Source organism: Caballeronia sp. A2-2 (genome assembly GCF_057612605.2).
The window spans coordinates 172,679-230,349 of sequence record NZ_CM173618.1 but is presented as its reverse complement, the minus strand read 5'-3'; the positions used below and the strand labels follow the sequence as shown (position 1 = coordinate 230,349).

Here is a 57,671-nt window from a genome sequence, read left to right as displayed (position 1 = left end):
CATCCTCCTGCGCAACGTGCACGTAAGTACGCTGCAATCTTCGACGTGCCAAACGGTGTAACGGTGTGGGGAAGCGGGCAACGTACGAACGTCGAGGCAGCAACGCTCGTGAACGGCGTACCGCTGCGAGGTTACGACTACAACGATTTCTATTTTGGTAAGGCAGCAGGCCATCCGAGCGACATCATTCCGGGGTTGTTGGCACTTGCTGAGGCACGTGGCTTTTCGGGGAAACAAGTCCTTACCGCGCTTGCCGTTGGGTATGACGTTTGTATCAGCCTCTTCGACACTTTCGATATCGACGCGAACGGCTGGGACTATCCGATGCTCGTTACGATCGCAGCCGTTTGCGCGTTCTCGCGCCTCATCGGTCTGTCGGAGGCGGCAACGCGTGAAGCTATCGCTATTGCAGTCGTGTCGAATTACGTCAGCGACGAGTCGGAGTCGCATGAACTGAACGCGCGCGGCGACCTGACGATGTGGAAGCGCTTTAACGGCAGCGACGCGATCCGTCACGCCGTGTATTCGGTTCTGTTGGCTGAGGTCGGTGTTGAAGGTGTCGTTCGTCCGTTCGAAGGTCGCAGCGGGTTGCTCGCAAAGATCAAGACGCCCGAAGAGGTCATTCAGCGTCTATTTGAACGTCTCGACCCGTCGAAACCGCTTAAGCGCGTGACGGAAGTGCGCTACAAACGCTGGCCGGTGGGTTCGCGCGGCCAAAGCGCAATCCAATCCGCTGTCAGCTTGGCAGGCAAGATCGAAGATATTCATGCAGCTCAGAGTGTCACGGTTTACACCGATGAAATGGTTTACGACCATCTGGTTCGCCGTCGCGCGGACCCGTGGCATCCGATCTCGCGTGAAACCGCCGACCACTCGCTGCCGTATATCGTGACGGCAGCATTGCTCGAAGGACAAATCAAGCTCGAAAGCTTCGACGTCGAGCGCGTAGTGGACCCGGCTCGCCAAGCGTTCCTCAACGACAAGGTGAAGGTCGAGATCGATAAGGAGCTGTGCCTGGGCGCTGCTGGCGGCTTTATCACGCGCGTGGAAGTGACGGACGCTGCGGGTAATGTGCATAAGGGTGTCGCGAAGCCTCACCCGGGTCATCCGTTGCAACCGCTGACGAAGAAAGACATGGAAGACAAGTTCTTCGAAAACGTTGACCCGATCTTTGGTCACGCCCATTCCGAGAACGTTCTTCGTGCAATCTGGGGCTTTGACACGCATCCGAACGTCAAGGATCTGGTTGGCCTTCTGGTTCATCCGAATCCGGAGAGCCTGAAGACTGCAGACGTCGAGTAAGAGGAAGAAGATATGCGGCGCGACGTACGTGTGACTGTGATTGGGGCTGGACAGGCAGCTGCTCGGAGTATTTCGACGATGCGTAATGCTGGGTTTGAGGGCGGCATTACCTTAATTGGCGACGAAGCCCATCTGCCATACGAACGTCCGCCGCTTTCGAAGGAAGCGTTATTCAGTGAGGGTGATTTCCAAGCGCAGCAGGTAGTTGATGAAGATTTCTACGCCGAGAACAACGTCGATCTGGAGCTTGGAAAGAGGGTTGAGGCAATCGATGCGGCACGAGGTGATGTCGTCCTAAAGAACGGATTTCGCATCAGGTCAGATCGGATTCTGATTGCTACCGGATCTCGCGCGCGAATCGCGACAATTCCGGGCGTTGCGGCCGACCGAATTCTGACGCTTCGAAACATAGAGGATGCGAAACGCTTGAAACCGCTGCTTCGAGAAGGCAAGCGTGTCGTACTTATTGGCGGTGGATTTATTGGCCTCGAAATCGCGTCGGGCGCGATGGGTCAAGGCTGCAGTGTAACGGTCGTTGAAGCACGGCCGAGATTGATTGAGCGAGCAGTCAGCCCGCTGGTTTCAGAGTACCTGCAGCGCTTACACGAAGCGAAAGGCGTACGGTTTAAGTTCGATTCCACGATCGTTGCAGCGCGACAGGCCGTATCGGAGGTTGAGCTTGTGCTGAACGACGGCACATCGCTTGTGGCCGATGTGATCATTGCTGGCATTGGTGCCGTGCCCAATTCAGAACTCGCAGCAGAGGCTGGAATCGCGTGCAGCAACGGGATCAACGTTGACACGCATTGCCGGACATCGTCGGAAATTGTCTGGGCGGCCGGCGATGTTGCGGGGCGCGTCCACCCGTGGTTCGGCAAACAAATGCGACTCGAGTCGTGGGAAAGCGCGGAGCATCAAGCGCAGATTGCGGGTAATTCAATTTTTGCAAGCCTCGGCGGCAATGCGGTCGCTGACGATGGCGATGAGCCGCCGCCTTGGTTCTGGAGCGACCAATATGGCGTAAACCTCCAGATTCTTGGTTGCGTATGTGACTCGGACACGTCTGTGAGGCGGCTGGCCGAGGATGGGAAGGGGACGATCTTTCATTTCCGTGCCAACCAGTTGATAGGCGCTGAGCTTATTTCCTCGGGGAAGGATCGCCCGCTCGTGAAGAAGATTCTTCAAGCGGGGTGGCGTCTGCCGGTTGAGAAATTGTGTGATACGGCCGTGTCATTGAAAGAGCTCTTGGCCGCCAACAAAGCGTCAGTCGCTGTCTGAAAGAGGGAGAAGCCGATGACTTGGCTAGAAGTCGCGAAAACGTCGGACGTGGAGGAAGGCGAAGCAGTGCAGGTCTGCGTCGCTGGAGAGCCAGTCGCCATCTATAACTTATCCGGAAAGTTCTACGCAACGCACGATATTTGTACACATGCGCATGCGCACCTATCGGAAGGCTATATCGATGGAGATTGCGTTGAGTGTCCTTTGCATGGCGGTGTGTTCCGAATCACCACCGGGGAGGCTGTGTCCGGACCGGTTCAAAAGCCAGTTCGAATCTATCCCATCAAGGTCGAGGGTGGTTCAATTCTGATAGATGGGTAGTTTTGCACAGTGAAGCAGGATGAGTGAGCCGTTGTATACGGAAGCCTTGGAAATGTAAGTCGGCGTTGCCAACCCAGCTTCGTGTAACGGTCGATGGCCCACGCATCGCCACAATTACAAAGGAAATATTATGGAATTTGATGGAACCTCTGTTGCGATCATTGGAGCTCACGCTGGAACGGGCCCGGCAGTCGTGAAAGCTTTTGTCGAGAAGGGCGCACGAGTCTTTGTCGGCAAAGTCGTGAGCCATAAGCGTTCAGACAAACCGCTGCCGGGTACCACGGAATTCGAGATTGATACGAGCGACGTCGTGTCGATCTCGAAGTTCTTCGATCAATGCCAGACTGAGAACGGGCCGGTTGAGGTCTTGATCAATGTCGCGCCGCCGATTGCATCCGGCGATGCGCTGGAGTTCACAGCGGCTGATTACCGCCAAGCAGTCGAACAAGAGCTCATCGGTCCGATTCTTTGCTCGCAAGAGGCTGCTCGACGCATGGTACCTCGCGGCTTTGGTCGCATCATGTCATTCATTTCCATGTCAGGGAAGACTGGCGTGCATAAGCATGTAGCTCCGTTTGCTGCCGCAAAGGGTGGATTGGTCACCTTCTCGCGCACATTGGCCGCAGAACTCGCTCCGACTGGCGTCACGGTGAATGTCCTCGCCACTGCCTTATTTGATGTGCAGGTCGCGTCGATGCCGGATGGAGCCGAGGTGGTCAAGGGTATCCCTGTCGGTCGCCCGGGTCGCTCTGAAGAAGCTGCACACGCGGTGCTCTTTTTGGCTTCGAAGGATGCGGGTTATGTCACCGGAGAGACGCTCAATCTCTCTGGCGGCCGTTTCATGGACTAGTTATTTGCCTTTAACGCAAAGGAAGGAGTTACCATAGTGTCTGAAACTCAATGTGCCAGCGAGAAGGTCTGGTTTGCCAAGAGCGAATCGGCTATTGATACCGAGGGTTTGGTGCTGAGGGCACCGAAAACCTTCCGTGTTCATACGCGTGCCTATACGGACCCCGCAGTGTTCGCTGCCGAAATGGAGCGGATCTATAAGAAGACATGGGTCTTCGTTGGTCACGAATGCCAGGTGCCGAACGCCGGCGACTATCATACGAGTTATATCGGCCAGCAACCGGTAATCGTGAGCCGCGACGCTGGAAATAATATCCACGTACTGGTGAACCGGTGTGTTCACCGAGGTGCAGTGATCTGCCGTGATAAGCATGGGCATGGCACCGAATTCAACTGTCCGTATCACGGCTGGGTCTATGGTCTAGATGGCAAGTTGTTGGCGATGTCGGAGCGTCGCGAAGCTGGTGGCTACGCGGACGACTTCAATGCGCCAGAAGGCTTGCTGAGTCTGAAGGTGGAGAGCTATCGCGGGTTCATCTTCGCGAGTTTCAACCCGGATGTTCCGCCGTTGGAGCAACATTTGGGTCGAGCAAAGAGCGTCATTGACCGCAAGTTGAACATGTCGCCGGTCGGTGAGATTGAGTTCGTCTCGCGCCCGTACGTCGGCCGATATCAAGGTAACTGGAAGTTCCAAGCCGAAAATATCGTTGACGAATACCACTTCATGCACACGCACAAGGCGTTCGTTCAGTTGCAAGCGAAGTATGGTCAAACGACGGGCGATTTCGATGTACATAAGGGCGGTTCGGCGAAGAAAATGCGTGCGGTGCGATTCGCTGGCGTGACATGGGACTGCGAAAACGGCCATGGCTTGGTTGAGACCCCGTCCGCCGAAATCGACTCTTACCTTAACGGTGAATATGGCAACTATTTCGCTGGCATCGTCGAGCGCCACGGCGCTGATACGCTTGCATCGATGACTGGCAAATTGTCAGCATCGATCTTCCCGAATCTCGGCTTGATTCACAATCAAGTTCGTGTTTGGCGACCTATCGCACCGGATCTCACGGAGGTTACGATTTACCCGTACGAGTTGAAGGGTGCGCCCGCCGGCTACAACGAGGGGATGCTGCGAAGCCAAGAGCGTTTCTATGGCCCGTCGGGTCATGGCCAGGCGGACGATGTTGAGATTTTTGCGCGGAATCAACAAGGACTCGCTGGTAGCGCGGTTGAATATCTCATCCTCGAACGTGGAGTTGAAACTGATGAGCCGATCGGGAACGGCGACTTCAAGGGCTTGACGACGAGTGAGGCTCCCCAACGTGCCCTTTGGCGCGAATGGGACAAGTTGATGGCCAACAAGTAACTGTCAACATTCGGATCGAAACGTCATCTTGGAGACTCAGGTCGTGTCTTTTACAGAAACTATTAGCCCTCAAGAAGAGGCGCTTGTTCGCGGTAAAGTTGAGCAGTTCCTGTATCGCGAAGCTCGGTTGTTGGACGATTGGAAGCTGGAAGAGTGGCTAACGCTTTTCACGGCAGACGGCTTGTATTGGGTTCCGATCGACGACAGCGCTCCGATCGAAAGACAGGGCGCAATCATCAACGACCCGACGCTGCGCCGTGAGGAACGCGTCTACCATTTGCTCCACACGGATTTTCCGGCTCAGTCACCTCGATCCCGGCTTGTGCATTTTATTACTAATGTCGTGGTCGAGACGCAAGGTCAGGACATCAACGTTACGTCAAGTCAGATCGTCTATGAGATGCGCACAGGCGACTTCGGTCAGAAGGGAATCGGCGACATTACGCCAATCGTTTCGCGAGTAGATCACGTCTTGCGCGAGGTTGATGGCAACTATCTCATAGCGGAGAAGAAGATTCTTCTCATCAACCGAGATACATGGCAAGGCAATCTGACCTTCATGCTCTGAGGCAGACGGCGGGTCAGCTAGCGCGTTGAGGAGACCGTCTTCAGGTCAGGAGTCAAGCTCAGGCCAGCAAGACGGTTTTTCCATTTGTCTCAGCAATGGTGTTCGGTGGTCGAACGGTGTAGCCGAGGGCGGTATCCCGGTGGAAGGTCACGGTGCTGCCCGTGACGTGTGCGTCGGGAGCAGATTCGGTTGGCGAGGGGGCTGTGCATTCCCCGGCCCGGTGCCCCTCCTTGTCGAATCTGGATGTGGAATCCTTCGAGGACAAGAGCAAAGGCTGCTCGCAGTGCTGAGAGGCGAGGGCGTGTTCGGAGCATTGTGCGAAAATAGCAAAATTGCCCGTTCGGCGCGTGCGGCCGCTGTTCACAACAGTCGTACGTATTCGAAATATCACTGCCTGAGCCAAATGCCCAAAGACCCTAAAACACGTCTTTTCAAAATGTATGACCGTCCCGGTTTCCTGTTGAGACGTGCTTACCAGATTTCGACAGGTGTTTTTGAGCAGGAATGTAAGGCTTTGTCTCTTACCCCCGCTCAGTTTGCGGTCTTGTCCGTGCTGGCGGCGACCCCTGATATCGATCAGGCTCGACTGTCACGGTGCCTCGGCTTCGACAAAGTCACTGTAATGTATGTACTTCGTGGACTTGTTGAGCGAAAGTTGATCACTCGCGATACAGCCGCAGGTCGCGGACGCCGAATTGCGCTTGCCCTGACAAAACAAGGCGCTGCCCTGCTCGACGAAGCGCAAAAACCTACCGAGCAAGCCTCTGCGTCGCTTATGGCGTGCTTCACCGATGCACAGCAAAAGCAGTTTATACGGTTGCTCAAGATCCTTACGACTTCACTTGAAGACCGCGCACGCGCACCCTTAATCATGCCTGACTTCATGGCCGACGAAACGTTCGCCGAAGAGTGAGGATGGATCCCCTAGGAATCTGTGTCAGTCGATCAAGCTTCGCGGTCGACTGCGAGAGCGAGCGACCGAGCAGCTCGTATCAAGGTTGAGTGAAGGTCTTAGGAGCTTCGCTTCCGCGATCCGCTGCACATGCCCAACAAAGCGACCAGGATCGGCGCGCGTGGTCGAGGTGTTCAACGTCGCGTACCAGCACTTCGCCTATCAGTTTGGCAACGGCAGGGCCTATCGGATGAAGATGCCCTTGCATGACGGCAGCGGCACTTGGCAGGCAACGCGACGCCTCAGTTGGGGCAATTTGGCTGTCCGCACACTGATAACGAGCCAAAGCAGCACCCGCTGACGCACGAAGAATCGGCTCGCCCGGTGGGTAGGCATGCTACGGCGGCGCATTGAGCAAAACGACCTGGCCCACGTCGCATGAGGAGAGTTGAGAGCTTCAATGCGCAGGTACCTGAAATTCCGGCAGACTGGTCTGAATGAAGCTGCCGTCGATCTCGATTCTCTCATGCGGGAAAGGTTGCGTTCTGTGCATTGCAATTCATTGCCGTGGGGCAGGGCAGGGAGAAGGAGGGCAGCGAGCAGAATCGCGAGTTGCATAACCGGCAGACCGGAATCGATATCTGTAGTGTGAGATCGAATCCCCAAGCGCCGGCAGCTCGACCGGCGCAGCAGGCAACTAAAGGGCAAGCAGATGAACGCCTCCTTGAGGAAGCCATCGATGTCGAGGTGGCTGCCTCGAGAAGAAGCTTGAACATCGGGCGTCGACGGCAGCTGATTCGCAGACCCCGTCTCAGTCGAAGCGTCTACAACAGTCGCAAGAAGTATCCTGTTTAGCGCTCGCTTGCCGGACTGACCAAGGCCGGCGCTGCACCTGCAAACCCTTCGAACTTCTGTAGGAGGGATTCATCGAGGTCAATGCCTAAGCCCGGAGCTTGTGGAAGGGCGATAAAACCGTCTTCAGGTACCAACTGCGTCGGGCAAATCTTTGCAGCGAATTCAGCAAACGGCAGATAGTACTCCGTCAACGTGAAGTTGGGCATGACCGCGCCCGCATGAATTGTTGCATTGAGTGCCACCGTAGTGGAGTTGAAATTATGCGGCGAGATCGCAATGAAATGCGGCTCAGCCATCGCGCCGATTTCCTTCAATTCCAGTATGCCCCCCACATTGCAGATATCCGGATTCAGGATATCCGCGGCTCGGCGATCGAACACTGGCTGAAATGATGCTTTTCCGTAAAGAGTCTCCCCAGTGACAATCGGAATATTAACCTTGCTGCGAACTTCGGCCAGAGCATCGATGTTCTCGGCCAAGCAAGGCTCTTCGTACCAGTGCAGATCAAACTCCTCGAGCTGCTTGCCTAGGCGACTAGCGGATCCAGCGTTCAGTCGCCGCAACATATCAAGCAAGATGTCGACCTTCGGGCCGACTGCCTCTCGAACGGCACGAATCACGGCGACTACGTGGTGCTCGTGCTCGCGAGGCACGTATGTGCGCCACGTACCTTGCAGAGGAGACAATTTGATTGCCGTAAAGCCTTTTTTTACAACTGCCGCTGCGGCTTCAGCGAACTCGTCTGGCGTACGACAGTGGTCACTCCACCCGTTTGCATACACCCTGATCTTTTCACGGCACTTGCCGCCCAAGAGATTGTAGACGGGCTGACCAGAAGCCTTGCCAACGATGTCCCACATCGCCTGCTCGATTGCGCTTTGTGCGCAATACAGCTCAAAAGAACTGCGCCGCTGCGCGAAATCGTCTTGCACGACTTGCGTGAAATGCTTGATGTCAAAAGGGCTTCGGCCTAGGCTTGCGTTACCGAGCTCGCCAATCTGTCCAACGATCGCCCGGTCCCGCCCGCGTAGTGTGTATGCCTCGCCCCAACCATGGATGCCTGCATCCGTTGACACTTTCACGAAAATCCAGGTCCGGCTGCGGAAGCCCGGGTCTACTGTAAAACATTGAATTGACGAAATCTTCATATTCTTCGAACTCAGGGGTCGTAGGTTGAGGCGCTGGGACTCACTTAGATCGGCAGCCCTTTGGCCCGCAAAACCGCATCGAAACGTTCTGGGTCCGAGGTGCCAGTGCGATTCGATTCTCTGATTGCATCTTCACGTTTGAGATGCTCCAGCGTCTTGCGCAGAATTCGTTCGGCGTCGGCAGCAGGAACTGCGACGATTCCGTCTGCATCGCCGATGACTATGTCGCCGGGAAGAACCGCCAAGCCAGCGCAGACAATGGGCACGTTGATTTCCCCTGGACCGTCTTTCGACGGCCCCCGCGTAGTATGAGCGCGGGCGAAGCAAGGCATACCATCCTCGGCCCACTCGGCGAGGTCACGAACCGCTCCATCAACAACGATACCTGCGAGGCGCTTCGTGATACAAGTGGTGCGCATTAGGCCACCCATGATCGCTTGTGTGACATCAGCGCCTCCATCGACGACGAGGACATCACCTGGCTGCACCATCATGAGTGCCTTGTGAATCATCAAATTGTCGCCGGGCCGAACTCGAACGGTGACCGCCGGACCACACATCGTGATATTCAGACCGCTGTGATATTGCCTGAGCCCATAAGTGCCTACGCTTCGACTCATCGCGTCACCCACCGCAGCAGCCGGCAGTTTCTTGTATGCATCGATTATTTCCTGTGTCACGGATGTCACGCGGGGGTTGATGCGATAGCCGGCAGGCCAGTCTACATTTGGGTTCTCGGTCATGACGTGTCTCCGGTGGTACGTCTTGAAGGTAGGGCGAGGGGCCTAGATAGCTTTAGCCGCGCGCAGTTGCTCGATGCGTTCGTCAGAAAAGCCCAGATCGTGAAGAATGTCGTTGGTGTCAGCCCCCAGCGTTCGTGGTGGAAAATCCACGGTGGGGTCACCACCGTTCACCTTGACGCCGGTACGGACGAGTTTCAGATCACGGTTGACACCGGGCACGTCCTTGAACTCAGAAACAAAGCCGCGTTCCGAGATTTGCGGCTGGGCAAGTGCTTGCGAAACGGAATAGACAGGGCCTGACGGGACATCGGCATCATTCAGAAGGTCCGTCCACTCGTCCGCGCTGCGCGCCGCAAGACCCTTTTCCAGCTCTTCACGCAGCTCGAAACGATGCTTAAGACGTGCATGACGCTCGAAAAAGCGTTCGTCCGAATAGAGTTCCGGGCGTCCGACGATATTGCACAGTGCTTCGAATTGTTCTTGTTTGTTTGCCGAGATGTTGAGCAGGCCACTTCCGGTCTTGAACGTGCCGGACGGGCTTGCGGTAACGTTCTCGTTGCCCATTGGAGCCGGCTCTTTATTAGCAATAAGCATGTTGGACATTGCCCAACCCATCGAAATCATCGTCGACGCGAGCATAGACACGTCAAGATACGTGCCGGTGGTGCGATTCGGTTGAGCAAGCGCCGCGGCGACAGCAAATGCAGCAGTCAGACCACCAACTGTGTCTGCTACCGGATACCCGACGCGGTAGGGCGCCGTGTCAGGAGCTCCTGTGATTGACATCACGCCTGTCATGCCTTGAATGATCTGGTCGTAAGCGGGGCGGTGCGCAAGGGGGCCGTCCTGTCCGAATCCGGTAATGGCACAGTAGACCAGCTTCGGATTTACCTTCAGTAGGTCCTGATAGCCGATGCCCAAGCGATCCATCACGCCGGGCCGGAAATTCTCGACGACGACGTCGGCGCTTTTAACCAAATCGCGGAAGACTTCCTTTCCTTCAGGCTTCTTGAAGTCGATGGTAATCGATCGTTTCCCGGCATTCTGTGCCAGGAACGAAATGCCCATATTGAGCTTTACAAGGTCTGGATCGGCGCCAAGCTGGCGTGCTAGATCGCCGCCTTTAGGATTTTCAACCTTTACAACCTCAGCACCGAAGTGTGCCAGTTGATGACATGCAAACGGGCCAGAGAGCACGTTTGTCAGGTCGAGAACTCGATAGCCGTTGAGCGGGAATGACATGATTCAAATCTCTGCGTAGAAAGGATACTCAATGCCCGTCGACTGTCGCACCGACATCGGAGTTCGGCCGGACGGGGCGGCGGTTATCGGCTGGCCAGACGGACTTTGATATGCGCTGCGACCTCTTGTCCGTAGTTGAGCGCGGAACGCCAGTCGCTGGTGAAATCGGGTAGCTTCGCGATTGCGAACTTCGTCTCGGTCAACACGTCGCTGTCGTAGCTTCCGATCTTTTCGGCAAGTTCTTGAACGTGAGACTCGAGATCCTCAGCCATTGCGACTTCATTGAGCAAACCCCAAGAGAGCGCCGTGCCAGCATTGATTGGCTCTGTGTTGTAAAGCATCCAGCCCAGACGCTTGCGGTTGAGGCCCGACAGATGGCTGCTCGCCGCCGACATACTTGCAAAGCCTGCAGACCTAAGCTCCGGCAGCCCCAGCTTTGCCTGGTCACTTCCGACGGCTAGGTCGCAGGCATTGATGAGATTGACGCCGTACCCAAGTGCCAGTCCATTTACTGCAGCTATGACAACACCCGGGAATTCCCGGATGGCCATTGCCAATTGGATGCCTTGAGGTCCAGTATCGTCAGGTTTGCCGTCGGCGATATTCTGGGCGCGCTCCTTGATGTCCGCACCGCAGCAGAACCATTGATCCGACCCGGTGACGACCACCGCATTGACCCTCCCCGAAAGCGACTTGAACGCATCAAGTAAATCGAGGCGCGCAGACTGATTCAGAGCATTTCGCTTTTCGGGACGGTTGATGCGGATGTGTGCCCACGCCTTGTTTTCTGTCACAACGATATGAGACATGTTAGATCTCCCGGTCGCCTACGGTGAATCCATAAAGCGCGTTCGGGTTGTCCACCAGCACCTTCCTGAGTACGGTGTCATTCGGAGCCCACTCGCCAAGGAGGTCGAGCAATCGAGCGTCGTCCGGCATAGGCTTTTCGCCATTCATTGCCGCCGGATGCGGCCAGTCAGTTCCCCAAACCACGCGGTCCGGAGCATACGTGAGCCATTCAGTCACCATGCGACCCGTATCAGCGTACGTGGGGCCGCCAACTAAACTGTCGTGGTACGCCCCGGAGACCTTCATCCACGTTCGACCGTTGTCAACAAGGCGGCGGAGGGCGGCGAACACTTCATGTGTGACGCCTTCGGGCTGAGGCACTCGTCCGAGATGATCGATAACGACAGGCACCGGCAATTGCGCCAGGTGCTTTTCCAGATGGAGATAGCCCGTACCCATCGTGTGTACTTGAACATGCCAGCCAAATTCAGCGACTCTGCGAGCAAGTTCATCAAGTTGATCAATGTTGGCGCCAGCAGGTCGTGACAGATTGAAGCGAATGCCGCGAACGCCGGCCTCGTGCATTGCCACGATGTCCGAATCGGTGGTGCGATGGTCAATGACAGCAATACCGCGTGCCGAATCGCTGCCGAATTGCTGTAAGGCGTCCATCAAGCAACTGTTGTCGGTGCCATAGCTCGACGGCTGTACAACGACGCTTCGGAAAATTCCAAGACGTTCTTGTAGCATCCGGTACTGTGCGACCGTCGCATCTGCCGGGCGTAGAGTTACGCCTTCGGCGTACGGGAAGCGGTTATCGTAGATGTGGTGATGGCAATCTACGCTGTACGGAAACGCTACGAGCTTCGCAGGCTGCTCACCGGCGCTCCAAGTCGCGAGCGACGTCATCATTGGCCCCTTTTTGCGAATTCAGCAGCCGGGTTGATGCCTACTCGCTCAAGTCGGTACGCATGCTCCAAGTTCACGGAATGAGGCGGAATCCTGCCGTTGGCGAGCGCCGTGATTTGATTAACGGTGTCCATCGTTTGATGTTCGCGTGCTGCGGCAGTCATCCCACCAACGTGGGGCATTACGACAACGTCACCGCGACCGATGAATCGCGGATGCGGCTTCTGATCGGGAGCGCGACCGACGTCGAGACCTGCTCCGCGAAGATGTCCTCGATCCAACGCTTCTTCGAGTGCATCCTCATCTACGAGTTGGCCGCGGGAAAGGTTGAGGAAGCTCGCGCCACTTTTCATCCGGGAAAATGCCGTCGAATCGAACATATTCTCGGTGTTCGGCGTGGCCGCGGCGAGACAGACGACGAAATCGGAGGTCGCGAGGACTTCATCAAAACTCGCGGCCAACTTGCCAAGTTTTTGCTGATCAGCATAAGGATCTGCGACTTTGACATTCATGCCGAGCCCGCCAGCGAGTTCGGCAAGGCGTGCTCCGATAGTGCCGTAGCCAACGATGCCGATGGTGGACGAGCTGACCTGAAGGCCCTTCGGCAATACCGGCTCGTCGCCATGAGCGTATGCGCTTCTGGCCCGTGAGACACCCCGTGCCAGGTCGAACACCATGGCTAAGGCCAGCTCTGAGACTGCGGTGCCGAAACCGGCGCTTGCGCGGGTCACCAGAACACCATTCTTACTTGCCGATTGCACATCGACGGTGCTGATGTCGACAGCGGCGCGGCAGAACGCAATAAGGTCAGGCGAGCCGTCGAAGATCTGAGCCGAACCATTAGACGAGCGATGAGCCAGAATGATTTGGCATCCTTTTGCCGCCTCAACTAACTCGTCGCCTTGAAGTACGCGTCCTGTTTCGTTCATCACAACGTCGACTGCACTTTTGAGCTTCTCAAGCCCAGCGACGCTGTAGTAGCTCGCGAGCTCGTAATCAGTGTATGTAAGGAATGCCTTAAGTCTGCCCATGATGTTTGTCATCTCCTAGAAAGGCACGCTTCATTGGTCGGGCTCAGTCGCAGCATGCGACTGACTTATCGGGCCAAACCATGTCGTCGTTGAACGAGTGAAATCGAGAGATGCGTACGCCTCGATTAGGTAGTATGCTAACACTGTGAGACAAATGTGGACACATTTAGATCGCGTTTCTTCAACCAGTTAAAGGTCCCTGCTATGGCACATCGGCTCCTCATCCCCCAAGGTGCACTGCTTCCGGCATTGCAAGCTCGCCTGGAAAAAGCGTACGACGCACGAATTCTTCCCGCGGCGCAACAAGAGCAGGAGGCGTTTCTCAAAGCGGAAGGCGCGAGCTTCGAAGCGCTTGCTACCAATCCGAAGTTTGGCGCTAAGCGCCCGCTTCTGGATGCACTTCCCAACCTGAAGGTGGTGTCGAGTCTCGGTGTCGGTCTGGACGGTCTGGATCTTCCCTTGCTCCGTGAACGCAACATTGCTGTCGGTTACACACCAGAGGTATTGAATGATTGTGTTGCTGACATCGCCTTCGCGCTGCTCCTGGATGTCTCGCGCAGCATCACAAAAGCAGATGCGTTTGTGCGCCGCGGAGACTGGCACAAAGGTGGTTTTCCGCAAACTACACGGGTCTCAGGCAAGCGATTGGGCATCATCGGTTTGGGACGTATCGGCTCGGTGATCGCACGCAGAGCTGCAGGTTTCGACATGGACGTGCGGTATCACAACCGCCGACAGATCGAAGGCAGTCAGTTCCAATACGCCTCGTCGCCGGTTGAGCTTGCGGAATGGGCTGATTTCCTCGTGCTCGCAAGCGCCGGTGGCCCTGCTACGAACAAGCTGGTTTCGACCGACGTCTTGACCGCTCTGGGTCCCAAAGGTTTCCTCATCAACGTTGCACGTGGGTCCGTGGTGGACGAGAAGGCTCTTATCGAATTCCTGCGCGATAAACGCATCGCCGGCGCAGGTCTCGATGTGTTCGAGGAAGAACCGGGTGTGCCTGAGGAACTTGCACGCCTCGATAACGTCGTGCTGACCCCTCACGTTGCCAGTAATACGGTGGAAACGAGGGCGGCCATGATGCAGCGAGTTGAAGACAACCTCGCTTCCTTCTTCGAAGGCAAAGGAGTTGTCAGCTCGGCTTTGTAAGTGTCTAAGCAGATCGGTAAGAGGATGGCCCGGCGACGGGCCCCAGCTATCGTCAGAAGTGCTGGTCTTAGCAGCAGGTGACGGACAAATTCAAGCGGCAAGCTTTCGTCGAACGGGGTGATCGTCTCGCTTAGCTTCGCTCTTTTTGAAGGGAACGCCTCCGAGCAACGCCTTCAGTTATCTGGTCGGTTGATGCGACGTCAGGTTTTTCCATTTTACAAGTGGCTTAGATGTCGGGCCGAGGAAGGTTTGCTGCAACACGAATCGTGTTGGATGACGTACAGCCATGAACAGTTCCCCGAATATGTCGGTCGTCCGCAGTTGCTACCGGCAGTCCGCGGAAAAGATTGGATTGTTGGTCGGCAGTCGAGAGAAAATTGAAGGACCAGTGCTATCGGCATGCTGTATCAGAGGCATTCCGGGGGGCGGTATTGGATCGGCGTTAATACTTGTAGCGGGACACTTACGGCCCGAACTGCTGAATCTCGAGTTGAGCGCTTGTTTTCGAATGCAAAAATGGATACATTTATGTTGATCGCCCGTAATTCGTCAAGCGTGAGTTGGTGGCGCTATTGGCGAGCGGGCGTGACGAGAATTTTAGCGTACTAATACGTGTCCCACTGTCTTGAATGTAGCTGTAACAATGTTTCGACCATCCATGGACAAACGGCTGAAAGATCGAGCGATGGGCGTTTTATTGGTTGCGACTGCAGATGGATGCGAGGTGGGCACGACTAAGGGGAGGATCCTGTATGACTGCACGTAGACTCTTGATGCTGATTAGCGTGACGCTTTGCCTGTCATCCATGCACGTGGTGCAAGCCCAGACTGCGCCGGGCGCGTCGGACACTACTGCGGCGTCGAACACTAACGCGGTGGCCACGAAAAAGCAACTGCGCAAGCAAGATCGAGCGTTAGCTCGTGCTGTTCGCAACGCCCTTCGAAAGGTGAAAGGAATGGATGTGGCAAACGTACAGGTCGTCAGCAGAAATGGCGTTGTCACAATCACGGGTGCAGTGAGGGATCAGAGCCAAATCGACGCCTCGGGAGCAGCAGCTGCGCGCGTAGCTGGTGTCAACCATGTTGATAATCGACTTACAATTTCGGATCCTGGCCATTGATTGACACATGACGCTGCCTGCGCCTGACTATGCGGCTTCGCATACGCTTTGGTTCAGGCAGCTTCTGGAGCATTTGCCGACGACTTCTGGCCGTGTAAATGCATGCTCGCGGAGGCATTTGCAACGTATCAGTCAGCTCATCCCGTGTTGACAGGGCTTCAATCAAATATCGAGGATTTTCGGTAATAGACCGTACGAGACGCGCCAGTGTCCTTCGGAGTTTGTCACGGCGATCGACGCCGTTTTGGCGTTCAGTTTGACGACGGCGGCGACACGCTCGTTTAGATGTTTATCGGTGAATCCCACGGTGTCGCCGATGAAGAATTCTTTCGGACGCGGGAGCGGCGGCTGCGCTTCCTTTTGAATCGGGGGCTGCGGTGGCATCGAGGAGAATTGCCGCATACAACACTGCCCATCGGCGTCGAGTCACGTTGTCCTGTACGACCGCTTGCGTATGTCGCAGCTCGGTGATAGTGCCTTTTGAGGGGGGCCGAACGGATTGTCATCGATGTATCTGACGGTCATGCGATGTGCAGTCGTTGGCGGACTTCGAGAATGCGTCGGGGTCATCGAGCATTTTGCCGGTGGTCAGATAGAGGCGATACAACTCGGCGCTGGGCGCCCACCGGAAGGAATGTCCATGAATGTCGGGGTAGTTAGCGGGCAAGCGGCAGCAGTTCATGCACGCGATTGACGGGATACGACGGCAACTTCTCCAGTGTTTCCTTCAGCCATGCATACGGTTCGAAACCGTTTAAGCGAGCCGTGCCGAGCAATCAATACATGGTGGCCGTGTCACGAGCGCCTCGCGGCGAGCCCGCGAAGGTCCAGTTGACTCTTCCAAGAGCAATCGGCCGGATTTGCCGTTCCAACGCGTTGTTGTCCGGTAACAGAACACCGCTCTCAGTGTAGGGAATCAGCGCTTGCCAATGACGTAGCGCGTAGCCAAATGCTTTGTCGAGCGGTGCCTGAGTCGGCAAACTGATAACGTTGCCTTCCAGCCACTGACGGAACTTCACCAGTACAGCCAATGCCTCCGCGTGCCGCGCCGCTAATTTGCGGTCAGGGGTAAGATGGGTGATTCGCGATTGAATGGCGTATAGCTGGGCGACCCGTTCCAGCGTCTGTGCGGCCAGTCCCGGCTTGCTTTGGGTCTTGGCGATTTCAAAGAACCGACGGCGGCAGTGCGCCCAACAACCGACCGCGATGATGTCGCCGGTTTCGTAGAGGGCCTCGTGCCCGCTGTATGCGTCGGCCTGCAAGTAGCCGTTGTAAGTTCGTAGGTAACGCTGCGGATGCGAGCCCGCGCGTGATTCAGCGAGCTTGAACACGACCGCCGGAGGGTGATCTACCCAAGCGCCGTTCTCCTCGCGTTGGCCCGCACCCAGATAGCCCCATAATCGAGCAGTGCGGGTGGTCTGGCGGCCCTTCTTAAGCGAAGACAGTGTCTTGTCGTCGAAGTGCATGCGCGGTGCCTGCAAGTGATGTGAGCGCAGCGACGGCATAAGCACGCCGAGCAATTCTGCTGCGGCCAACTTCCATTCACACAGCGTTGCCCGCGGCAGGTGAATACCGCGACGCGCATAGCGCATCTCCTGCCGATTCAGGGGTAAATGATCAACGTAGGTATTGACCAGGATGTTCGCGAGCAAACTCGCGCTCGCATTACTCTTGGGCAGCGGCGAGGGCTGAGCGCTCGCTGTCACGATGGTCGACTCGCCATCCTTCTTCGCCGCATACTTGAAGCGGATGTGTTCAATGACCGTGAGCCTTGACGGCTCATAATGCAGCGTCTCGCTACGCTCTTCGCCGATGTGCTCGAGCGCGTGGAATGGGGCCTTCTGTTCGTCGCTCAGGTCATATTCGACGCGCGTGCGTGGCAGGTCCTTTGGCAATGCGGGGCGTCCCCGGCGGGCGTGCCTTGGGACAGGGATCTTCGCCGGCTCCGGAGGAACAGGCATATCCATGGCGGCGTCGGATAATTCGGCCTGACCCGGCACGCGCTCAGAACTCGCGCCGAAGCGAGCCCGAAAGCTGCGCGATCTGATGCTGCAGGTTCTCCAGTTGCTCCCACAACACGCATGCGAGCCGGTTCGGCTCGAGTACGAAGGCTTGCAGCGCCTCGAGCTCGAGTGGCAGATCCCCGACAGTGAGGGCGGCGAGCAACATACCAACCATGATGCCCAACTCGTGCGACGTTTACAAGCTTCGTGAGCCATGAAATATGCGCGATTCAGGCGCTTACGCAACGCGCGTCACGGCGACGGCGCGATGAGGTTCGCGCGCTGGAATTCCTATGCCTTCAGGCCATGCATTGAGCTCCGCGAGCGTGAATCCACGTTGCGCCAGTGCCGCGGGCGATGAGAAATGCCCATGCTCAAGACGCTTGTACCAGAGCGCGAACCCCGTGCGATCCCAATACAGGCACTTCACCTTCGTGCGGTCCCGGCCGACGAACGCGAACAGGTTGCCCGAAGCCGGCTTCTGCGCAAGAAGCGGTCGATTAGATACGACAGCGTGTCAATCGACTTGCGCATGTCGAGCGGCTCGCGGCAGATGTAAGCTTGGACGTCAGCGGCGATCAGCACAGTGCACCGCCGAGCTGTCCGAGCACGAAGCGCACAATGCGTTCAGCATGCACACCACTCAATTCGATGCGAACGCCGGCGATCGATAACGTAACGCGATCACGCGTCGATGATGATGGCGTACATGCTCCCCACGGCGAGTTTGGTATAGGACGCGTCGCCCGGATTGCCAAACTAAAACGCCCCCACGTGATCATGTCCACTACTTCAAATCTGGATAGCTTGCTGGATGAGGTTGGCGAGTTGCTGCGGTTCGGAGAAAAACGAAGAGTGACTCGAGGCCAACGTAAGCACGGACGCACCCGCGACATCTGCCTGCATTCTGCGTTGCTGTCCAATAGGGATAGCATGATCATTCAGACATTCGATAAAGACGCGTGGGATCGAGCCAAAGTTTTTAGCAGTCGTCGCTGAAATCTGAGCTCCTGGCACCGATGAATTTATCGGAATGATATTCGCGGCCGCGATCGCAATGTCATGAGCGGAGCAATCCGCGTAAAACGCGTCCTTTATTAAGTCGGGCCGGGCAACATTCAAAGCGACTCCCTTCCCATCGGGGGTGCCAGAAAGGAGTTGACGGAGCGATGCTGCCGCAGGATCCGAGTTGTAAGAAGCAGAATCGATGTAATCATTGGCCGACTTACCGCTCGGCGTCATGAAGGCAGTTAGATAAATTAACTTTTTAATCTTGGTTGGATATAGCTCGCCTAGATACGTTAGGGCTGCGCCTCCCAGACTGTGGCCAAGCAGAATGACAGGGGACGTTGCTGCTTGAAGGATGGCACTCACCGACGAGGTGTAGTCCGCCATGTCGGTGACCTGATCATATGTAGCATCGCTATAACCATGGGATTTAAGATCAGGCAGAAGGACAGGATAGCCCTGAGATACGAGCAAATTAGATGCTTTAAGGAAGCAGCCGCCCCAATGCCAAGCGCCGTGAACCATGACTATGGTTGGCTTTCCAGTGACGCTGTTATCAGCGTCAGCGCTCCCACCACATGCAGCGAGAACGCCCGCTGCGAAGCCAGCTGCAGACAAGCCCAAAGCTTTACGTCGATCCATATTCTTCTCCGCGCACACTAGGCCCGATCTACATTGGGAGCGTCGTAGAAAGAGCTGATTATAATGAGAAAAACTTTTCCAGAAATACCGCGGAAACGATTGTTCCGCGTCCGAATCTTCTACTTCGTGGCAGTCCGGATCGGTGGAAGTTAGAACGGGATTTTCGCCTTCTTACTCCCTACTCGATCCGTGTCACTAGAAGCGCGAGATCATACCGAGTACAAACGAGGTCACGCTTCCGCCAGGTTTATTGGGCAAACCAGCTCCTTGTGCACCGGCCATTGAGAACGAGGCCGTGCTGCCATTGCGCACGTGGCCAACGCCTGCATAGACGCCAGTCCGTTTTGACAGGGAGTAGTCGTAGCGCATCGCGTAGGTGGTTGAATCGCCAGAGCTCATGCCAAGGCGCTTGTATTGTCCAAAATCCAGCAGAATGATTCCGGGCCCGATATGGCGAATGAGCACCGATAGATCGTAATAGTTGTTGTCGGGGTTCTGGAACGTTGTCGTGCTTGCGCTTGCGACGTTCTGCCCATTGCGATGCGTTTGAAAGATGATTGATGGCTGAATCCAGCCAAAGTCGTACATCATCGCTGCCATCACATAATTACCTTGGACGGTAGTCGATCCTGCGGTGAGAGGTGTCGCTGTTGCAGCGCTTTGTTGCAGATAGTCGACATCAGCGGAAAATTGGCCGAGCCGATATGCCAGTCCCACGGAAACCGTTCGGCCAAGATCTGCTGGCAGCGTCTGATCTCCATTGGCGCCATTCGAGTAACTTGCGCGGAGCGTCAAGCCGGCGAAGGTCGGAGAGTTATATCGGACCGAATTGCTGTTGCGAGTCGTTCCCAGGAAAAAATAGTTGTTTGATGCGTTGCCCCAGCCCCACGTTGAAAGCGGACCTTGAGCAAACGTAACTAACGTAGTGAAGAACGGAGTGTAATTGACGCCGAACTGGACCTGACCAAAAGGGCCCCCTAGGCCAACCCACGCCTCGCGTCCGAAGAGCGCACCCGATCCAGCTATTGTGCCTGTGGTGGGATTGAAACCATCTTCCAATTTAAACACCGCTTTGTATCCTCCCCCGAGGTCCTCGACACCCAGCAATCCCCAGACTGAAGGCGCGACGTTGCTGCTGTCGAGTCGAGTAACTCGCGTGCCTGCGGCATTCCCTGTTTGAACTGACACATCCATGCGGCCAAAGAGAGTGACCGAGCTTTGAGACCATGCCGGGATGCTAGTAAGGCATGGAATCAAACCACAGGCGAGGATCCAGCGCTTCATCGTGAATTTCCTTATTTAGGTAGTTGTACTTAGTTGACGGAAGACGTTTTTGATTCTTTACGGGCTATGTATGGCACAAGCTTGTTGCAGCGACGATACGGAGAGGCTCGCAGTTAACAATTACGCTTTTGCTGGTTTCTTGCTCAAAAAACAAAGGATCACTGCGCCAAGAAGCGGACCCGCGGCAAGGGTATAGATGGCAAGCGAAAAGGAGTGCGTATCACCATAGACAACACCTACAGCCACCGGCGCGATCACGCTTCCCAATTGCCACACGGCATTGGTAAAGCCAGACGCGGCTCCGGCGGCCTTGGTGCCAGACGCTTCTGTCAACAAAACGTAGAGCAAAGGGGTGTATCCGAAAGCGGCTGCGCCAAGGATCGGAGCGACGATGTAAAAAGCGGTTTCGGTCGTGCAATGGGCGAAGACAATCAAAAGTCCGGAGAAGCAAAGCAAGCAGATGATTGGAAGGTATTTTCCGGAACCATGTCCCAAGAGATCCCTCATCCAGCCAAGCAGAGGCTTGGAAATCATCGCGCCAATTCCAAAGGTCGCCAAGATCGCACCTGCTGTAACGGGTGAAAGGCCGTATTGCTTAGTCATCAAAGCATTACCCCATGCACCAAACCCTACTGTTGCCCAGAAACCTGCGAAGCCGGCGAGCGACACTAAAATTAGGTTTCGATTCGCAAGAAGTTGTCTAATCTCAGCACGGTTGATAGCAGGCGCCTTCACGGTCGTCGGGCTGTCGCGGAGCAACTTAAAGCAGATGATGCCCCAGACGAAAGTTACGATTCCAAGCAGATGAAACGCCTGCGACCATCCGTAGTTCTTAGAGATGGTTGGGACAATTGCATTGCTGACGACAACCGCAAGCGAAGTTGCCGTACCATAAATTCCCATTGCCAATCCGCGCTCGCGGTCGAACCAAGATGCGATAATCTTCATTCCAGCTGCGTAATCGGCACCTGCAGTAAGTCCCATGATGACTTGCAGTGCTATACCTGAAGATAACGAGTTGGTGTAGCCAAAAGCGAAAGTTGATGCGCCAAGCGGCAACAACGCGAAGGTGAGCGTGCGACGAGCGCCTATGGTGTCGGTAAGCAATCCGCCAGCTACGTTTGCGACGACGTAGCCGACGTAGAAGGCGGTAACGAAAGCTCCCAGCATGCTCACTGAGAGTCCTAGGCTTTGCCCTACGGGTGCCGCCACGCTGCTCCATGCGACGCGGTCGACGTAGCTGAGCATAAATGCCATCCAAGCGGCAAATAGAATCGCCCATCGATACCTTGGTGGCGCCGCAGCATCGGACCCATTCGACTTGTTTAGGTTATCCGCTTTGAAAGGCGTCGCTTGGTTACTTGTTTCCATATCTGTTCCTGGACAATTATCTGATCAAGCGTTACTAGGGTCTCCCAGGCACAGGCGGGTCATACATGACATCCTTGTCGCCACCTGCGGGAACCAAAAGTGGATGCATTTCGGTCCTTGCAAGTACACGACTTCAAAAAAGGTGTGTCAACCGTAAACTATGGAAATGGATACACATTTCAACAAGGCTTCGCCTCTAACCGCCTGCGCTTGCCAGCGGTGAAGCGATCGGCGGTTCCGTTAAGTTGCTGATATAGAAGCATAAATTTCGTATTTTGGTCATACTTCGGCCGAGCAAGCGGTGCATCATGTGTGCCTTAAGTGTTTTCCCGAGGTGCGGTTTAAAAGCTCCATGGAACGGCCGTGGAACCGGTTCATAGTGGAATAAATGTATGCATAATGTTCGTTGGATCTATGCGGGCGCGAGTCGGCATCGCATCTAAGTATGAAGATGTAGCCTGCTCGGGGCCGTCGAACTAGCCGATGCCGGACCGCAGACGCGTAGTAAGCATTACCCAAGGCGATGTCATCTCGAATTAGTTCGGGCGGGGAATTTCGAGCTTCAACAAATGACTGATTCAGAGGTTGCTCGTCGTGCAGCGAGTCTGTGCTAACCCACACTGTTTTAACGTCGAATGCGATCTTCACATGCGCCCAAAGAATTGGTGTCAATGCTGGGTGCTCGTGCCAAGGCCACGCCGGATTTGGCAAGCGCTGGATCTTAGTTGTGCCCGTGTGGGCGAAAGACCAGCTAGCAGATCGCCGTGCTCGCATGGACAAACGACAGGTCGGCGTGATGGGAGCTCGGCGGGCAATAGTCCTGAGCGCCCACGAAAATATCCAGCATCGAAGCGGGCATGGTCAGTGGCACAGACAGTATCTGCCGAGCGCGCCTCTGCGATTGATGAAGTGTTACTGCTGTTTGACCGACGACTCAGGGACGAACGATTGACGAACTGACCACGTTCGTCCTTTCGATTGCGCCACAACGAATCAAAAACTCGCACCACCCGTTGCAGACCGTTAGGCTGAAAGCGTTTCCAACCTCGTCGTAGCCGTGCAACCCTTAGTCGGACACAGGTTGGTGCCTCCTGACAGACGACGCGTCACTGCACCTAAAGCGCAGGCGCGCGCGTGCTTGCCGTTTTCTTCGGCAAGGATCTTATAGCTCCACAGATCGATAGTGGCTGATATGCCTCACGTTCAATAGGGGCCTGAGCCGGATATGTTGCCGGTGGTACTCTTCGTCGATTCTAGATATGGGATTTTATTGTTTCGAGCGACAGACCAACTGCTGTCAGCTACATACGACGGTGAGCGGTTCGACGCTTCGCTCCTCGTCGTCCGGAAGCGACCTCCGACCTCTCGAAGAGGCAGCTGGGTCAACCTTTTTTATAATAAAGGTTTCGGCCAAAACCGAATAATGCGTGGGGTACCTGTTATGCCCTTGCCGGTGTTTTGCGCAGGAAGCAGAGAATGATCGCTCCAAGGAGCGGCCCCGCAGCGAGGGTATCGATTGCAAGGGAGAACGAGTGCGTGCCGCTGTAGACCGCACCCACCGTAACCGGGGCGATTACGCTTCCCAACTGCCACACTGCGTTCGTAAAGCCGGATGCTGCACCCGCTGCTTTGGTGCCAGACGCTTCAGTCAAGAGGACATAGAGCAAGGGGGTATAACCAAAGGCCGCTGCGCCAAGGACGGGTGCAATGAGATAAAACGCTATTGCGGTCGTGCAACGACCAAACGCAACTAGCAGCCCAGAGAAGCAGAGAAGGCAGACGATGGGTAGATATTTGCCGGCACTGTGTCCCAGAAAATCGCGGAACCATCCCAGCAGGGGCTTTGACACTACAGCGCCGATTCCAAACGCCGCCAGAATGGCGCCTGCAGTTACCGGCGAAAGCCCGTATTGCTTGGTCATTAGCGCATTTCCCCATGCTCCAAAGCCGACGGTTGCCCAGAAACCAGCAAAGCCCGCGAAAGCGACCAGCACTAGATTTCGATTCGTCAACAGTTCGCGAACTTCCGAGCCAGTGATTGCGCGGTAATTGATTTTGGTTGGGCTATCTCGAAGAATTTTGTAGCAGACAATACCCCACACGAACGTGATAATTCCTAGAAGGTGAAATGCATGTGACCAACCATAGTCCTTCGCAATTGTAGGAACGACGGCGTTGCTTACAACAACTGCCAGAGACGTTGCTGTGCCAAAGATGCCCATCGCGAAACCACGCTCGCGATCGAACCACGATGCGATGATCTTCATTCCAGCGGCGTAATCGGCACCGGCCGATAACCCCATGACGATTTGAAGCGCGATGCCCGTAGTGAGCGAACTTGCGTATCCGAATGCGAACGTTGAAATGCCCAGCGGGATAAGTGCGAAAGTGAGAGTACGACGCGCGCCGATAGTGTCAGTGAGGAGCCCGCCACCAACATTAGCTACCACATAGCCCACATAAAACGCCGTAATAAATGCGCCTAGCATTCCCACTGATAGCCCAAGACTTTCACCAACAGGTGCCGCAACAGTGCTCCAGGCTACGCGGTCTATATAACTGAGCATGAATGCCATCCAGGCGGCAAGCAGGATGATCCAACGATATCTCGGCGGGGCATCGGCTCGAGCATGGGTCGACGCATTTCGATCTTCTCGAACGAAACGCGCTGCGTGGTTACCTGTTTCCATCTGTGCTCCAGGACTATCGGTGATCATATTTCAAAAATATTTCTCATTTCTTTCAAGTCGCCGGTTACTCCATGACTGTAAGAGCGACGGCGAACCTCAGAAAGTGGATGCATTTTCTATGCTGTCAGTACACGTTCTGAGAGAGATATTGTCAATGAGAACTTCAATTGACTGGTTATGCAGCGTGTGGGTTCGGCCGTTTGCTCATTCGCACCACTCCGCGGAACCCCCTGTAAAATGTCCTAAGCTGTTGATCTATAGGATAGAATGGCTCGTCCCCACCCACGGTTGCACGTCGCTTGGATGGCGGATCTAGCGAAGTAGGTAGTTTCCCGAGGTTTGGCGGCACCGCCTCATCGCCGTCGAAAAAACTGAAAGTCTTTGCAAAAGTGTATGCAGTGTTCTGTCAGATTCTCTCGCCGGGCCATGCCAGTTGCGTTAACCGCCTACGGTTTGCCACGGCAGCATCGGTCTGCGTGGGCCAACCTGGCTTAGCGGGAGATGAGCAATGACGGGACGCGTCGCCGTGCGGCCAGGACTCAGTACTGGCGCAGCCAAACGCACATGTTCCTAGTTATTGCACCGTCGGCTTGAAAAGGCTGTGAGTAACCGTCCGACCACGACCGTTCTGGACAGCGTGTTGATAGCGAATTGTTGAACGGCAGCGCGTTGAGTTCAGACGACGTCGTGGGGAAGCTGATTGGCAACGACCCATGGCAACAGCTCGTGTACGCGATTGACGGGGTGCTCGGCGATGCGAGCGATGACGTGGCGCAGGTATGCCTCGGGATCAAGGCCATTCAGTTTGGCGGTACCGACCAAGGTGTAGATTGCGGCCCCGCGTTCGCCGCCGCTGTCCGAACCGAAGTGCAGGAAGTTTTTCCTGCCGAGAGCGACAGCACGTAAAGCGCGTTCGGCTGCGTTGTTGTCGATTTCTACGGCACCGTCATCGACGTACAGCGTGAGCGCAGCCCATTGATTGAGCGCGTAGTTGATGGCTTTGGCGGTATCGCTTTTCTGCGAAACCGAACCCAATGTCGAGCGCAGCCAGATCTCGAACGCATCGAGTAGCGGACGCGCCTGCTCCTGCCTGACACGTCTTCGTTCGTCTGGTGGCTTGCCGCGAATTGCGGCTTCGATTGCGTACAGTTCGCCGATCCGGCGCAACGCTTCAGTGTTGACCTCGTTCCTGCGTGCGACGAACAGATCGTGGAATTTACGGCGCGCGTGAGCCATGCATGCAGCCTCGCGCACATCACCACCTTCATAGACCGCGTTGTACCCCGCGAACGCGTCGGCCTGCAACGTTCCCCTGAAGTCCTTCAGATGGCCCTGTGGATATTCACCAGCCCTTGTGGGACTGTATGCGAACCAGACCGCCGGCGCCTCTTTCGAGCCGGCTGGCCGGTCATCCCGAACGTATGTCCAGAGACGTGCGGTACGGGTCTTGCCGTTCCCGGGCTCAAGCACAGGTACGGGCGTGTCATCCGCGTGAATCTTCGAGGCGGCCATCACGTACCGACGAACGACCTCTACCAGTGGCCGGAGCAACGCACTGCACTGGCCGACCCAGTCCGCGAGTGTCGAACGGCTGAGCTGCACGCCGTCGCGCGCGTAAATCACTGACTGTCGATACAGGGGGAGATGGTCACAGAATTTGGCGACCAGGACATGCGCGAGCAACCCCGGACCCGGCATGCCGCGATCGATTGGCCGGCTGGGTGCAGCCGCCTGCACGATGCAGTCGCAACAAGTACAGGCCTTCTTGAGTCGGCGGTAACGCATCACTCGCCAATGCCCCGGCACATAGTCGAGTTGCTCGGAGACGTCCTCGCCGAGGTCGCCAAGCGCACCGCCGCATTGCGGACAGCACGCGTCGTCGGGCTGATGAACAACGTCTTCGCGCGGCAGATGTTCCGGAAGTGGTTTGCGTCCCGTCGGCATGCCGGTTTCTGAGCGGGGCCTTATCGGTGCCTCGACCGTCGCCGCGCCATCGTCGGCCTGCAAATCTTCGAGACGCAATTCGAGTTGCTCGATCTGGCGATCAATCTTCTCCGACTTGCGCCCAAACTGCATGCGCTGGAGTTTCGCGATCCACAGCTTTAGGTGCTCGATCTCGAGCGCCCGATCGGAGAGTGTCTTTCGGAGCGTCGTTACAGTGTCGCGCAGATCCGTGAGCTCACCTTCGTGCTCACGCAACGCTGCCTCACGCGCGATCAAGAGCGCCTTCAAGGCCTCGATGTCGTCCGGGAGGGAAGCATTGCTGGATGCCATGCAGGCAGTTTACGCGCGTGCATTGCGCTACGCGCGCGTTGTCACATCCGTTTACAAAGCGCTGCACGGGCGGGCTGCATCGACGGGCTGTCGCCAGTCAAACCCTTCGAGCAGAAGGCCGAGTTGCGCGCTGGTCAGCGAAACAATTCCGCCGTCAGCACGAGGCCAGGCAAAGCGGCCACGCTCCAGGCGTTTGGCGAACAGACATAGGCCGCCTTCACGCCAGTACAGGCAATTGATGAGATCGCCACGTTTGCCTCTGAACACGAAGATGTGTCCGCAGAACGGATCCTTCGCCAGCACGGTCTGCACCTTCGCGGCCAAGCCATCGAAGCCGCAGCGCATATCCGTAAATCCGGCGGCAACCCAGATGCGGGTGTTTGCATGCGGACCAATCATCGGCTCAGGCACTGTATCACCACGCGCAGCGTGTCGGGATCGACACTGCCTTCAACGTGTACGTCGCCTCGTGGCAACTGAATTCGGATCGTGCCGAGCGCCGGTGCCGAAGACTTAGATGCTGCCGGTTCCACCACGCCGCTGTCGCTGGGCTCATTCACGGTGACCGGCAGTAAGGCACATCCGCGCTCGTCGGCGCCGAGCCGTCCTTCGAGATACTGCTTACGCCAGTCGAACACCTGATTCGCGTTTACTTCGTGACTGCGCGCAATCTGCGCCACCGAACGTCCACTAGATAGCGTCTCCTCGACAATCTGGCGCTTCTCGTCCGCTGTACGCCGCCGATACTTGCGGGCGCCTTTGACTTCGGTGAATTCGGTCACTGTGTCCATGATTTCCTTTATGGGCACAGTGACATATGTGCCCCTAGAAATCATGGCGACGCCTTCATCATGCGTCTATACGGTCGCGGTCGGACGGTTACGGCTGTGAGGCATCTCAGGACCGCCGGAGTGGCGGTTGAGAAGTGAAGGTTTGAGACAATAATGTGTCAGCAGTAGGCTGAAAAAGTCTCAATCTGGGGATCCGATCACGCCCGGGCGATCAAATTCCCGCACGGCGGTCACCTGTGCGCGTAGGCGAGCCGTGCGATAGGGGACTTAAAGAACTTCAAGGTTGTTCAATTTATGCCCGAATCGCACGTTTTCGGGCGATGGGACGGGCAGGCAGGCCCGCTCCAGCGACGAAAGACGCACTTGTTGAGTCCGCAGCAGGGGAGCCTGCTTGAAGCGTTAACTTCAGTGCCTGCCTTATTGCGCGGGGCTCATAGCTCGGATCGATGCTCGCGATTACGCCGAGCGCGTTACGTGCCAGTTGGCGACTAGCAGCATGCACCGCCTGCTCCACGGACGCATCCGCGAAGGCGAGAACAACGTCTCGGTGCTCTTCTTCAGAAGCGAGCCAAGCACCGGGAGCTGAGCGCATGTGCAGTCTGCGTGCACGCTCCGAGCGGGACCAACAGTTCTCGATTGAATCGCGAATAATCGGGCCGGCGTGCATCACTAACATGCGGTGAAAATCGATGTGCATGTGTTCCCAATCGTCCTGCGTGCCATCATGCAAGGGCGAATGGTCATTCATTTGCTCTAATGTTTCTTGCAACCTTGAAAGCTCCGCCTTCGTCATAAGTGGCACGGTAAGCGCAATGCCTAACGACTGCATTAGTATCCAGGTTGCGTACACCGAGTCGACCTCCTGAGAAGTAACCTTGGTGACCCTGGTACGATGCTGAAACTGCGCGTCCACCAAGTTCTCCGCCTGGAGCATCCGTAAGGCTTCGCGTACCGGAGTTCGGCTCACACCGTACCGCTTCGCGATATGAACTTGATTTAGAACCTCCCCGGGGGCGAGCTCGCCGCTCAGGATGTCGCTTCTGACACGCCGGTACACATCGTGAAGGTCCCCTCCCGCCGGAAGCTTTCGCTTGTCGCCTTCTTCCTCGTGTGATTCCTTCTCCAACAAAAGAGTGTTTGCTCTCTCGGCTTGGCTAGCTGCAGTTGCGCGCGCTTTGCTCACGTGTACAAAGTCCCATTGTTCTGGCATGTTTTATTGGTACCCCATATGCGACCGTCGCCCGGCAGCCCGGGGGACCATATCACGAACTGGTCGGCCGAATTCGAGGCCGGCGGAGCATGGGGCTTTCTGATTATAACGCCCGCCGATGCCCCCAAACGGGGCATCGGACTAAGACGATGTGACCCGACGGATACGGCATTCGTCAAAGCGAACGTTGAAGCAGCTTACCTTTTTTAAGAACCCCGTGATCCGGCCGACGGACAGGCTGATTACACGCGAAAACGGTAGCTTGTGCCGGGCTGCCGCTCGATGTCTGGAGGGAAACTCGCACGTTTTGCGGCGAAGTAGGCTTCACGCCAGTCACCATCGGACGCCAAGTTGTACGTTAGATACATCAAGCGCCGTCGCCTCGGCGATAGGTTCGGCGCCGATTGATGCGGTGCGAAACTATCGAAAAACATGACATCGCCAGGCTCAGTTGGGATGGGCCTAAACTTGAGGGCAGCAATTGCTGGTTGTGAGAGTGGCGTCCACTCGCTCCCAATGAGGTCTGTGTAGCGGACTCCGGTTGAAAACTCGAGACATCCGTTCTCAATAGTAGCGGCGTCGATGCAAACCAACGCGGTCACGAAAACGGGGGCGTATTTACCCCATCCTGCTTGCTGGTCCTGATGAGCTTCGAATCCCGCACCGCCAGGCATCTTGAGATTCATCTTATCTTTGAACAGAACGGCTCTGTCTCCCATCAGCTGTTCAACGGCTGCGATCAGACGTCCCCCTCGAGCAAACGAATCGAACTCAGGGTGGTGGGGGCATATATGTTCAACTCTTTGGATAAGGCGGGTATCCGGCGATACCAAGCTCTGCTCGCCGTAAACCATCTGCGCGCCTATCTGTTCAGGCATCGAGGTGACTTCTTCTGTCAAGCGTTGAAGCCAAACCGTTTCTTGCGGTGAGAAGAAGCCCTTGGCTAGCGCCCAGCCGTTCGCTGAAAATTCGCTAACAATCGAGTCGTCCAGCTTACTTGCCGCTTGTACTTCGAAATCAGACATCCAGACCTCCGAGGACAAAGTAAAAATGTATCCATTTTAGACTGACCTCGTTGGAGAAAGAATAGGGGTTTAGGCTGGCTTGTCGCCGAGCCGGGTCTGCTCATATGTTGCAATCCCAATATCTGGATGCGCGCTGGGCACCCTTGCGATGGGTCTTTGGTCAATTTGCGTGCGGTTTCGGCTTGATTCATTGCCATCAGGCTACGCCCGCTTCAGGCCTGTGATAGCGACCGCGTTCGGGACTTCGGTGATCCCGCGAGGTGAGGATTCGAACAAGCGTTTTGTCTTGCGGCACGGTCGCGTGCTCGCTGTTTTTACCGTCGAGAGGCAGAAGAGGAAGAGACCGACGAAGGCCGACCTCCACGACCGTGATCGAACGCCCTGTGTACGATCCAGGCGCAAAAAGGATACAGCTCAAATGAGTGGGCCCCATATTGTGAAGTGCCGGTCGGTCGAAGAAGTAGGCATCTCACAGCAGTGAAATTTTTCGAACCGAACACTTCTGTCAATGTTGGCGAGGGGCTGGCGTCGTTCAGGTTCTCCTTGTGCGACACCGTATGAATTCGCGTCGCTGGCGGATAAAACTTCTTTGAATTTGAAGAAAGTCCGCTCGAAGATCTCCTGAGCGGTATGGTCGCTAACTGCTTGCGCGCGACAGGCAAGGAAAAGACGCAATCGTTAAGTCAGGCAAGATGGCTAGCGCAACCGGTTATGCCAGCTTTCTGCCGATGATGCGCTCAAGCACGCGAATGGGCGCTCGTGTCGGGTCCATCATAGCGTTAGGCGGCAGGTGAAAAGTCTGCTCCAGAAGAAATTGTCCTGATATCGCTGCATGCGACGTCTGATCGGAAAAACAGATCCACGACGAACCTGCTCCGAACGAATACATCGATTGAGGACATTCGCGCTGGTAATAATCGTCAGCTTTCATTGCGTCATGCAATTTAAGCATCAAGTGGTCGTATTCGGACCGGCGCGATTTCGTAATGCCGAGTTTGTGTAACACCCAGGCGCTTCCTGGCGTTTGCGTTGTCAATGTAGGCAGGAACGTGCGAGCAACCTGTTCGAAGGGCTCACCTACGCGCCACACGCGAGGCCGACTTGTTCGGTTGATATTGGTGAAGACCCGAATCACTCGCTCGCCGTGCGTGGGACGCGAAGGGAATGCGTCCACGTGCAGCCGGCTGTCATCAGACCGTAACGTTTGCCGGCGCGACTTCAGATCTTGAACACGCAGGCTGGTCGAGCCATTTCGAAGATTTCCGCCATACGCAGGGACCAAACCCACAACAAGTCTCCGTGAGAACAACTGATAGCGCAGAAGGAGCGATTCGATGATGTCTTTGGTTGCTTGATCACCGGCAACACCTTTGAGTCGTAGATCATTCGCTGATAGGCTGATATTGCGATAGCGTGGGTCAGCCAAAGCCGGATCAAGCAGCTCACTTTCTGGAAGTTTCAGGTCAAAAGATAGATGGGTAAAGTGGAGGACTGTGCCGGACTCCAGCGCTTCTATAAGTCTTTCTCGACTGGTCGACCGAGGCTCGCCGCTCCAATCGGCATCCGTTTTCAGAATACAAGACGGCAGACCCATATTTATTCAATTCGCAAAGTGAACTCGTGGAGCAGGTTCTAAAAACCGGGCAAGCACGACGGCGCGGAGTGAATCCGACTGCCGCGGGAGAAGCAATATCAAACCGTGCAGAGCGCAAACGTGAGCTTCTCAAACTTCTGCCCATTCGCGCATCAAATTGTGATAGTGCGCAACGAGCAATAAGGTGTCTCGGGTTTCGCCAAGGTTGGTTCGCAGGGACTGAATTGCTTGATCAAGATCGAACAGCATCGTCCGTTGGTGCGCGCTGCGGATCATGCTCTGAACCCAAAAAAACGAACAGACTCGCTTTCCGCGAGCTACCTCAGGCACGCCGTGTAGTTGAGTGGAGGGATACAGAATCATGTCGCCTGCAGGCAGACGAACTTCGTGAGCACCTGTGCTATCAATGATCGTGAGTGCACCGTCGTACTCCTCCGGCGAAGAGAGGAATAAAGTACCTGACAGGTCTGTCCGCATCCATCCAGGAGGTGCCGGGAAGTTTCGTATTGCACCATCAATATGAAAGCCATACCGTTCACCACGGGCCGCCTCATAGCGATTGAACAGGGGGGGCGAGATTCGAAGGGGAAGCGCAGCAGAGACAAACAGCGGGTTGTTAGCTAGGGCAGCCAGAATGACATCACCTAGCTCTCTCGTGAGTGCCGAGTGCTCGCTTAGTTGCCTGTTGTTCTTGAACGCTGCACCCTGTGACCCTACGGACTCGCGACCATCAACCCAATTAGCCTCGTCGAGTTGTTGGCGGATTCCTCTAACCTGGTCTGCGCTCAAAACGCCGGGAACGTGCAACATCACTTCGCGCCTTTCAATAGTGTTGTGAACGAGTCTGACGCCCGTGACCAGCACGCCCGCTGCGTGAAATGCAGTAGTTCCTTGATCCGATGCTCTCAGGCTGGCTAGCTGAGCAAAGCGTTGCATGTTACGTATCGACGAGGAACAGTGTCCGAGTGCCATAGGCTTTCTCGTTCACGAACCGGTCTCTCACAACTTCAAACCGTACGAAGCCTCAGGCCACGGCGACGTCGAGACCAGGAGCCGTCATCTAAGTATGAAGCTTTTACAGGCGCGCGTTGCACAGCCGTCAAAAAGTGTATCCAGAAAAATCTAACGCGTCAAGAAAGACAGTCCATCGGCAAGTCGTTCGTGGCATGGGGCCGGACTTTGGGATACATTGTGGCCTGAATGAGGATGAGGCGCGTGGCCAATGGCGCATCGTTCAGACGGCTGAATTCGAGAAAATAGAGGCGCATCCGGCTTATAGCGATGGTCGCGCGTGATTATGGAGCTGCGTTGCTATGTTGTGATCCGTGAGGGTGGCGCAGCACTCGTGGACTTCCGGTCCGTCGGCTAAGCGGTCAGAGAAGGGATGGAAATCGTGAATGATCTGTGAAGGCTATACGACTCACATTCTGCCGCTTAGATAGTGCGATGCTGACGCTTAAACTTACGCTGGTCCCGCTTTTTCTTTTAATCGTGTCTTTATCGGGAGTGTGGTGGGGGCCGACCGTGGCTGGTTGGCTTGCGGGCTTGCCCGTCGTGGCTGGGCCAATCCTCTATCTCCTCGTCCTGTCCAACGGACCCGAGTTCGGCGCACATGCCGCAACGCTGTCTCTATCCGCAATTCTTGCGTCCGAAGCCTATAGCTTTGCCTACGCGTGGACGTGTCGCTCGCGTGGATGGGTAACCTCTCTCACGGTAGGACTTTTGACTTGGGCTGTCTCAGTGACCTTGCTCTCGTTTTTACCAGCTTCTCCGACATGGGCAATTGGGGTAGCACTAGTCGGAGTGGGGTTAGGTCAAAGCTTCTTGCCGCGTTCGTCAGAAATTCCGCGTGGGGCGCCAGCTACCAAAGGCGACCTCGCCGGTCGCATGAGTGCAGGGGCGCTGTTGACGGTCGTGGTCACATCATTGTCTTCTGAGATTGGAGCCGCCTGGAGTGGCCTCTTTGCGGTGTTCCCTCTGATGGGGATCGTACTGTCAGTGTCGTCGCATCGGGCGCACGGCGCAGAGTTCGTAGTCTCGCTCTTGAGAGGAATGGTGATAGGGCGCTTTTCATTTGCCGCATTTTTATTGGCGCTAATTTTCTTCTTGCAGCGCGAGCCCACTGGCGTGGTCTTCTTGGCGGCGGGGTCGCTCGCCATGATGGTTCAATGGCTGACCAAGACGGTCGTGCTGCATTCCAACAGAAGGACAATTAAGGTCCCCTCGAGCAGCTGAACCTGAGGGATCTTTACCCCTTTTGGAGAAGAAGTGCCGCTATCGAACTTGCGCTTAGCTTGAAGCGCCAACTCCGTGTGGGGCTTAAGCCGATGGTCCGCAGGTTCATGTTCGATACCATGTAAGAAGCACCCGCGGCCGCCAGATTTTGCGTCCCGTGAAGCGACGCAGTCTGTAAATCAAATTTATGAACGTTTTTCGCGATCAACTTTTACATGGAGGCGGGGTGGGACAACGCGCACTCCGCATAGCAGTAGTTACCTTGTTTCTATTTCGCGCCTTGCTGTCAGGCGCGGTGATGATTCCTCAGCACAACTTCGGTGACGACCCGCTCTTTGTGCTTTGCTCCGGTTCCGGTCCTTTAGTGGTAAATGGGGAACTGGCGCGGCCGCCCCGACTGACGTTCAGCGAGTCAAACAAGGTGCCGTTCACGCATCTAACCCTGCGCCTCAAGACCAGCGCTTCGACATCAGCGCACCACTCCGCAAATCACGACGAAGAGGGTGACAGTCGCGATGTATGCGCATTCAGCGCGACGTCGATGTTGGCTCTCGCTTGTGTGCTTCTGGTCTTCGTTCTTCTTATCGCCTTAGTTTGGCGGTCGATATGGCGCCCCGCGCGTTCGATAGGCCCCTTTCCTGTTCAATTTCGAACGCGTCCCCCGGCACGCGCGCCTCCGGTCTATTCTCGATAAACACTGCGAAGCTGGCGCCGAACGCACGTCGTTCTGTTCGTCCCCCGTCATTCGAGAGACTACAGGTATTCGTCCAGTATTCGCGCTGGTCCGAAGCTGGGAAGCCACTGAACGTCCAGCGGAGAAGACACGTCGTTCGCTTCAGACAGCCGAGTGCCAGAACTGCTTAGCCGCATTCGAAATTGGCATCGTCACGGCACAACAAGCTGTGCCCCGAGTCTCGCCGAACAAACCGCTTACAGCGGCAAACGACGATGACGGACGTTCAGACTACCCAGAAAGCACGCGGTATCACGTGAGCCCCCGGCTTTACAGGCGCGAATATATTTTGAGCCGTAGTGAATTGGTTGGTTGAAAGGAGTCGATATGTCTTCAACATGTCCGGAAACCTTCGTTGCTTCCAGCGAGAGGAGAAGCGGAAACTACCGCACGCTCTGGCGTTGGCACTTCTACGCGGGGCTTTTCGTGATGCCCTTCTTGGTGATCCTTGCCGTCACTGGGACCTTGTATTGCTTCCAACCGCAGATCGAACCGTTGCTCTACCCGCATCTCTTGCATGTCACTCCCGCTTCTTCGCCTTTGCTGAGCCAGGAGACGCTTCTCGGACGGGCTCGGGCGGCGGTTCCCGCAAGCGCGAAGGTGACGACCGTGCGAGTTTCGAATCAAGCCGACGGAAGCGCCGAGTTTGTATTTCGACTCAAAAGCGGAGAAAGCAGGAGCGCTTACGTCAATCCATATCTAGGAAATGTTCTTGGAACACTCAGCGTTGAGCATCGCTTTATGCAGGTGGATCGCATGATTCACCGGAGCCTTCTGCTCGGAAAATTCGGTGAACTGCTAATGGAACTTGTCGGCTGTTGGACACTCGTCATGATCGGAACCGGCATAGCGTTGTGGTGGCCACGGGGTAATACTCCGCTATGGCGCTCGCTGGTACCGCGCTTGACGTTGAAAGGGAGGCAAGCATGGAGAAGCTTACATACCGTCATCGGTGTCTGGATCGCGTGCGGGGCCGTTGCATTCGTGGCGACCGGACTTCCCTGGACGGGGTCGTGGGGTAAGCACTTCAAATCGCTTGCTACCAGCACCAACTTGGGGGCTCCATTTGGGGCTTGGGGCGAACTGCGCCTCGTGTCCGGCGGCACCCAATCCGGGGCTAAGAAAAGCAAGCAGGAAAGCAAGGTCTCTGAGCACGATATGCCGGGTATGCCGGGTATGCCAGGGCTGACGATGGATGACATGCCAGCTCCAACTAACGTTCCATGGGCCGTGGGTTCACTTGTGGTTCCACATACATCCGTCGGAAACCACGTGCCTCTTTCTATCGATCAAATAATGACGATCGTAAAAAATCAAGGCATTAATGGCGGGTATGACCTGTCTGTGCCGCGAACGGCAGACGGGGTTTTTACTGTCACGTACGTGCCGGCAGATCCGAGGAACGAAAGAACCTTGTATATTGACCAATACAACGGCGATGTAATCAAAGATTTTCGTTACGAAGACTACGGGGTACTTGCAAAGGGAGTGTCATTTGGAACTTCCCTGCATATGGGTCACTACTTCGGTTCACTGAATCAAATATTGTGCGGCGTAGTTTCGCTTGGCTTAGCGGGGCTGTCCATCACAGGCTGTGTCATGTGGTGGCGTCGACGGCCAAAGGGGCTTACGGTTGGTGCTCCGACTCGAGATCTACAGAGCCCCCAGATGCGAGGGTGGAAGGTTGGAATGCTACTGCTTGGAGCGTTTTTCCCGCTTATGGGTGCAACGATGCTTGCGGTCTGGTTGTTGGATCGCGTTTTGTTTCAACCGCATGCAGTGGCGCACCAGTGAACGTACGGACTTTCTATGTTCCGTGGCGTTTCAACCTCCTCACGACTTTGGGATCCGCTGACTTACGTGCGGCCAGCGTCAATCTGCTGGTAGGTCTTAGCACCCAAATGCTAAACGTTCGGCTCGATATCAACGATTGCTGAAATATGCTTCACTTCACAGGACCACTTCTTCATGAAAAACTTGTCGCTGAAATTCCCGCTCGCACTCTTGATTGCGGCTCTTTATTCGGGGTGCGCTGCGCAGGCGTCTCCCGATGGCGGGTCGCACTTAACCAAAGGGGAGTGCGAAGATATCACCGTCCTCCATACGACCGGTCCGACCTCCATAAGACAAAACCGCGGCGAGCTGGAAGCGCTTGAAGCGGCTGGCTACGATCCGGGTAGATTGAAGACCCTGAATATCCTCGCGACCTTCAGGCGGCCGAGCGGAAGGTTGATGATTGGTACAAGTCTGAATGCAGTCCAGCATCGACCAATTAACACGCTAAGATCGAGATCTGCGGGACCGGCGTGACGGTACCCGCAGGACCCGGCGCACGATCTGCAGCACCATGAAGGCACTTGCCATTGAAGTCGGCACCAACTACTAGACACGACTCCGATAAGCGCGAGGTCTTCGGACAGAACGGCTCTCTTGGTCGCAGCTGCACTCGACGGCGGGTCGCAGGCCACCACTGTTCATGGCGGCTCACGTCGCTTTGCTTCAAACATCCAATAGTCGCCGACACGAATGCGTTTCGTGGCATTCGTGTCGGCCGGTTCAGAGTTCAGTAATGGTGGTGTCGCTGCCTTAGGCGCAAGTCCTGTCTAAGAATGTTGCGAATCGTCCGCGATGCGCCGCCTCTCCAGTCAGAGACAGAATCCGGCCTTTCGAATCTGACGCGTTAGCACACATCAAGCTGTCGATATGCTGACGTCGCGCAATCCGCTACTCAGTACGTTCGGATTCTGGCAAGCCACTGACCAGGAGTGCCTTGCTCGAATCAGCAGCATAAGCCTGAGTACTACGGGTAATCCCCAGGCAACTCGATTTTAGAAATTATTGACTTCATTAAAGACATTGTTAGTATGCAACCACCAAGTTAGTGCACTACCACGAGAAGTGAAAACTGTTCTGTACATCTATGTTCGGCGTGGGTTGGACCTACGAATCGAAGGGGCTACGAATGAATCGACGTGAAGCTTTAGGTATGTCCGCAGCTGGATTTGCCGCAGGGGTGTTGGCAGCCTGCGGTGGAAGCGCGGGGGCGAGTGGGGGAGCCGTTGCGAGGCCGACCATAGTTATGGTCCATGGAGCATGGCACTGGGGCGGGTGTTTTCTGAAGGTCGCCAACTTGCTCGTCGCACAAGGTTATCCGGTCTTGCTTCCTGATCTCAAGTCACATGGTTACAGCGATGCGACATATGCTGAGGTCGTCGATATGGCGGACTACACGTCCTCGGTAAGCGGGATCCTCCAAAGTGCGGCGGCTCCCGTCATCCTGCTTGGGCACAGCCTTGGCGGGGCGGCTCTAACCTATCTGGCAGAGCTTTATCCGACTAAGATCCGGAAGTTGATTTACCTCACCGCCTTTATGACACCGAACGGGAAGTCGGCAAACGACTACATTAATTCACCGTCATACTCAACGGATCCTGCGGCGGCGTCGCTGCGTCAATTGCTGTCGGGAACCCCGGACGGAAAAGGTGTAGCGCTAGACGTTACTAAGCCGGCGCTAATCAAAGACGCATTCTACGGTGATTGCTCGGCCCACGATATCGCGATCGCGGCTGCGAATATCATCCCAGTAAACTCCGGGGTACCAGGGGCTCAAATCTCGGCGACGACGGCGAAAAACTTTGGTTCGATTCCCCGCGTTTTCGTTGAATGTCTCAACGATCATGCGATACCGATAGCGCAGCAACGTCAAATGCAGGCCGATGTACCTGGGGCGGCGATCTTCACGCTGTCGACAAGCCATTCCTCCTTCTTCTCTCAACCGCAGGCACTCGCAAACGTCATCGTTCAAGCGATCGGAAGTTAAGCGACGTCAGCCCGGGCAGGCCTTTTTAATCCGGTCTGTCAGGAGGCAAAAAGAAATGTCAGATTACCGACAACATTTAAATACATCACCTGACTCCAAAAGGCACCATGTCGATCGAAAAGGTCTTGTACCGCGCCCACGCTCATGCAACTGGTGGCCGCGACGGCCGCGCAACCGTTGCTGAAGGCAATCTTGATTTCAAGCTGATAACGCCGCGCGAGCTGGGTGGTGCGGGCGGAGAGGGCGCCAATCCGGAGCAGCTCTTTGCAGCAGGCTACAGCGCATGCTTTCTGGGGGCGATGAAGTTCGTCGCATCCCGCGATAAGGTGAAGTTACCTGCTGAGATTACCGTTGACGGTAGCGTGGGCATCGGCGCGATTCCGGAGGGCTTTGCAATCGAGGTTGAACTTAAGATCTCGCTACCGGGTATGGAGCGCGAGGCAGCACGGGCGCTGGTCGACAAGGCGCACGTCGTCTGCCCGTACTCCAACGCAACGCGCGGCAATATCGACGTCACGCTCACGCTCGTCTGAAATCTAGACACCGACCATATCAACATCACCTCACTGTCAATCACGCGCCAAGACCATGAACCGTTTTTCTAAAGTTGCTATTGCCCTTGCGGGAGTCGCCCTAATGAATCAAACCGCCATCGCTGAAGACGTTGCTACGGATTCTCATCTTGATCCGCAAGTGCGTTCGTTTCTCGTTGATATAAACAAGGACAGCAGCGAATTCTGGAAGTTGCCGCAACCGCAGCCGCAGGACATTCTTACCGGGCTACAGAACAAGACGCCAGTCGATGTTTCGGGTGTCACGACGACCGAACATACGATGAGCGCCGATGGCCACACGTTCAAGGTCTACGTCATGAAGCCCGATCACGTAAAGGGAAAGCCAGGTGTGCTGCTATTCATTCATGGCGGCGTTTGGATCGTCGGCAATTTTGCGAACCACCAGAGGCTGCTACGTGACCTCGTGGTTCAATCTGGACAGATTGGCGTGTTCGTCGACTACACTCCTCTGCCGGAGGCGAAATTCCCGACGCAACTCGATCAATCCTACGCGACACTTACTTGGATCTCGAAACATGCCGCCGAGTTTGGCGCGGATGGTACCCGCATTGCGGTCGCGGGAAATTCGGTGGGAGGCAACATGGCAGCAGCCCTCACCTTGATGGCGAAAGATCGTCAAGGCCCGAAGATCAGCTACCAAGCTCTGCTGATTCCAGCAACCGATGCTAGCGTGGACACCGACTCCTATCATCAGTACGGTACGGATCGCTTCCTTGCTCGCTCGTTCATGAAGTACGGCTGGGACTTGTACGCGCCCGATGCAAAAACGCGCGACAACCCCTACGTCTCGCCGCTACGTGCCAGCGCGGAGGAACTGAAGGGGTTGCCACCGACTCTTGTCGTGACGGCCGAAAACGATCCACTCCGTGATGAGGGCGAGGCGTATGCACGCAAGCTGAAAGAAGCCGGCAACGTCGTGGCCGCTGCACGCTATAACGGCACAATTCACGACTTCGTGCTGCTCAACGCATTGCGCCGTGTGCCGTCGACAGAAGCCGCGCTCCAACAGATCAGCGATGGGATTCGCGCGCATATTGGTCAAAAGTAGCGTGAATGGGGACCCGGTGAGAGATTCAGTCTCCCAGGCCCCGTTTTGACGATTTGAACTGGCATCGGCGCTTATAAACCATCAATATAACAGCCTATTTTGTGTACATATTCTGACCTATCTTCGCGCGACACGGTGTGATCTAAAACTTATCTGCAGGTGAGGGCGAGTTTGGCACTTGACTAGTCTTCTTCGGAGGGAGCAAACCTCCCCGACGTCCCATGTGCATACGACGAAGCCTAGATTCGCATTAATTCCCAGAGCAGTCTTGTCGAGCCAGGCTCACTGCGGGAAGGTCCGTCGTGTCGGCTCATTGGGTACGCGTGGTTGCCATTTGTGCGCCGGACATCTTGCAGATCGATGGACAACGGTTTATATCCACGTCCCGTGGGCGGGTAGCGCGGCGCACGGCGAGCTAAACTCGGTGAAAAGGCGTACAGGTTAGAGGCGGCGCAATCCAACAGTAGAGGCTCGACACCAACAGGCCGGAGAACACGGCGGTGACACTGGCAGGTCGGTGTCACCGCCAGGTGGCTGATCTCCATTCGGAGACACGGAGTCGAAATCTGAGGTAGCATGCTAACCTACATCGTACAAGCAATCCGATGACCGGCCTTGGCTGAATCGGGTCTTGGATGCCGTTGTGTGCCGAGAGTAGAGGCTTGCGATCTGATTGCCTCTCAGCTTTTTAGGCGCTATTAGATTCCTATATTGATCCTCGCCCAATGGCGCAACTGCAAACGACTCCGAATCGCCAATTGTCCTTTCGCGATGCATTCCTAGCGATGCTTGGCATTGGACTGGTGAATATGGCGATAGCGCTCGACCAGACCGTCGTCAGTACCGCGCTACCGTCAATTGTCACGGATCTAGGAGGCTTTGAGGATTACGCGTGGGTCGCAAGCGCATATTTGCTTGCATCGTTGGTGACAGTACCTGTGTTTGGCCGTCTAGGCGATTTCTTTGGACGAAAGCGCTTTGTCGTGGCGTCAGTCATAGTCTTTACCGGTGCGTCTGCCTTGTGCGGCCTTGCTGAAAGTATGTGGTTACTTGTTTTGTGGCGAGCTCTGCAGGGGATTGGGGGAGGGATGATGGTCGGCAACGCCTTCGCGTCCATTCCTGACCTATTCCCTGACCCTCGCTCACGGATTCGTTGGCAAGTAATCATGTCGGCCGCGTATGGAATCGGCACGGCGGCAGGGCCGTCACTTGGTGGCTGGCTGAGCGAGCATTATGGTTGGCGCTCGGCATTTCTTGTCAATCTTCCCGTGGGCGCTCTGTCGCTATGGTTTATCTATTCCCACCTGCCAAATTATCGGCGTGCGATCGAAGGGAAAATCCGGGTCGATTGGGCCGGTGCTGCTCTTATCGCTTTGTTGCTCGGAGCCTTCCAGCTGTTCATAGAGTCGGTGCCTACTCAAGGGATCACATTCACCACCTCCATTTTGGGAGCGGTGGTCATCGTAGCTGGCGGTGGCCTGTATTACTGTGAGCGCCGAGCGAGTCATCCAATTCTGCCTCTCGAGATGTTTCGCGAATCGAAGCTTGTGACCCTCTTCGCGCTCTCAGTGCTCGCCGGGTTCATCATGTTTTCGCTCATATTCTTCGCTCCGTTACTGCTGCAGGGAGGTTTCAATCTCAGCGCGCCAGAAGCGGGGATCTTGGTCACGCCCTTCGCCGCATGCGCTGCCCTTGGGAGCGCTGCGAACACACGCATCGTGATTCGGCTGTCGAGACCGACCCGGATCCTCACTATCGGCTATGGATTAATGGCGGCAGCGTCTTTTGCGATTGCAAGAGCAACGCCCGCGACGCCGCATCTCTTCCTTGAAACGGCGTTTGGTGCGGCTGGGATTGGTCTCGGTTTCATACTGAACAACTTGAATGTCTTCGCGCAAGAAATAGCCGGACCTTCTAAATTTGGGATTACGACCGCGCTCCTCCAGTCCATGAGGATGATGGGAGGTATGCTTGGCACAAGTATCGTTGCAACGATAATCAACCGGTGCTATGAGGCCAACATTCGTACCATGCTGTTCGCGAGCAGCGAGCGAACTCCCGCAGACTGGCAAACTAGGCTACACGACCCGCGCATATTGATTGATCCCGCACTTCGCGATGAGCTTCTCCGTGAGATGCAGCACGCCGGCGCTCAGGGGATGTCCCTCATCGAAGGAGCTCGCCAGGCCTTGGTAGCTTCCGCTCATGCTGGAATTCTCTCAACTACGTGCGCCGGAGTGCTAGGTATCGTTCTTGTTCGAAGAATTGCGCAGATTACTCTGCATAGGAAATCGTTTTGAGATTTGTGCGTTATCAATGCGTGTCCAGCAAGTTTGTGTTTCAGAAGCATTTGAAAGTCCTTTAACGGAATGAAGTCATGTAACTACGATGCGAAGCGATCACGTAGTCTTGTGAGTCGCAAACGACGGCTGCACACTCGACACGAAAACACTCGTGCTTTCAGTTTTGATAAAACCGATTGTTGCCTGTGCTTATATCGGTTACGAAACTCCTTTCTCCTCATAGCATCTCTTCTGATTCGTCCGCGTCGCACGAGGCAGAGGCTTCGCGCGGATGTTTGAGGTGTTGGAGCAAATGCTTTACCGTTGCCGCTAGGGGGACATCCCGAACAATCAGGCAGATCTGCCGAACTGACCACTCGTCAAGCAGCGGCACTAGGCGAAGCGAAAGCTGTTGGCTGAACGATCGGGCGGCGATCTCGGGTAGAATCCCGATGCCAAGTCCTGCATCTATCATCATGCAGATGGCCTCAAAGCTCTTTACCTGCACACGCACGCGAAGAGGCTTGTCATAGTTCAACGCAGCTTCCTGAAGCAGACTCAACATCGCGGTATTGCTTTCTAGCACAACTAGATCGTTGTCTAGCAACATTCCAAAGCTGACACCCTCGGGTCCAATCGTACTTGACGCCGGGACGACCGCCACTAGGCGGTCGTGCGCGTACGGAAAGATCCGAATTCCAGGCAATGACCGACGCGGCGGGAAGGCTATTCCGATATCGACAAAACCATCGTTCACAGCGTCAATAATTTCACTACTTAACAACTCTCTTAATTCAATCTTGATGTCAGGGCTATGTTGTGCGAAGACAGCGAGATCCCTTGGAACAAACTGAGTTAGGGCCGAGGTGTTAGACGCTAACCTGACCAAACCGCGAAGGCCGTTAGCGTGATCTTTGAGATCGCTCTTAAGGCGGTCCGCCGCAAGGAGTAGAAGTCTGGCATGAAATGCGAGGGCTTCGCCCGCAACCGTCGGAGCCACGCCACGAGAAGTTCGGGTCAGTAGCTGCACGTTGAAGCACTCTTCGAGCAGGGTGACTCGCCGGCTCGCAGCCGAGAGCGCAATGTGACATTGGTCCGCCGCCTTCGAAAGACTTCCGGCATCGATCGTGCGGATGAATAATGTGAGAGACGAAAGGTCGGGAAAAGCCATGATAAATTTTGGGCAACCGCGTAAACACTCAGTAGCTCCCCGACCTCGAGGAGAGCGACACCGAGTTCTGCACTCAACTCATGACGCGATACTTACGCTTTCTCGCACCGCAGTCTAAATTAGTGCCACAACACCTTCGAAAAAGTGTAGATCGTCGCGGTCCGGCTAACAACTTTCATTACCTCGGTCGACTGTCAGCTGGCGAAGCCACCATGCGGTTTAATAGGGCGATTGCCCTGATTAAAGCTGACATCAAGTACAACCACGACGGTTCGCAGCGTGCTGCCTCGAACGCTGCGGCCTCGTTCCAAAGAGCTCGCGAATGGACGATCGCAATCGTCGTGCTTGCAATTGCTGCGGGAATACTTCTCGCCGTGGCGATTACTCGCTCAGTGACCGGCCCGCTGCGCAGGTCGGTCGAAATAGCAGAATTAGTTGCCCGAGGGGACCTTTCGGCCACGATCGAAATCAGTGGGTCGGACGAACTCAGCCAGTTGCTTCTCGCATTGCGTCACATGAATCACCGCCTTGTTGAGATGGTAGGCCACGTTTTGTCAGCGAGTGAAGGGGTTGCCGCTGGATCGGCGCAAATAGCTGCCGGAAACACTGACTTAAGTCAGCGTACTGAGGAGCAAGCTGCTTCGCTTGAGCAGACAGCATCCAGCATGGAAGAATTGACTGCCACTGTAAAGCAGAATGCCGGACGCGCAACGGAAGGAAAGTCGTTTGCATCGCGTGCGTCTGAAACCGTAACACAAGGGGGGCAGGTAGTAAGCCGGGTTGTGGAAACAATGAGCGAGATTGCGGCGAACTCCCATGAGGCTGAGCAAATCATTACAGTCATCGAAGGGATTGCTTTCCAAACTAACATCCTTGCCCTCAATGCGGCCGTCGAGGCAGCTCGAGCGGGACAACAGGGGCGCGGCTTCGCAGTGGTCGCAGGGGAAGTACGGACGCTCGCTCAACAGAGTGCGCTTGCTGCGAAAGAGATCAAGGAACTCATTCAGCGATCCGGGGCCCGAATCATGAACGGTAACGCTTTGGTTGCTGAGGCTGGTCGGACGATGACCGAGATCATGCAAGCGGTTCATCATGTTGCTGACTTGATGGCAGAAATCAGTTCCGCGTCGGCTGAACAACAGAGCGGCATAGAGCAAGTGAATGTTGCCGTCGTCCAAATGGACGAGGTAACTCAGCAGAATGCTGCGCTTGTGGAAGAGGCTTCTGCTGCCGCACAGTCGATGGCAGCACAGTCGGCAACATTGAAGGAGATAGTGTCACTGTTCAAGTTACCAGAAGTTAAAGCATGATCAGGGCTCACCATGCGTGAGCTTGGTTTTTTGGCAAATGCCGCGGCGGCACTTGAGAGCACCTCCCAGGATGACGCCGTCATGAAAGCACGGCCTCGCGGGCGAGCTCGCGCCTACTCCGGATCGAACTGTGCGGGTGTAAAGCTCGCTGAATGTAAGCGCGAATTAACGCGCACTATGCAGATCCAGCGATTGCCTGTTACTCGATCAGGTTGATGCGGATACGTCGTTCCGCTTCACGAAGTTGAATGGGAGCAGGTCACGGATATCGGCATGCGCTGCGCGCTGCGGCAGCTCGGTCAGCACGCTCAACAGATAGGCATACGGCTCGACTCCGCACGCACGGCACGTCAACATCAGGCTGTAAATGATCGCGCTGGCCTTTGCGCCGGCGACCGTGTCGCTGAACAGCCATGCCTTTCTTCCGGTCGTAAATGGCCGGATGTCGCGCTCGAGCAAATTATTGTCGATGGGTGAGTCACCATCATCGACGTAGCGTCGCAGGTACTCCCACTGATTGCGCGTGTAGCTGATGGCCTTGCCTGTCAGGCTTTCGGGCAGAACGTTTGCCGCCTGCTCATCGAGCCAGATCCTGAATGCGTTCAACAACGGCACGCTGTGCGCCTGACGTAACTGATATGTGTGGTCCGCGCGGGTTCGACCTTCGGGCAGTACGCCGCGTGCGAGGGTTTCGACCTGATACAGGGCCTTGAAGTATTCGAGTGCCTCGCGTGCGCGACCGTCGGGTTTCCTGTGAGCCTTGTACGCCTCATCAAACGCACGGCGCGCGTGAGCCATGCATCCGAGATGGGTCACGCCTTCCAGCGTGCGCCACGCACTGTACCCGTCAGTCATCAGCGTGCCGGCGTAGCCGCTCAGAAAGGCCTGTGGATATTGCTGCCCGCGTCCTGGCTGATATTCGAACAGCACGACCGGCTCGGTACTGTCTTCGGCGCTGCGGTAAACCCACATGTACGACTTGCTCTGCGCAGTCCTGCCGTCTTCCTTGAGCACCTGCACTGTCGTCTCGTCGCCATGAAGCAGAGCCTGCGCGAGCAGTATTCTGCGCATCGCTTCATACAGACGGGACAGGTGCAGCTCGGCGGGACGGATAATCCAGTGTGCCAGCGTACCGCGACTGACCGAAATGTTCGAGCGGGTCAGCGCCTCCTCCATGCGATACAGCGGTGTGCCGTCTGCGTATTTGGCCGTTATCACCGTAGCGATCATCGCCGCGCTCGCGTTGCTTCCCGGCAGCGGCTGCGCCGGCATGGAAGCGATCAAAACCGGCGTGTGTTCGGCGTGGCGCTCACAATGGCGACAGGCATATTTGAAGCGCACGTGCTGCAATACCGATGCCTTGACCTCGATGTGCAATTGTTCACACGTCTGTTCGCCCATCCGGTGCATCGTGCCCTTGCAGCACGGGCAGACCTTCTGGTCTTCAGGCAGATCGTATTCGATACGGGTGCGTGGCAGACCGGCAGGCAGTGGTTTGCGGCCCCGCTTCTGGTGGGGTGGCGCATCCACGCCAGGCAGGCTGGTATCGGGCAACGCGAAGACACCACCCGGATCGTCTTCGACAGGTTCCGTCGCGGCGACCTGCTCGGCTTCGTCGAACACGCGATCCTTGAGCTTCTCGCTGCTCGGCGCGAAGCGCTTGAGCTGCGCCAGGCGAAACTGCTCTTCGAGTTGCTCGACGCGTGCCTTCAGGTCCCGGTTGCTGGCCTCGAGCTCGCGGATGTAGGCGAGCACCTCGGGCGGCAGACCGGCGGTGGAATCAGGGGCTGACATGACCCTCACCATAGCGAATTCGCCGCGCGCGTGGGTTTACGGAATTTGTAACGGCGAGCCCGGTGAATCGTCACGGATGCGTCAACCGGTGTGTCGATACTGTCGCGCAGGATGACGACGCACCGCGTCGATATCAATCCCCTCGAGCAGCCAGTGCAGTTGCTCCGGGGTCAATTCCATCACGGCCTGCTGCCGGCGCGGCCAGACGAAGCGGTCTTGCTCGAGACGCTTCATCATCAGCCAGAAGCCGTTGCCGTCCCAGCCGAGCAGCTTGATGCGATTGTGGCGCTGGTTGCTGAACGCGTATAACGCAGGCGCAAATGGGTCCAGCCCTGCCTGTTCTACCAGAGTCGCGAGCCCGTTGATCGACTTCCTGAAATCGACGGCTTCGCGATGAATATACACCTTGAGTCTAGCGTCGAGTCTGAACATCGCAGCGTCCCAGGCTCTCGATCATGGCCGAGACCAGCGACGCATCGCCGGCACTGCAGTCCAGCCGCAGCGTCACCCCGTTGGGCATCTCGACTGTCAGCTGGGAGCGCAAGGCCGGATCGGTGCACGCAGGCTCGGAGGCGGGCTTCGAGATGCTGGTCGCGACGACCTCACCGCGACCAGCCTCACGGACCGTCACAAATGCAGATGGCACGGCCAGTGTCGTCGCATCATCAACAACATCCGGCACCACCACCGCGCCGCTGCGCTGCTGATGCAGCTTGATCCATCGGCGAAGTAGATTCGCGTTCACGCCGGCTTTGAGCGCGAGCCCGGCCACCGAGACACCGGGTTGCAGGCAGGCCTCGATGAGCCTACGTTTGGATTGCGAGTCGTAGCGGCGCTTGCCGTCGCGCCCGACGAGGGTAACCGCGAGAAGCGCCGTATCTGAACCGGACTGAGTCATGGCATATGTCCACAGAATATCAGTGGACACAGCTTGCCTTGCTCTCAATTCAGATGCTATGTGCGCGTAAATTCGCGCTTACCGCTGAATCATGCGATCCACATGCCTAATTTAAGGCGGTCCCGCTCGAAGGTGAGAACAACCCGCGGTGATACAGCGCGCCTCGGGGGCTCTACCGCACGAGATGCTCGCATTGCGTGTGTGCCACATTTCAGTCGACGACTGACGCACGGCGGTTTGCGTGACGAACAAGTTACGCGGACGTGCAGTTTGTGGAAGGCCTTGCTCGCTGTCCGCTGACCGGCAAAGCGCGCGAGGTCGACGCAGCTCATATGAGCGCCTCTCTCGTTTTGACCGTCGCGGGTAGCAGTCTGTTGCGATAGAAGCAAACGAGAGCTCCCCTGCTGCAGACTGAGCGAAACGTTGCTGAGCATTGTCCAGATGATGTTGAGGCTGTGCGATGGACACGTGGGGCGCCGCCATCTTGCCGCTTCCCGATTCCGGCAGCTTGGGGATGTGCCCGTGCCGGATCTTCCGGCAAAACCGGGCCGACGGCGCGCCCGTGTTCTGCGCGCGGGTGCGACGTGCTAGTCTCCTCACGCAGCGCGAACACCCGGCGCACGCTACCATAGGTGTATTCCACGTATCGGCGCCGGGGCTGCACGAAAAAGCAAAACCCGTTGCGACGGACGGGGGGCGGCAATGAGACGGTTATTCTGTTGCCGCTTCTGACACCGCCCTGGCGATCTCCACGACCGCATAATATCTTGGCTCTTTCTGCTTTTCTGTGGCTTTCCCGGACCGCACGTTTTCATTTGTTAGTGTGTTGCTCTCACATGTTTGGATAGTTCGGGCCGCCGCCTTCTGGCGTGACCCAGACGATGTTCTGGGTCAGGTCCTTGATGTCGCATGTCTTGCAGTGGACACGGTTCTGCGCGTTGATTTGAAGCCGATCGCTGCCGTTTTCGTCCTTAACGAACTCATAGACGCCCGCAGGGCAGAAGCGTGATTCCGGGCCCGCGTAGGTGCGCAGGTTGACGTTCACGGGCACGCTCGCGTCCTTAAGCGTAAGGTGAACGGGCTGATTTTCCTCGTGGTTGGTGTTGGAGATGAACACGGAGGAAAGCCGGTCGAATGTGAGCTTGTCGTCGGGTTTCGGATATTCGATCGGCCTGCACTGCGACGCCGGTTTCAACATCTCTTGATCGCGACGTTGGTGATGCAGCGTCCACGGCACGTTGCCGCCCAGCAGCTTCTGCTCGATGCTGACCATAAGTGTGCCGAGATACAGACCCTTGCTCATCCACTGCTTGAAGTTGCGCGCCTTGTAGAGTTCCGTGTAGAGCCACGACTGCTTGAAACCCTCGGGATACTGCGTGAGTTCGTCGCTCTGACAGCCCGCCTGCACGGCTTCGAAAGCGGCATCAGCAGCCAGCATTCCGGTCTTGACTGCCGCGTGGCTGCCCTTGATACGCGAGGCGTTCAGGAAGCCCGCATCGTCGCCCACGAGCGCACCACCGGGAAACACCAGCTTCGGGAGCGAAGTTAGGCCGCCGGCCGCGATCGCACGCGCGCCATAAGACACGCGGTTGCCGCCTTCGAGGTACTTGCGGATCTCTGGGTGCGTCTTGTAGCGCTGGAATTCCTCGAACGGCGAGAGGTAAGTGTTCTGGTACGCGAGACCAACGACAATCTCTTCAGGCGGATCGCGGCGGAAAGCCCGGCCGGGCCGCCTCCCCCGATCACTATGTCGTACTTCATCGACTCGCGCGTACCGTGGGCTCAAGCCGTCGAAGGTGCGCTTGATACGCCTCGACCGACTGAGAGACAAAGAAACGAAGCAGTTCTGCGGGATGCAGTGTGCCCGTCGCTCCTCGCCGTTTCTATCAAATCGGTAGAAGTCCGCGGAAACGACAAGCGGCCCGACCATTTGGGAATGAGGGACTGCGCTTCGCTCGCAACAGTCGCACAATTGGCGCGTTGCCTTGGCTAATTGTCGTCAGAAGCGTTTTGGCTAGAGCTACAGCACGCTGTTGACCTCTCTCGGTCGCGAAGTGTTCGGTCTGTCTTCGATCATAATTGGAATAATATTGTCGGCAGAGCCCGCTGATACTCTCGTGGCTGGGGAGATTATCGGGGTGTTCCGACTGCGGGGCGACCCATAATCTGGTTCTTCGCGGGTTCGCTTGCCCTCTTCGCATCGCTGCTTGCTGCTTTCGTTGCCGGTCAGGGATGAAAATCCGTCTACCCCATCTAGATCGCATTCTTCGTGAGCGGCATGGGAGGCGGAGCATACAACATCCATCAGCCCACCCTCGTCGTCGAATCGACTCCTGCATCAATGGTTAGCCGCGTTCTCGGGTTAGTGATTGTGTGCGTCGGGTGCTGGCCGCTCAGGACACTTGTAAGCGCACGGCCATCCCGTCTTGGCTTGCGCTGAAGGTCTTAAGAGCGTCGTATCCACTTAAATAGGTGGACACGTGAACACTATCGAAGAAGAAGCGCCACTTGGCCGTCGTTGACGCTGGCCGCTATAGCCTCGAGTTCAAAGCCCAGGTAGTTGCGGTTTGCCAAGGCCCCGGGGTGTCGCTCGCGGCCATCGCATTGCACCACAAGCTGAACGCGAATCTGCCGCGATGATGGGTAGAGCAGGCCGAAAGGAACGATTGTAGATAGCGTCAAGCAGCATGATCAGCCGGGCTCGTGATCAGGTGAGCTTCTACGGGGACGGCCCGGTCGCCGCCGAGCGGGTTCGGCGTCAATCCCTTTCTGGTGCTCATCGGTGGGTTTCTGTTAATAAGCCAGATGGTTTCGAGGGCAGATCTTGGGTGGACGGTGATTGCGTTCCTCGGCCTGACAATCGCTGTCGCATCGCTGCTACAGCTCCGTTGCCAGGCGTTCAAAGAGAACATCAAAGTAAATATGCTCACACTCGCGCAGCCAGGTTTGAATAGTCGACCATGAGAGCAGCGGGGACCCGTAATTGGAGGTTGCTTGACCAGCGTAGTCGAGCTCGGGATGACGAATGTCGTTGTCCCGCAAGAAGTAAAAGAACAGGCTCAAGTCGTCTTTGAAGCTAGTGCCCGTTTCTCCAATTCACGAGTGGAGCAGTTCACTCAAGGAGGAGGCTTCCAGCCGGTGGCGCGAGACCTTGTTCGAAAACCTCAAGTGCGCTGCGTTGAAGCCATTGGTCAACGGCAAATTCTCAAGCAGGTGCGGGAGCTCTTCCAATTCGGTGAATCCCTTTCGAATCCGGGAAGCGAGGTCAATTCCCATAAACGAACTCCGCGCTTGGCTTGGCGGAGGTGAAGGCCATAAAGCTGATGGTCCACAAGCATGGACCCCCAAATCTTAGCGCCGTTTCCTTGGCCGCGGGCATCAGTCAGGCAAAAGACAGCGCTCAGGCCAGCCGCCCCAGGAAAACAGCGGAGGGTTGCCATTTAATATGCGATCAGGCGCAGTTCTCTTAGCCGAATGCCCATCGCCGTTGGCGACAAGCCGAAGTAGCGCGCAAGGGATTCAAATCTTCTGCCATTGAACGAAGTTGCGCGCGCCACGGCGATCGGAAAGGCGAGCGACGTCGCCGGCGAAGCCATCAGGTCGGCGACGCCTTTGAAGCCCGCAACGTGAAAGGCGGTGGTCTCGTTTAGCGTCAACGGGATGGCGCCAAACCGCTCGCGAAAGTAATGCTCGACGGTTCGTCCGGGCGAAAGCCAGACCGCCGCGAAGTAGTCGGCCTCAGCCTCGATGGGGTCCTTCGCTCCCGCGCTCTCGCCGGTAACAGGGCGATCGCGATGAAGCCTCATTCCCGGCATCGTTTCGTGAAGGACGAGATGTCCGAGCTCATGTGCGGTCGTGAAGCGCTGAGTTTCAAACGTCAGATCGCTCGACACGACGACCAAGCGTTGCTCGGTGTCGATCATTCCGGCGGTTTGATAACGGCTGCCAGCGTGCGCCACAGGCATCGCGTCGCGGACTTCAAACGAGTATCCATATTTCTCGATCGCCGCATCGGGGGAAAATAACTGCGGGTAAGGCGGCAAACCGGCAGAATGCCGCAGCTTCGCGCCTTGAATAATTTCGTGGTGCATGCCCCGGATCGTTCGCTCGATCTCGGCGCGTCTTTGGGCGGTGATCATGGGAACCTCGACTTTGACGTCGTTATCTGTGCGCTCAGATTAGCATAAGTTCAATATATGGTGTTAGATGAGGAGGAAGTCACTAGATATTGTGGTTTATGCGCAAAAAGGTGGGGCGGTGCGGATCGTCGCCGCCATCTGAGCGGCAGATGGTGAGCCACGCAGATGGGCGATGAAGAGAGAAGCAACGGCGCGTTTCGTCGCCTCGTTGGCTCATGGCGCTTGCGGATCTGCCCTCTGCCTTGACCTTTCTCGGTCTAACGCGCGCCGAGCAACTTGATAAGGTCGACCGCCGGTCCTGCGAGTTGGGCAATTCCTGTGGCGACGGTGACTGCATTGGCAATGTGGCCAAGCGTCGTCGCAAACTTTTTGCCGGCTTCCGCGCTTTCCAAGGCCTTCCGATATTCGGCGTCGAAGGCAATGTTGCCGATCGCCGTGTTCACCGCGTCCAGCACAGGGAAGACGCCCGTGATGAAATATTCGTCAATGCAGTCCACTAGTCGCTGAATGTATCGAGTGATCGTCAAGCGCACCGCCTCGGGAATCTCTTTCGTGTCCGCGATTTCTTTTCGAATCGCAAGAAGGGCGGCTTTCTGATCTTCCAACGTGCCTGCTTGCATCTCGATCAACTCTTCGCGCTCTTCCAGAAGGCTGCTGGCGAAGTCGAGAGAGTTGATGGTGTCATCCGAAACTTGTGAAACAAATTCAGCCCAATTTCCGTTGAGATTTTGCTGCCGAATGCCAGCGTTAAGCTGAATGCGAAGTGTCTCAATTGCCCTTAGATGCCTTGGAAAGATATCTTGAACCGCTGACACTACTTGATCGGCAAGAGCTAAAACCTCAGCCATCCGACGGAACAACAGCGCTTCCTCTTCGGTCTTCAAGATGTGCTGCCATGCTTGCCGACAGTTGCTGCCGGGTTGAACATTCTTGCACTCTTGGAGGATCGCGAGCAAGCGCTTCGCTGGATTGTCGATAATTTTTTTAGTCATTTCAGGCGAATGCGGCTATGGCACGCAAGTGAGATTTGGCGAAGACAACGATGGTAAGCCGATGCCGCAGCGAATTCAGTCCGCTCTGTTTTCAGAGCGCGATTATCGAAAGGATTCATATGCTTCGAGCGCCGTCACAGCTTGGAAAACGGGCGCATCCCCAAAACTGGTTTCCCGCGTTTCGGCCTCGACGGGCGGTTTGAAGCCGCATGGCCGAGGAGCACTTCGGGCACAGCGGCGCTTTGGCCGCTTGCGACGCCTGAGCGGGCGCAGGCGTGATTCGAGGCGAGGCTAGCGGAGCGGGCGGGGGCGCCGACCGCTTTGAAACGACGATCTCGACGGGTTGCGTCGGCGGAGGCGCGATGCCAAGTTGCTCGTAGTGGCGCCGCGCCGCTTCGCGGTTTTCGAGAGCCTCTCGGAGCGGGGGAAACGCCATCGGATTGGCTGCGGCAAGCTTTGCTGGGGCCATTTTCAGGTTGGCGAGGCCCGCCCGAAGTTTGTGTTCGATGGCGACGCGCTTGGCCGTCCACGCCGACTTCGCCGCGCTTTCGGCCTGCGCGTCGGAGGCGTCGCGCAGCGTGTTGTATCGAAAGTTCTTCTCGTGGCTCTGGCGCCAAGCGAGCAGCCGGGCCGTGTAGGCCTCGCCGAAGCCGGGCACGAGCAACACCGCGCCGCGCGTGATGTCGTTCGCGGTCTCGATGCCGAAAGACGCCAGCGTCGCTGTCTTGGCCGGCCCGATGCCGGAGATTTTCGCGCGCCGAATCAGGAACCAGTCGAGATAAGCAGCCCGTTGCCGGGACGCGCGCGTGCTTTGCAGATCGGCGAGGGCGCGCGCGAGCTCTTGGTTGCATCCGGCTCTTTGCGAATATGTACTTGTCCGAGAAGCTCAGCGAGCTTACCGAGTCCGCTTTCGCCCAAATGCCGACGCACGAAGCGTCCGACGTCCGCTTCCCTGTTGTCGAAGCAGATTTCGAAAAGTCGCGGCCAGTCTTGCCATAGCGCCGCTGAGGTGCTCACCGTGTTGTTGCTATTGAGAGTGCGAACGAACACCGCATTGATTGGAAGGAGGACTTTCTGCGTGGTCGGATCTTTGATTTCACCCTGAGTTGCGACTGCCGTTTTTACACCAGCCGGAACGCAAATAACGGGATAGATGTTCCCGTTGAACGTGGGGTACTGAACCTGGATTTCGAATGGCTCGGACGCGTAACGCGTCACAACGGCCTGAATCGCGTCTTGGTCGAATGCGGCCCGGACATCTGATGGCCGTCCATCAGCGACGGGTTTCATGTCCTCGTCACTGAACCCGATGACGAGTCGACCACCGTCGTTATTGCGCAACGCGATCAATGTTCGAACCAGCTTGACCTTCCCCTCGACGCTTTGCGGACTGAGCCAGCTCTTGACTTCTACGGGGTACGCCTCCGAGAGGTTCTGCAGCAACGCGGTGGTGCTTTCATTGCTCGGAAACATTGATCAACTCATGAAGTCCCGACGCTCGCATTTTATCAGTTTGTCGCTCTGCGCCCGAACGGCGACGGCATAGGGCGGAAGCCAGTCTCCACGGTTTTCGGCACTGTTCAGATTGCCCTATTTCACAGGACGGCCTTCCTCGGGCCGTGACCGCAGATGCTCAATTCGGTCGAGCACAACCATGCCGTGCTGCCTCTGGCCGGATCATCCAGAACATTTTTTGTTTGCAAACTCGAACTCCCGGACCAACTTTGTTTGCACGATTTTTCGCAAGTCCTTGATTTCGTTGGCCGTTGCGCGGCTCTTTGTCTGGCCGCCTACGCGCGCAATGCTCACTCACGACAGGCCAGTCCTCGCTCCGCACCACGCAGGTTTTCGGGTGGGTTCTTTTCCAGCCAAAAATAGGCTGCAGAAACAAAGGCTTGCGTAGCTTGGAACAGATTTGTTTGCAAGGGTTGCGACAGGCGGGTGGGATTAGAACAGGTTTATTTGCACGAAAACCCAAGAGCAGCTTTGTTTGCACCGAAACAGGTTTTGTTTGCGAATAACCACGCTCGCCGCTCCGACTTGCGTCCTTCTTGCGCCGCCATCTGTTTTGTTTATCGCGTCTACCATCGGAAGCACGCGTTTCAGATCCCGCCACGCCGCACTGGCGGGCCTTGCCGGACACCATCCGCTATCGATTCGACCTTCTGTCATGGTTAACACTCAGTCCCGCTGACCGCTGGATTTTGGGTATCGTGCGCTTCAGTCGTCCTATACAGAAAGGCGGCCGCGCGGCGGTCCGCGCGGGCATCGCAAGGAGCACACAGCATGGCACGCATCGTCGGCGGCATTGCCGCTTCGCATACTCCCACCATTGGTTTCGCGTTCGACAAGAACAAGCGTGACGATCCGGTCTGGGCGCCCATCTTCGAAAACTTCGCGCCGCTCGCCGACTGGCTGGCGCAGAAGCGTCCCGATGTCATCGTCACGATCTACAACGATCACGTGACCTCGTTCTTCTTCGATCATTATTCGGCTTTTTCGCTTGGCGTGGGCGAGCAATGGCAGGTGGCCGACGAAGGCGGCGGCGCGCGCGATCTGCCGCCGGTGAAGGGTCATCCGGCGTTTGCGGCGCATATCGGACAGTCGTTGATGGCGGACGAGTTCGACATGTCGTTCTTTCAGAACAAGGCGCTCGATCACGGCTGCTTCTCGCCCTTGTCGATGCTGTGCCCGCACAAGCCGGAATGGCCCATCAAACTCGTGCCCCTGCAAATGGGCGTACTGCAATTGCCGGTGCCGAGCGCGCGCCGCTTCTACAAACTCGGGCAGGCGTTGCGCCGCGCGATAGAAAGCTATCCTGAAGATTTGAAGGTGGCGATTCTCGCCACGGGCGGCCTGTCGCATCAGGTTCATGGAGAACGTTCGGGCTTCAACAACACGCCGTGGGATCAGCGCTTTCTCGATCTGTTCGAGCGCGATCCCGAGCAGCTTGCCAGCATGACGCTTGCCGAGTACGCGGCGCTCGGCGGCTATGAGGGCGCGGAAGTCATCATGTGGCTGACCATGCGTGGCGCGTTGTCGTCGAATGTGGTGTGCAAGCATCGCAGCTATTACTTGCCGTCGATGGCGGGCATCGCCACCGCGATCTACGAAGCCGAGGATGACGAGACGCATCCTGCGATTGTCGAGCGTCATCGTCAGAAGATGGCGGTCGAACTGAAGGATGTCGAGAAGCTCGAAGGTACGTATCCGTTTTCCATCGAGACGGCGGTGCGTGCGTATCGCATCAACGATTTTCTGCATCGCATGGTGGAGCCCGCGCATCGCGAGGCTTTCAAGCGCGACGAAGAAGCGAGCTTCGAGGCCTTCGGTCTGAGCGAGGAAGAGCGCGATCTCATTCGCCGACGCGACTGGCGCGGCATGCTGCACTACGGCGTGATCTTTTTCATGCTGGAAAAGCTCGGCGCGGTCACGGGCGTATCGAACCTGCATATCTACGCGGCCATGCGCGGCGAGACGCTTGAAGCCTTCCAGAAGACACGCAATGCGCCGGGCGCGCTGTATTCGGTGGCGGGCAAGGGCGCGGGCAAGCTCGACTGGGATCAGGCGAAAAAAGCTCAGGACTGACGACGAAGGGGAGACGGGAGACATCACATGAATAACGTTAAAACGATCGACATCAAACGCTTTATCGACGAGCGGCCCATATCCGCTTACCAGTGGTTGCTGGTGGCGCTGTGCTTTCTCGTGGTGACCGCGGATGGGATGGATGTGGCCATCATGGGTTTTGTCGCGCCTTCGATCATCTCGGCGTGGCATATCTCGCGGCCTGCGTTCGGGCTGGTGATGAGTGCTGCGCCCATTGGGCTTGTGATCGGTGCGTTGGTGGCAGGGCCGGCTTCGGATCGCATCGGGCGCAAGCGGGTGTTGATTGGATCGGTGTTTTTGTTCGGAGTGTTTACCATTGCGACCGCGTTCACGAATTCGCCTGCCAGCATGGCTTTGTTGCGCGTGCTGACCGGCATCGGGTTGGGTGCGGCAATGCCGAACACCACGACCTTGCTCTCCGAGTATGCGCCGCAGCGCAAACGTGCATTGCTTATCACGATCATGTTCACGGGCTTCAATCTCGGCTCGGCGTTGATCGGGTTTGTCGCGGGATGGCTGATTCCTGTGCACGGATGGCGGTCTGTGCTGATTTTTGGCGGCGCGTTGCCTTTGGTTCTGATTCCGCTGCAAATTTGGTTGTTACCGGAGTCGGCGCGCTTGCTTGCCGTGCGCGGGTCGGATTCGCGCACCATCGGTCGAGTGCTCGGGCGCGTTTGCGGCACGCGGTTCAGCGGTGATGAAACGTTTGTTTCCAATGAGCCGCCGTTGCCGACGCGGCGGCCCATCGGTGTGTTGTTCTCGCATGGCTATGGGTTGTTGACGGTGGCGCTTTGGGTGACTTATTTCATGGGCTTGCTCGTGATTTATCTGCTGACCGGGTGGTTGCCGACGCTCATGAAGGATGCGGGCCTTTCCGTTAGCGCGGCGGCCAATATCACCGCCATGTTTCAGATTGGCGGGACCATTGGGGCGGTGCTTGTCGGCTTTACGATGGATCGGGTGCGGCCTGCGCCGGTTATTTCGGCGGCTTATTTGGGTGGGGCGGTTTGTGTGCTCGGGCTTGCTTGGATCGGGGCGTTGTCGTCGTCGCTTGCGGTGTTGGTGTTTGCTGCGGGGTTTTGTATGAGCGGGGCGCAGACTGGATTGAATGCGTTTGCGCCGAGTCGATATCCTACTGTGGCCCGTGCTACGGGCGTGAGTTGGATGCTCGGGATGGGGCGGTTTGGGAGTATTTTCGGTTCTGCGTTTGGCGGGGCGTTGCTCGGGCTCGGGTGGGAGTTTGGGGCTATTCTTGCGATGCTTGCGGTTCCGGCGATTTTGGCGGCGGTTTCGATTCTTGTCGCGCAGCGTAGGCGGGTTGAGGAGGGGGTGGTTGCTTCTGGGGTGGTTCGGTGAGGGTTATTGTGGTGCAAGGGGCTGCTCTTGTTTGTTTGGCTTATTCAGTAGCCGCCTCCCCGGCGGGGGGGTAACTTTCTTTGCTGCTGCAAAGAAAGTCACCAAAGAAAGCAGCTTTTTACCCCATGCACGATGGCTGGAGAGGGTTGGTCTGGATTGACGGATACAGTGGCCGCAATAGGACTTCCTTCTCATAACAAGCCGCTTAGGCAACCTAGCGATCACCCGCTTGAAACGCTAAGGCTTAGCAGCCT

Annotated in this window: 50 protein-coding genes and 1 pseudogene (1 of these 51 cut by a window edge); 20 read left to right on the top strand and 31 right to left on the bottom strand. The window is 56.4% G+C overall.

Annotated features, from left to right (window positions below; genetic code table 11):
* From ACZCWR_RS24650 to ACZCWR_RS24615, 8 genes are all read left to right on the top strand, one after another.
* Positions 1 to 1,302, top strand: the 3' portion of a protein-coding gene (locus ACZCWR_RS24650; protein ID WP_487305664.1) for an MmgE/PrpD family protein. Its footprint begins 150 nt before the window's first position; only the last 1,302 of its 1,452 coding nucleotides appear in the window; its start codon lies off the left edge, out of view; its stop codon occupies positions 1,300 to 1,302.
* 12 nt (positions 1,303 to 1,314) lie between these two features.
* Positions 1,315 to 2,580, top strand: coding sequence for an NAD(P)/FAD-dependent oxidoreductase (locus tag ACZCWR_RS24645; RefSeq protein ID WP_487305663.1), 1,266 nt, complete (start codon positions 1,315 to 1,317; stop codon positions 2,578 to 2,580).
* A 15-nt stretch (positions 2,581 to 2,595) separates the two neighbouring features.
* Positions 2,596 to 2,901, top strand: a complete 306-nt coding sequence (locus tag ACZCWR_RS24640; protein ID WP_487305662.1) for a non-heme iron oxygenase ferredoxin subunit — start codon at positions 2,596 to 2,598, stop codon at positions 2,899 to 2,901.
* A gap of 130 nt (positions 2,902 to 3,031) precedes the next feature.
* Positions 3,032 to 3,751, top strand: coding sequence for an SDR family NAD(P)-dependent oxidoreductase (locus tag ACZCWR_RS24635; protein ID WP_487305661.1), 720 nt, complete (start codon positions 3,032 to 3,034; stop codon positions 3,749 to 3,751).
* A 36-nt stretch (positions 3,752 to 3,787) separates the two neighbouring features.
* Positions 3,788 to 5,116: an aromatic ring-hydroxylating oxygenase subunit alpha gene (locus tag ACZCWR_RS24630; protein WP_487305660.1), complete on the top strand. Its 1,329-nt coding sequence runs from the start codon at positions 3,788 to 3,790 to the stop codon at positions 5,114 to 5,116.
* Between the two features lie 43 nt (positions 5,117 to 5,159).
* On the top strand, positions 5,160 to 5,684 hold the full coding sequence (locus tag ACZCWR_RS24625) for an aromatic-ring-hydroxylating dioxygenase subunit beta (protein WP_487305659.1): 525 nt from the start codon (positions 5,160 to 5,162) through the stop codon (positions 5,682 to 5,684).
* Between the two features lie 301 nt (positions 5,685 to 5,985).
* Positions 5,986 to 6,597, top strand: a complete 612-nt coding sequence (locus ACZCWR_RS24620) for a MarR family winged helix-turn-helix transcriptional regulator (RefSeq protein WP_487305658.1) — start codon at positions 5,986 to 5,988, stop codon at positions 6,595 to 6,597.
* A 160-nt stretch (positions 6,598 to 6,757) separates the two neighbouring features.
* The gene (locus ACZCWR_RS24615) at positions 6,758 to 6,937 is read left to right on the top strand and encodes a hypothetical protein (protein ID WP_487305657.1); all 180 of its coding nucleotides are present in this window, start codon (positions 6,758 to 6,760) and stop codon (positions 6,935 to 6,937) included.
* Positions 6,938 to 7,427: 490 nt separating this feature from the next.
* Here the strand turns inward: ACZCWR_RS24615 and ACZCWR_RS24610 are convergent, their stop codons facing one another.
* The 6 genes from ACZCWR_RS24610 to ACZCWR_RS24585 form a co-directional block, all read right to left on the bottom strand.
* Positions 7,428 to 8,579, bottom strand: a complete 1,152-nt coding sequence (locus ACZCWR_RS24610; RefSeq protein ID WP_487305656.1) for a mandelate racemase/muconate lactonizing enzyme family protein — start codon at positions 8,577 to 8,579, stop codon at positions 7,428 to 7,430.
* Between the two features lie 44 nt (positions 8,580 to 8,623).
* On the bottom strand, positions 8,624 to 9,322 hold the full coding sequence (locus tag ACZCWR_RS24605; protein ID WP_487305655.1) for an RraA family protein: 699 nt from the start codon (positions 9,320 to 9,322) through the stop codon (positions 8,624 to 8,626).
* Between the two features lie 42 nt (positions 9,323 to 9,364).
* The gene (locus ACZCWR_RS24600; RefSeq protein ID WP_487305654.1) at positions 9,365 to 10,564 is read right to left on the bottom strand and encodes a CaiB/BaiF CoA transferase family protein; all 1,200 of its coding nucleotides are present in this window, start codon (positions 10,562 to 10,564) and stop codon (positions 9,365 to 9,367) included.
* An 83-nt stretch (positions 10,565 to 10,647) separates the two neighbouring features.
* Positions 10,648 to 11,373 (bottom strand): enoyl-CoA hydratase/isomerase family protein, encoded by a 726-nt coding sequence (locus ACZCWR_RS24595; protein ID WP_487305653.1) that lies wholly within the window; start codon positions 11,371 to 11,373, stop codon positions 10,648 to 10,650.
* A gap of 1 nt (position 11,374) precedes the next feature.
* On the bottom strand, positions 11,375 to 12,265 hold the full coding sequence (locus ACZCWR_RS24590; protein WP_487305652.1) for an amidohydrolase family protein: 891 nt from the start codon (positions 12,263 to 12,265) through the stop codon (positions 11,375 to 11,377).
* Positions 12,262 to 13,305 (bottom strand): NAD(P)-dependent oxidoreductase, encoded by a 1,044-nt coding sequence (locus tag ACZCWR_RS24585; protein WP_487305651.1) that lies wholly within the window; start codon positions 13,303 to 13,305, stop codon positions 12,262 to 12,264. Before ACZCWR_RS24585 ends, ACZCWR_RS24590 begins: the two co-directional genes overlap by 4 nt.
* 192 nt (positions 13,306 to 13,497) lie before the next feature.
* Between ACZCWR_RS24585 and ACZCWR_RS24580 the strand changes: the two genes are divergently transcribed.
* Both ACZCWR_RS24580 and ACZCWR_RS24575 read left to right on the top strand, forming a co-directional pair.
* Positions 13,498 to 14,442, top strand: a complete 945-nt coding sequence (locus ACZCWR_RS24580) for a 2-hydroxyacid dehydrogenase (RefSeq protein ID WP_487305650.1) — start codon at positions 13,498 to 13,500, stop codon at positions 14,440 to 14,442.
* A gap of 713 nt (positions 14,443 to 15,155) precedes the next feature.
* Positions 15,156 to 15,563: a BON domain-containing protein gene (locus ACZCWR_RS24575; protein WP_487305649.1), complete on the top strand. Its 408-nt coding sequence runs from the start codon at positions 15,156 to 15,158 to the stop codon at positions 15,561 to 15,563.
* A 162-nt stretch (positions 15,564 to 15,725) separates the two neighbouring features.
* Here the strand turns inward: ACZCWR_RS24575 and ACZCWR_RS24570 are convergent, their stop codons facing one another.
* The 16 genes from ACZCWR_RS24570 to ACZCWR_RS24495 form a co-directional block, all read right to left on the bottom strand.
* Entirely contained in the window at positions 15,726 to 15,965 is a 240-nt protein-coding gene (locus tag ACZCWR_RS24570) for a hypothetical protein (RefSeq protein WP_487305648.1), read from the bottom strand.
* Between the two features lie 254 nt (positions 15,966 to 16,219).
* Complete coding sequence (locus ACZCWR_RS24565) at positions 16,220 to 16,339, bottom strand: transposase domain-containing protein (protein WP_487305647.1); 120 nt, start codon at positions 16,337 to 16,339, stop codon at positions 16,220 to 16,222.
* A complete protein-coding gene (tnpC, locus tag ACZCWR_RS24560; RefSeq protein WP_487305646.1) occupies positions 16,340 to 17,563 on the bottom strand; it encodes an IS66 family transposase in 1,224 nt (407 codons plus the stop codon).
* A 4-nt stretch (positions 17,564 to 17,567) separates the two neighbouring features.
* The gene (locus ACZCWR_RS24555) at positions 17,568 to 17,741 is read right to left on the bottom strand and encodes a hypothetical protein (RefSeq protein WP_487305645.1); all 174 of its coding nucleotides are present in this window, start codon (positions 17,739 to 17,741) and stop codon (positions 17,568 to 17,570) included.
* Positions 17,742 to 17,804: 63 nt separating this feature from the next.
* On the bottom strand, positions 17,805 to 17,996 hold the full coding sequence (tnpB, locus tag ACZCWR_RS24550; protein WP_487305644.1) for an IS66 family insertion sequence element accessory protein TnpB: 192 nt from the start codon (positions 17,994 to 17,996) through the stop codon (positions 17,805 to 17,807).
* 362 nt (positions 17,997 to 18,358) lie between these two features.
* Entirely contained in the window at positions 18,359 to 19,216 is an 858-nt protein-coding gene (locus ACZCWR_RS24545) for an alpha/beta fold hydrolase (RefSeq protein ID WP_487305643.1), read from the bottom strand.
* Between the two features lie 195 nt (positions 19,217 to 19,411).
* Positions 19,412 to 20,500 (bottom strand): porin, encoded by a 1,089-nt coding sequence (locus ACZCWR_RS24540; protein WP_487305642.1) that lies wholly within the window; start codon positions 20,498 to 20,500, stop codon positions 19,412 to 19,414.
* A gap of 120 nt (positions 20,501 to 20,620) precedes the next feature.
* Complete coding sequence (locus tag ACZCWR_RS24535; protein WP_487305641.1) at positions 20,621 to 21,871, bottom strand: MFS transporter; 1,251 nt, start codon at positions 21,869 to 21,871, stop codon at positions 20,621 to 20,623.
* A gap of 1,439 nt (positions 21,872 to 23,310) precedes the next feature.
* Positions 23,311 to 24,561, bottom strand: a complete 1,251-nt coding sequence (locus ACZCWR_RS24530) for an MFS transporter (protein ID WP_487305640.1) — start codon at positions 24,559 to 24,561, stop codon at positions 23,311 to 23,313.
* A gap of 675 nt (positions 24,562 to 25,236) precedes the next feature.
* On the bottom strand, positions 25,237 to 26,835 hold the full coding sequence (tnpC, locus tag ACZCWR_RS24525; RefSeq protein WP_487305639.1) for an IS66 family transposase: 1,599 nt from the start codon (positions 26,833 to 26,835) through the stop codon (positions 25,237 to 25,239).
* Positions 26,836 to 26,886: 51 nt separating this feature from the next.
* Positions 26,887 to 27,246 (bottom strand): IS66 family insertion sequence element accessory protein TnpB, encoded by a 360-nt coding sequence (gene tnpB, locus ACZCWR_RS24520; protein ID WP_488876514.1) that lies wholly within the window; start codon positions 27,244 to 27,246, stop codon positions 26,887 to 26,889.
* Positions 27,231 to 27,626: an IS66-like element accessory protein TnpA gene (gene tnpA / locus ACZCWR_RS24515; protein WP_487305638.1), complete on the bottom strand. Its 396-nt coding sequence runs from the start codon at positions 27,624 to 27,626 to the stop codon at positions 27,231 to 27,233. The genes tnpB (ACZCWR_RS24520) and tnpA (ACZCWR_RS24515) overlap by 16 nt, the downstream gene beginning before the upstream one ends.
* A gap of 292 nt (positions 27,627 to 27,918) precedes the next feature.
* Positions 27,919 to 28,809, bottom strand: a complete 891-nt coding sequence (locus tag ACZCWR_RS24510; RefSeq protein ID WP_487305637.1) for a GntR family transcriptional regulator — start codon at positions 28,807 to 28,809, stop codon at positions 27,919 to 27,921.
* A gap of 269 nt (positions 28,810 to 29,078) precedes the next feature.
* On the bottom strand, positions 29,079 to 29,861 hold the full coding sequence (locus tag ACZCWR_RS24505; protein WP_487305636.1) for a phytanoyl-CoA dioxygenase family protein: 783 nt from the start codon (positions 29,859 to 29,861) through the stop codon (positions 29,079 to 29,081).
* A gap of 709 nt (positions 29,862 to 30,570) precedes the next feature.
* Complete coding sequence (gene kdoO / locus ACZCWR_RS24500; protein ID WP_487305635.1) at positions 30,571 to 31,455, bottom strand: Kdo hydroxylase KdoO; 885 nt, start codon at positions 31,453 to 31,455, stop codon at positions 30,571 to 30,573.
* Positions 31,456 to 31,584: 129 nt separating this feature from the next.
* Positions 31,585 to 32,268: a Fe2+-dependent dioxygenase gene (locus tag ACZCWR_RS24495; RefSeq protein ID WP_487306135.1), complete on the bottom strand. Its 684-nt coding sequence runs from the start codon at positions 32,266 to 32,268 to the stop codon at positions 31,585 to 31,587.
* Positions 32,269 to 32,901: 633 nt separating this feature from the next.
* Here ACZCWR_RS24495 and ACZCWR_RS24490 point away from each other — a divergent pair.
* From ACZCWR_RS24490 to ACZCWR_RS24465, 6 genes are all read left to right on the top strand, one after another.
* Positions 32,902 to 33,690 carry a hypothetical protein gene (locus ACZCWR_RS24490; RefSeq protein ID WP_487305634.1) on the top strand — a complete coding sequence of 263 codons (789 nt, stop codon included), beginning with the start codon at positions 32,902 to 32,904 and terminating at the stop codon, positions 33,688 to 33,690.
* A 1,060-nt stretch (positions 33,691 to 34,750) separates the two neighbouring features.
* Entirely contained in the window at positions 34,751 to 36,217 is a 1,467-nt protein-coding gene (locus tag ACZCWR_RS24485; RefSeq protein ID WP_487305633.1) for a PepSY-associated TM helix domain-containing protein, read from the top strand.
* A 1,168-nt stretch (positions 36,218 to 37,385) separates the two neighbouring features.
* Positions 37,386 to 38,243 carry an alpha/beta fold hydrolase gene (locus ACZCWR_RS24480; RefSeq protein WP_487305632.1) on the top strand — a complete coding sequence of 286 codons (858 nt, stop codon included), beginning with the start codon at positions 37,386 to 37,388 and terminating at the stop codon, positions 38,241 to 38,243.
* A gap of 107 nt (positions 38,244 to 38,350) precedes the next feature.
* Complete coding sequence (locus ACZCWR_RS24475) at positions 38,351 to 38,776, top strand: organic hydroperoxide resistance protein (protein WP_487305631.1); 426 nt, start codon at positions 38,351 to 38,353, stop codon at positions 38,774 to 38,776.
* Between the two features lie 103 nt (positions 38,777 to 38,879).
* Complete coding sequence (locus ACZCWR_RS24470) at positions 38,880 to 39,866, top strand: alpha/beta hydrolase (RefSeq protein WP_487305630.1); 987 nt, start codon at positions 38,880 to 38,882, stop codon at positions 39,864 to 39,866.
* Positions 39,867 to 40,591: 725 nt separating this feature from the next.
* Positions 40,592 to 42,166 carry an MFS transporter gene (locus ACZCWR_RS24465; RefSeq protein WP_487305629.1) on the top strand — a complete coding sequence of 525 codons (1,575 nt, stop codon included), beginning with the start codon at positions 40,592 to 40,594 and terminating at the stop codon, positions 42,164 to 42,166.
* Between the two features lie 220 nt (positions 42,167 to 42,386).
* Here the strand turns inward: ACZCWR_RS24465 and ACZCWR_RS24460 are convergent, their stop codons facing one another.
* Positions 42,387 to 43,319 carry a LysR family transcriptional regulator gene (locus tag ACZCWR_RS24460; protein ID WP_487305628.1) on the bottom strand — a complete coding sequence of 311 codons (933 nt, stop codon included), beginning with the start codon at positions 43,317 to 43,319 and terminating at the stop codon, positions 42,387 to 42,389.
* A gap of 80 nt (positions 43,320 to 43,399) precedes the next feature.
* Here ACZCWR_RS24460 and ACZCWR_RS24455 point away from each other — a divergent pair, with 80 nt between their 5' ends.
* Positions 43,400 to 44,629 (top strand): methyl-accepting chemotaxis protein, encoded by a 1,230-nt coding sequence (locus ACZCWR_RS24455; RefSeq protein ID WP_487305627.1) that lies wholly within the window; start codon positions 43,400 to 43,402, stop codon positions 44,627 to 44,629.
* A 207-nt stretch (positions 44,630 to 44,836) separates the two neighbouring features.
* On the opposite strand, the gene tnpC (ACZCWR_RS24450) is transcribed toward ACZCWR_RS24455, so the two are convergent.
* From tnpC (ACZCWR_RS24450) to ACZCWR_RS24435, 4 genes and pseudogenes are all read right to left on the bottom strand, one after another.
* Positions 44,837 to 46,423, bottom strand: coding sequence for an IS66 family transposase (tnpC, locus tag ACZCWR_RS24450; protein WP_487305626.1), 1,587 nt, complete (start codon positions 46,421 to 46,423; stop codon positions 44,837 to 44,839).
* Between the two features lie 81 nt (positions 46,424 to 46,504).
* Positions 46,505 to 46,855 carry an IS66 family insertion sequence element accessory protein TnpB gene (gene tnpB, locus ACZCWR_RS24445; protein ID WP_487305625.1) on the bottom strand — a complete coding sequence of 117 codons (351 nt, stop codon included), beginning with the start codon at positions 46,853 to 46,855 and terminating at the stop codon, positions 46,505 to 46,507.
* Positions 46,836 to 47,321 (bottom strand): IS66-like element accessory protein TnpA, encoded by a 486-nt coding sequence (gene tnpA, locus ACZCWR_RS24440; RefSeq protein ID WP_487305624.1) that lies wholly within the window; start codon positions 47,319 to 47,321, stop codon positions 46,836 to 46,838. The genes tnpB (ACZCWR_RS24445) and tnpA (ACZCWR_RS24440) overlap by 20 nt, the downstream gene beginning before the upstream one ends.
* A gap of 832 nt (positions 47,322 to 48,153) precedes the next feature.
* Positions 48,154 to 49,011, bottom strand: a pseudogene (locus tag ACZCWR_RS24435) (electron transfer flavoprotein-ubiquinone oxidoreductase); the annotation flags it as partial.
* Positions 49,012 to 50,315: 1,304 nt separating this feature from the next.
* On the opposite strand from ACZCWR_RS24435, the gene ACZCWR_RS24430 reads away from it, so the two are divergent.
* The gene (locus ACZCWR_RS24430) at positions 50,316 to 50,630 is read left to right on the top strand and encodes a hypothetical protein (protein ID WP_487305623.1); all 315 of its coding nucleotides are present in this window, start codon (positions 50,316 to 50,318) and stop codon (positions 50,628 to 50,630) included.
* 131 nt (positions 50,631 to 50,761) lie between these two features.
* Here the strand turns inward: ACZCWR_RS24430 and ACZCWR_RS24425 are convergent, their stop codons facing one another.
* From ACZCWR_RS24425 to ACZCWR_RS24410, 4 genes are all read right to left on the bottom strand, one after another.
* Positions 50,762 to 51,460: an ImmA/IrrE family metallo-endopeptidase gene (locus tag ACZCWR_RS24425; RefSeq protein WP_487305622.1), complete on the bottom strand. Its 699-nt coding sequence runs from the start codon at positions 51,458 to 51,460 to the stop codon at positions 50,762 to 50,764.
* A 257-nt stretch (positions 51,461 to 51,717) separates the two neighbouring features.
* Complete coding sequence (locus ACZCWR_RS24420; RefSeq protein WP_487305621.1) at positions 51,718 to 52,452, bottom strand: hypothetical protein; 735 nt, start codon at positions 52,450 to 52,452, stop codon at positions 51,718 to 51,720.
* A gap of 115 nt (positions 52,453 to 52,567) precedes the next feature.
* Complete coding sequence (locus ACZCWR_RS24415) at positions 52,568 to 53,119, bottom strand: hypothetical protein (RefSeq protein WP_487305620.1); 552 nt, start codon at positions 53,117 to 53,119, stop codon at positions 52,568 to 52,570.
* Between the two features lie 95 nt (positions 53,120 to 53,214).
* Positions 53,215 to 53,925 (bottom strand): AlbA family DNA-binding domain-containing protein, encoded by a 711-nt coding sequence (locus ACZCWR_RS24410; protein ID WP_487305619.1) that lies wholly within the window; start codon positions 53,923 to 53,925, stop codon positions 53,215 to 53,217.
* Between the two features lie 813 nt (positions 53,926 to 54,738).
* Between ACZCWR_RS24410 and ACZCWR_RS24405 the strand changes: the two genes are divergently transcribed.
* The gene (locus ACZCWR_RS24405) at positions 54,739 to 56,040 is read left to right on the top strand and encodes a gallate dioxygenase (protein ID WP_487305618.1); all 1,302 of its coding nucleotides are present in this window, start codon (positions 54,739 to 54,741) and stop codon (positions 56,038 to 56,040) included.
* Between the two features lie 27 nt (positions 56,041 to 56,067).
* Positions 56,068 to 57,417, top strand: coding sequence for an MFS transporter (locus tag ACZCWR_RS24400; protein ID WP_487305617.1), 1,350 nt, complete (start codon positions 56,068 to 56,070; stop codon positions 57,415 to 57,417).
* Positions 57,418 to 57,671 lie beyond the last annotated feature (254 nt).

Bases quoted from the DNA above. Each gene is read 5' to 3' on its own strand.
- ACZCWR_RS24645 (WP_487305663.1), top strand. From the start codon at position 1,315: ATGCGGCGCGACGTACGTGTGACTGTGATTGGGGCTGGACAGGCAGCT.
- ACZCWR_RS24640 (WP_487305662.1), top strand. From the start codon at position 2,596: ATGACTTGGCTAGAAGTCGCGAAAACGTCGGACGTGGAGGAAGGCGAA.
- ACZCWR_RS24635 (WP_487305661.1), top strand. From the start codon at position 3,032: ATGGAATTTGATGGAACCTCTGTTGCGATCATTGGAGCTCACGCTGGA.
- ACZCWR_RS24610 (WP_487305656.1), bottom strand. From the start codon at position 8,579: ATGAAGATTTCGTCAATTCAATGTTTTACAGTAGACCCGGGCTTCCGC.
- ACZCWR_RS24605 (WP_487305655.1), bottom strand. From the start codon at position 9,322: ATGACCGAGAACCCAAATGTAGACTGGCCTGCCGGCTATCGCATCAAC.
- ACZCWR_RS24600 (WP_487305654.1), bottom strand. From the start codon at position 10,564: ATGTCATTCCCGCTCAACGGCTATCGAGTTCTCGACCTGACAAACGTG.
- ACZCWR_RS24595 (WP_487305653.1), bottom strand. From the start codon at position 11,373: ATGTCTCATATCGTTGTGACAGAAAACAAGGCGTGGGCACACATCCGC.
- ACZCWR_RS24590 (WP_487305652.1), bottom strand. From the start codon at position 12,265: ATGATGACGTCGCTCGCGACTTGGAGCGCCGGTGAGCAGCCTGCGAAG.
- ACZCWR_RS24585 (WP_487305651.1), bottom strand. From the start codon at position 13,305: ATGACAAACATCATGGGCAGACTTAAGGCATTCCTTACATACACTGAT.
- ACZCWR_RS24580 (WP_487305650.1), top strand. From the start codon at position 13,498: ATGGCACATCGGCTCCTCATCCCCCAAGGTGCACTGCTTCCGGCATTG.
- ACZCWR_RS24575 (WP_487305649.1), top strand. From the start codon at position 15,156: ATGGATGCGAGGTGGGCACGACTAAGGGGAGGATCCTGTATGACTGCA.
- ACZCWR_RS24570 (WP_487305648.1), bottom strand. From the start codon at position 15,965: ATGCGGCAATTCTCCTCGATGCCACCGCAGCCCCCGATTCAAAAGGAA.
- ACZCWR_RS24555 (WP_487305645.1), bottom strand. From the start codon at position 17,741: ATGGTTGGTATGTTGCTCGCCGCCCTCACTGTCGGGGATCTGCCACTC.
- ACZCWR_RS24545 (WP_487305643.1), bottom strand. From the start codon at position 19,216: ATGGATCGACGTAAAGCTTTGGGCTTGTCTGCAGCTGGCTTCGCAGCG.
- ACZCWR_RS24540 (WP_487305642.1), bottom strand. From the start codon at position 20,500: ATGAAGCGCTGGATCCTCGCCTGTGGTTTGATTCCATGCCTTACTAGC.
- ACZCWR_RS24535 (WP_487305641.1), bottom strand. From the start codon at position 21,871: ATGGAAACAAGTAACCAAGCGACGCCTTTCAAAGCGGATAACCTAAAC.
- ACZCWR_RS24530 (WP_487305640.1), bottom strand. From the start codon at position 24,561: ATGGAAACAGGTAACCACGCAGCGCGTTTCGTTCGAGAAGATCGAAAT.
- tnpC (WP_487305639.1), bottom strand. From the start codon at position 26,835: ATGGCATCCAGCAATGCTTCCCTCCCGGACGACATCGAGGCCTTGAAG.
- tnpA (WP_487305638.1), bottom strand. From the start codon at position 27,626: ATGGACACAGTGACCGAATTCACCGAAGTCAAAGGCGCCCGCAAGTAT.
- ACZCWR_RS24505 (WP_487305636.1), bottom strand. From the start codon at position 29,861: ATGTCTGATTTCGAAGTACAAGCGGCAAGTAAGCTGGACGACTCGATT.
- kdoO (WP_487305635.1), bottom strand. From the start codon at position 31,455: ATGGGTCTGCCGTCTTGTATTCTGAAAACGGATGCCGATTGGAGCGGC.
- ACZCWR_RS24490 (WP_487305634.1), top strand. From the start codon at position 32,902: ATGCTGACGCTTAAACTTACGCTGGTCCCGCTTTTTCTTTTAATCGTG.
- ACZCWR_RS24485 (WP_487305633.1), top strand. From the start codon at position 34,751: ATGTCTTCAACATGTCCGGAAACCTTCGTTGCTTCCAGCGAGAGGAGA.
- ACZCWR_RS24480 (WP_487305632.1), top strand. From the start codon at position 37,386: ATGAATCGACGTGAAGCTTTAGGTATGTCCGCAGCTGGATTTGCCGCA.
- ACZCWR_RS24475 (WP_487305631.1), top strand. From the start codon at position 38,351: ATGTCGATCGAAAAGGTCTTGTACCGCGCCCACGCTCATGCAACTGGT.
- ACZCWR_RS24470 (WP_487305630.1), top strand. From the start codon at position 38,880: ATGAATCAAACCGCCATCGCTGAAGACGTTGCTACGGATTCTCATCTT.
- ACZCWR_RS24465 (WP_487305629.1), top strand. From the start codon at position 40,592: ATGGCGCAACTGCAAACGACTCCGAATCGCCAATTGTCCTTTCGCGAT.
- ACZCWR_RS24460 (WP_487305628.1), bottom strand. From the start codon at position 43,319: ATGGCTTTTCCCGACCTTTCGTCTCTCACATTATTCATCCGCACGATC.
- ACZCWR_RS24455 (WP_487305627.1), top strand. From the start codon at position 43,400: ATGACGCGATACTTACGCTTTCTCGCACCGCAGTCTAAATTAGTGCCA.
- tnpC (WP_487305626.1), bottom strand. From the start codon at position 46,423: ATGTCAGCCCCTGATTCCACCGCCGGTCTGCCGCCCGAGGTGCTCGCC.
- tnpB (WP_487305625.1), bottom strand. From the start codon at position 46,855: ATGTTCAGACTCGACGCTAGACTCAAGGTGTATATTCATCGCGAAGCC.
- tnpA (WP_487305624.1), bottom strand. From the start codon at position 47,321: ATGACTCAGTCCGGTTCAGATACGGCGCTTCTCGCGGTTACCCTCGTC.
- ACZCWR_RS24425 (WP_487305622.1), bottom strand. From the start codon at position 51,460: ATGATCACCGCCCAAAGACGCGCCGAGATCGAGCGAACGATCCGGGGC.
- ACZCWR_RS24420 (WP_487305621.1), bottom strand. From the start codon at position 52,452: ATGACTAAAAAAATTATCGACAATCCAGCGAAGCGCTTGCTCGCGATC.
- ACZCWR_RS24410 (WP_487305619.1), bottom strand. From the start codon at position 53,925: ATGTTTCCGAGCAATGAAAGCACCACCGCGTTGCTGCAGAACCTCTCG.
- ACZCWR_RS24405 (WP_487305618.1), top strand. From the start codon at position 54,739: ATGGCACGCATCGTCGGCGGCATTGCCGCTTCGCATACTCCCACCATT.
- ACZCWR_RS24400 (WP_487305617.1), top strand. From the start codon at position 56,068: ATGAATAACGTTAAAACGATCGACATCAAACGCTTTATCGACGAGCGG.